Here is a 53474-nt window from a genome sequence, read left to right on the forward strand (position 1 = left end):
CGAAAAGTGGGGCGTGTGCTGACGCCTTCGCGAGCAGGCTCGCTCCCACAGAGATATGCATTCCAATGTGGGAGCGAGCCTGCTCGCGAAGCTTTTGCTGTCAGCGGCTCAACAGAGAGGCTGCACCCGCACCACTGAACAACCCGGCACTTACCCGGTTGAACCAGCTCTGCCCCTTGCCGCTGCGCAGATACCGCGCCGCACCATGGGCGCCCAGGCCGTAGGCCAATTTGCACAGCAGGTCCAGCACGGTCCAGGTGGCGATCATCACCAGCAGCTGCGGCAGGAACGGTTGCTCGGCGCTCAAGAACTGCGGCAGGAAGGCGGCGAAGAACAGGATGTCCTTCGGGTTGCTGGCGCCCAGCATGAAGGCGCGGCCGAACAGTGCGCGAAAACGCGGCACTGGCGCCGCCTGGGGCACCTCGGCGCCGTGGGATGGCTGACGCGATTGCTGCCAGCTCTGCCAGGCGAGGTAGAACAGGTACAGCGCACCGACGATTTTCAGCACGCTGAACAGTTGTTCCGATGCCAGCAGCAATGCGCCCAGGCCCAGCGCCGAAGCGCTCAACAGGCAGATCGAAGCAATCACGCCCCCGAGAAACGCCGGGTAGGAACGGCGCAACCCGTAATTCAGGCTGTTACTGATCATCAGCAAGGACAGTGGCCCCGGGATCAGGATCACAACCAACGCAGCGCCGCTGAACAGCAGCCAGGTTTCCAGACTCATCACTTTCCTCCATTTGCACAAAAGCCTCACCCGACGGGGTGAGGCTGTTTTGAATCCTGTACCGCTTACAAGAAGATGAACTTGGCGATGAAGATCGCGCAGAGCACCCACAGGCTCACGGAAATTTCCTTGTACTTGCCGGTGCCGGCCTTCAGCGCCACATAGGTGATGAAGCCCAGCGCGATACCGTCGGCAACCGAAAAGGTCAGGGGCATCATGATCGCGGTGACGATCGCCGGAATGCTGTCGGTCGCTTCGTCCCATTCGATATGCGCCATGCCGCCCATCATCAGCATGGCTACATAAATCAGCGCACCGGCGGTGGCATAGGCAGGGATCATCCCGGCCAGCGGTGCGAAGAACATGGCTGCAATAAATAGCACACCTACGGTCACGGCGGTAAGACCAGTCCGACCACCCGCCGCTACGCCAGCGGCACTTTCCACGTAGCTCGTTACTGGAGGAACACCGACCACCGCACCGAATACGCTGGACGCGCTGTCGGCTTTCATGGCGCGGGAGAGGTTTTCGATCTTGCCATCAGCGCCTACCAGGTTGGCGCGCTGGGCGACACCCATCAGTGTGCCGGCGGTGTCGAACATGTGCACAAAGAGGAAGGCCAGCACCACGCTGATCATGCTGACGTTGAACACGCCGGCGACGTTCATGGCCATCCAGGTGGGTGCCAGGCTTGGCGGGGCCGACATGATTCCTTCGTAATGCACCAGGCCCAGGCCCCAACCGGCCAGGGTCACCGTGATGATGCTGATGAGGATTGCGCCGAACACTTTGTGGTAGCTGAGGATCGCGATCATCAGGAAGCACACGGCTGCCAGCAGCGGGCCAGGCTCGCGCAGGGAACCGAGTTTGATCAGGGTTGCCGGGCTATCGACGACGATACCGGCAGTTTTCAAGCCGATCAGCCCCAGGAACAGACCGACGCCGGCGCCCATGGCGAAGCGCAGACTGACCGGAATACTGTTGAGCAGCCATTCGCGGATCCTGGAGAAAGTCAGGATCATGAACAGCACACCGGATACGAACACCGCACCCAGGGCCGTTTCCCAGTTGTAGCCCATGGTGCCGACCACGGTGTAGGTAAAGAACGCGTTCAGGCCCATGCCCGGTGCCAGGCCGACCGGCCAGTTGGCGTACAGGCCCATCAACAGGCAACCCAGCGCAGCGGCGATACAGGTGGCGACGAATGCCGCGCCATGATCGATCCCGGCATCCGCCATGATGTTGGGGTTGACGAAAATGATGTAAGCCATGGTGATGAAGGTTGTCAGACCGGCAATCAGCTCGGTCTTCACCGTGGTGCCATGCAAGCTGAGTTTAAAGATGCGCTCCAGCCAGCCATTGCGTAAAGGCGGCGAGAGATCCAGCGTCGATGCTTCGGATTTGCGGCTTTCCACAGCGAGTACTCCTCAAGAGTTTTATTTTTATTTCCAGGGCCGGACCCGAGGGGGGTGGCAGCGGCCCTTTGAGGCACTTGCGAATTTCCTGACTGCTTGGTCAAGAACTCGCACGAAGTGGATTATGCTTTTGTATACAAATAAAGCAAATAATGTTTTTGATTTTGTCGACGAAAAGTTTGGTGATTGGGATATATCACCTGACAGGACGCCATCGCGAGCAGGCTCGCTCCCACAGGGGGATGCGGTCACCTGTAGGAGCGAGCCTGCTCGCGATGGTTTTGTGGTACTCAGATTTTTTGTTGGTTCTCACCAAGCGCGAGATTCACCGCCAGCCAGCCATTCACCGCTGCTTCCCCGGCTTCGGCAAACACCCGCTCCAGCAATTTCACCTGCTCACGGCGCAGCGCCTGTTCAAACCGCGCGCCCTCATCGGTCAGTTCCAGCAGTCGTTTTCGCTTGTCCGTCTCGGACGCGACGCTGTTCACCAGATGCATTTCCAGCAACTGGCGCAGCGGCATGTTCAGCGCCTGTTTGGTCACGCCGAGCAGTTCCAGCAACTCCTTGACGCTGAGGCTCGGATAACGGGCGATGAAAAACACAATGCGCTGATGCACCCGGCTCAAGCCGCGACGCTCCAGCATTTCATCGGCTTTGGCGGTGAAGGCCTGGTAACCGAAGAAAAACGCTTCCATGGCCTGTTGCTGGGAAATCGGGTTTTTAAGGTCAAGCATGTTGACGTATCCCTTCGGGCTGACGTAATTTCGGTCAACAAGTTTGACTCATTTTTCTCTGGCTTCGCTACCGGTGATCCCCATGGCTTTTTCCGAACGTGTCTCGCGCCTTAAAAGTTCTTTGATCCGTGAAATCCTCGCGGCCGCCCAGCGCCCGCAAGTGATGTCGTTTGCCGGGGGGCTGCCGGCCGAAGTCATGTTGCCCAAGGTCGAATGGGCCGACATGCCTGCCTCCATGGGCCAATACGGCATGAGCGAAGGCGAGCCGGCATTGCGTGAAGCCCTGGCCGCCCAGGCGCGGGCGTTGGGCGTTCCCTGCGAGGCGAGTCAGGTGCTGGTGGTCAGCGGCTCCCAACAAACCCTCGATCTGGCGGCCAAGCTCTACATCGACAAGGGCACCGAGGTCCTCCTCGAAGCGCCGACCTACCTGGCGGCGCTGCAGATCTTCCAGCTGTTTGGCGCCGATTGCCTCACCGTGCCGCTGGAGGCCGATGGCCCGAACCTGGCGCAATTGCGTTTGCGCCTGGAGAAGCACCGTCCGGCGTTCATCTACCTGATCCCGACCTTCCAGAATCCGTCAGCGGTGCGCTACAGCGAAGCCAAGCGCGAAGCCGTGGCCGCGTTGCTGGACGAATTCGGCGTGACACTGATCGAGGACGAGCCCTACCGTGAGTTGACCTTTGATGGCGGCAGCGCCAGACCCATTGTCGGGCGCCTGAAGAAAGCCAGCTGGATTTACACCGGCACGGTCTCGAAAACCCTGCTGCCGGGGTTGCGCGTGGGGTATCTGATCGCCAGCCCGGACCTGTTCCCGCACCTGCTCAAGCTCAAGCAATCGGCGGATCTGCACACCAATCGGGTCGGCCAGTGGCAAGCGCTGCAATGGATTGGCAGCGAGCCATTCCAGCAGCATCTGAGTGAGTTGCGCGACTTCTATCGGCAGCGTCGCGATGCGTTTCAGGCCGCTCTGGAACGGTACTTTTCCGACCTGGCGGATTGGAACGTGCCCGAGGGCGGGCTGTTTTTCTGGCTGACGCTCAAGCAGCCCCTGGATACCCGGACGTTGCTCAATGCGGCGCTGGCCGATGATGTGGCGTTCATGCCGGGCGAGCCGTTTTTCCCTGAGCCGGACAACCATCACGGGCATTTGCGTTTGAACTTCAGCCACATAGAACCGGCGCGACTGGATGAAGGGCTCAAGCGATTGGCGGCGGTGGTGCGACAGGCTCAGGCGGCGAAGGCGGCGTGAGGGCAGGGTAGAAACGAATAAACCGGCCATTGGGCCGGTTTATTTTTGTCCGAGAGTTGTGGTGTTTGTGATGGCCTCAACGCGAGCAGGCTCGCTCCCACAGTTGACCGCATTCCAATGTGGGAGCGAGCCTGCTCGCGAAGGCGTCAGTCAGCGCACCACAAAACCATCAGACAGCAGCAAAACGCTTATCCAGATAATCAATGATCACCTTGGACTCATACATCCAGGTGGTCTTTCCATCTTCTTCGATGCGCAGGCACGGCACCTTGATCTTGCCGCCTTGCTCCAGCAGGGTCTGGCGATCCTGTTCGCTGTTCTTCGCATCGCGCAAGGTTACCGGTACGTTCAGGCGACGCAGCGTGCGGCGGGTTTTCACGCAGAACGGGCAAGCATGGAATTGATACAGGGTCAGGCCCTTGGCGGCGGCTTCGACCTGGGCCTGAGCGGCGGCGGGGCGCTGCTTCTTGCCGGGACGAGTGAGGAAGTCGATGAAGATGATCAGTTGGCCGAGGCCGACACGAAGCGCTTTGACGAACACGTTGTAAGCCTCACGGGGCGAATGAAGAAAGTCGCGCAGCTTACCTGATTTTTCACAGGCGAAAAAAAACCGGCGATGAATGCCGGTTTTCTTCGTGTGGCGAATTACTTGATGAGGCTGAGGAATTCGCTGCGAGTCGCCGCGTTTTCACGGAACTCACCGAGCATCACCGAGGTGATCATCGTCGAATTCTGCTTTTCCACACCGCGCATCATCATGCACATGTGCTTGGCCTCGATCACCACTGCCACGCCCAGGGCACCGGTCACCTGCTGGACCGCATCGGCGATCTGGCGGCTGAGGTTTTCCTGGATCTGCAGGCGGCGGGCGTACATATCGACTATCCGCGCGACTTTCGACAGGCCCAATACCTTGCCGCTCGGGATGTAGGCGACATGAGCCTTGCCGATGAACGGCAGCAGGTGGTGTTCGCACAACGAGTACAGCTCGATGTCCTTGACCAGCACCATTTCGCTGTTGTCGGAGCTGAACAAGGCACCGTTGGTGACTTCTTCAAGCGTCTGCTCATAACCGCGGCAGAGGTACTGCATGGCTTTGGCGGCACGTTTTGGCGTGTCGAGCAGGCCTTCGCGGGACACGTCCTCGCCCAATTGGCCGAGGATCGCGGTGTAATTCTGTTCCAGGGACATGAAACTACCTGTGGGATTTTACGCAAAGAACAAGGGTACGGTGGCGGACACGACGCTGCAAGCGTGATGCATCAGCTTTACTCGTCGCGACCTTCCATCATGGTGCGTTTGAGCATCACATAAACCGCGCCGGCACCGCCGTGTTTCGCCTGGCAAGAGGTGAAGCCGAGCACCTGAGGATGCTGGCGCAACCAGGTGTTGACGTGGCTTTTGATCATCGGCCGCTTGCCGTCCAGGCGCACCGCTTTGCCGTGGGTGACGCGCACGCAGCGGATTTCGAATTTGGTGGCTTCGGCCAGAAACGCCCAAAGGGTTTCCCGGGCCTTTTCCACGTTCATGCCATGCAGGTCGAGGCTGCCTTCGAACGGAATCTGGCCGATCTTGAGCTTGCGCATCTGGCTTTCCTGCACGCCGTCACGGGCCCACATCAGTTCGTCTTCCGGCCCGACGTCAATGACGAACTGATCGGACAGTCCGTCGACGGTGGTCGCATCGGTGCGCACGGTGGCGGCCTGTCGCAGCTTGGCGATCTGCGCGCGGTCAGCTTTGGGTTTGCCGGTTTCGGCGCGATCGTGCTTGATCGGCTTTACGCCTTGGATCGCGCTTTTGAACAGGGAAAAATCGTCGTCTTGCATGTCAGCCTCCGCGAAGGGCGGCCAGTTTACCCAACTCCGGGCGAATCGGGGCACGACAAAACGCGCGGCGCTGGTCCGCGTCCTTGAAATCAGTCGTGTTTTTTCATCAGGTGCGGGGACATGTTGAGCTGCTGCGACTGCCGTGAGCGGCGCCGGCAGCGACGCCACATCCATATGCCGAGGTACAGCACGAACAGACCAATCACCAGAATTACCGCGGCACCGACGCGGTTGGTGTTCATCTCGCCCAGGGCAGGTGCGTGACCCAGCAGGGCGGCGACGCCGGCCATGGCGAGCAACACTCCGCAGGTTGCCAGCAGCGCAGCGAACGCCGCGCCGATTCGAAAACGCCAGTTGCGTTGGCCTTTGGGCCGCAAGCGGCGAGCGTCAAAACCATCGGATAACTTCATTCCGACCTTCCTCAATGGGTATCGGCCCTTCGACCGGAAGTTGACCGGGATGTTCCTGAGGCTAAGACAATTGCAGCTAATGAGAGGCTTTTACGGATGAGCGGCGGCATGGACCGCTCATTAATCGTTGTTCAGACCAGATCATTGGTCTGGGCGACGGCGGCAAAGTTGTCCGCCATGATCGCCATTTCGGTCCGCTGCACATCCTCGGCGCTCAGGACGCCGCCCTTGTACGGCAGATCGCGGGTGGCACAGGCGTCTTCCACCAGGGTGCAACGGAAGCCCAGGTTTTTTGCTGCCCGTACCGTGGTGCTGACACTGGAATGGCTCATGAAACCGCACACCACCAGATCCACCGAACCCAACTCTTCCAGGCGTTTCTTCAGGTCCGTGCCATGGAATGCACTCGGCAGGATCTTTTCAATCTTGATTTCGCCGGCCAGCGGCTCCAGCCCGGGAATGAACTGTCCACGCTCACCCCGAGGGTCGAACAACCCCCCGACGGTGCCGAGGTGGCTGACATGTACGATCGGCCGACCGGCCGCACGGGCAGCAGTCACCAATTTCTTGATGTTCGCGACAGCCGAATCCATGCCGCTCAGGGCCAGGGGACCGCTGAGGTATTCTTTCTGGGCATCGATGATGATAAGGGTCGCATGACTCAGTTTGGCTGCTGCATAACCGCGGCCGCTGAGTTGAAACATCGTTTGTGGAACGGACATTCTGGGGCTCCTTGGAGTGGGGCTTTTGCGACATTGTCCTCTGGCTGAGCGCTTCTGTGAATCGCTTCCATCGTAGGCACCGTCGTTACTGGCGTGCAGCGTTGTCAAGTCGTCCGTTTTGTTCAATATCAGGTGAGAAAAATAGAATAGTCCTACATTTGCTCCGGTGTTTTTCCTGCGTCGTCGTGGCGACGTTTGGCTGGTAGAATCGCCCGTCGATTTTTCTGGAGTTTGCCGTCGTGATCACTTCCCGCCTTCGTACCCTGCGTGACCATATCCGTTGGGCCGTCAGCCGCTTCCATGGGGAGGATCTGTTTTTCGGCCATGGGACCGACAATGCCTGGGACGAAGCCCGTCAACTGGTGTTGGGTGCGCTGCACTTGCCGTGGGAAATTTCTGACAGCTACCTCGACTGCAATCTGGAAGAAGACGAATTGGTGCACTTGCAGCAGTTGCTCAAGCGTCGCATCGAAGAGCGCGTGCCGACGGCCTACCTGCTGGGCGAAGCCTGGTTCTGTGGCATGTCGTTCATCGTCGATGAGCGCGTGCTGATTCCGCGTTCGCCGATTGGCGAGTTGATCGAAAACCGTTTTACCCCTTGGCTGGGCACTGAGCCTGCGCGGATCCTTGACCTGTGCACCGGTTCAGGTTGCATCGGTATCGCCTGCGCCTACGAGTTCCAGAACGCTGAAGTGGTGCTGGCCGATCTGTCGTTCGAAGCGTTGGAAGTGGCCAACCAGAACATTGAACGCCATGGCGTCGATGAGCGGGTCTACACAGTGCAGGGCGATGGTTTCGATGGTTTGCCGGGGCAGCGCTTCGACCTGATCGTGTCGAACCCGCCATACGTCGACGCCGAAGATTTCGCCGACATGCCCGACGAGTACCAGCATGAACCGGAACTGGGCCTGGCTTGCGGCGACGATGGTTTGAACCTGGTGCGACGCATGCTCGCCGAAGCAGCGGATCACCTGACCGAGAAGGGCTTGCTGATTGTCGAGGTGGGCAACAGCCAGGTGCACGTCGAAGCGTTGTACCCGGAAGTCGACTTCGCCTGGCTGGAGTTCGAGCGTGGCGGGCATGGCGTGTTCATGTTGACGGCCGAGCAGTGCCGGGATCATCAGGCGCTGTTCGCTTCCCGCGTTTAACCGTCAAAAAGCTTCGCGAGCAGGCTCGCTCCCACAGGGGATTTGTGAACGACACAGATCCAATGTGGGAGCGAGCCCGCTCGCGAATAGCCGCGCCGCGGTTTCAAGCTGTCAACGGTGCGTCGCAATCCAGATCAACAACCCCGCCTGAAACACCGCAAACGCCACCAGGCAGGTAATGGTGAAGCGCAATCCCGCGTCTTCCCGCTTGTACTTGCTGACTTTTTCTTCGTGCTTCTTGAGTTTGACTTCCTGCTCGGCCAGGTTCTGTTCGGCCTGCTGCAGCATCTGCGCGGCTTCAAGAATTTCCACGACTTGCAGTTTTTCCGTGTTCCAGTCGCCCAGCAGGTCGCCGACCTGAACCTCGTCGACACGGCCCTTCAAATGCTGGGCGTCGGCGTAAACCACATCGAAACCGTGCACGCGCAGAAAGTGATCGCGGCGCAGGCGTGTGTCTTCGTTCAGTGCGTCCTTGTTGTTGAGGTCAATGGCGTCGACGGTGTAGGCGGGCCAGCGCTTCTTCGCCCAGGTAATGCCTTGTGCCGCGATGAAACGGCCGATGCCACGGTTCAGCGGTTCGATCTGCAGGCCGCTGTCCGGGCTGAAGTGCACGCGTTTTTCGGTGTGATCGACCCACACGTCCAGATGATTCTGTTCCTTGCGCACGCGCTGGCCAGGCAGGGAGATGGACATGCGCATCAGGCTGCGTTGCTTGTCGTTGCGCTCGGCGTAACCGAATTCGACAAAGCGCAAGGGCCGCCCGCCGGTGTTGCGATCGGTCTGCAATGGCGCCAGGCGGAGCATCTTGTGGTGCTCGACGCGGACGTCCGCCCATGGCAGCTCGACCGCTGGCGGTGCGTCTTTTTCAGCGGTGGTGTCGGGTGAAGTCGGGGTATCGGTCATAACGGCGAGATCCTGTCCAAGCTCAGCTTGTCGCCAGCCAGTGCGCTGGCGACAAAGGCTTATCGGCCGTTTTTTTCAGGACTGGAGGGTAATCACCGCTTAACTGGCGCGAAGTCCGTCAATAAATCCGATGATTCGCGCGCCCAGTTCCGCCGCCAGCGGCAAATTCGGATCCTTGTAGGAGGCCAACTGGCGTTTGATGTCGTTGGGCACGATGCGCAGGACATGGTTCATGCCGTCGATCAGCGCCAGTTCGGCGTCCGGTTTGGCCGCTTTTAGCAGGCGAGCGTCGTCGACACCGACCTGGATATCGTTGCTGCCCTGAATGATCAGCGCTGGCATTTTCAACCGGGCGAAGGCCGCCGCCGGGTCCACGCGGAACAATGAAATCAGGTACGGCTGCACGCTCGGGCGGAAAATCACCTGCAGTGGTGGCGGTACGTTGTCGTCGGTTTTTCCAGCCTTGAGGCTGTCGAGCAACTCGTTGCTGCGCAGCATCAGGGGCGGCGGCAGGCGATTACTCAACTGCTGGCGCAGTACCTGATCGATGGGGCGGGCGCTGCCGGACAGGGAAATCACCGCCGCCGCATCGACGCTCGGCGCGGCAAGACTGGCGATCAGTGCGCCTTCGCTGTGGCCCAGCAGAATCAACGGGCCAAAACGCGGGTCGGTCTTGAGTTTCCGGCCCCAGGCCTCGGCGTCGGCTACATAGGCTTGCAGCGACAGATTACGTTCGTCCGGGGTGGCCGCCAGGCTCGCCGCCACGCCGCGTTTGTCGTATCGCACGCTGGCGATGTTGTGTTTGGCCAGCACCCAGGCCAGGCGTTTCAGGCTGTCGTTGCGCCCTCCGTCCGGGTTGTTTCCGTCGCGATCCGTAGGACCGGAGCCGGAAATGATCAGGACAACCGGTACCGGTTTGTCGGACTTTGGCAGCAACAGCGAGCCGAAAAGCTCGCCGGTGCCGGTGTCCAGGGAAATCGGTCGTTGCAGGACTGTCGCCTGGGCGAAGCCGGACATCAGGGTAAGGCTCAAGATCAAAACTCGCAGCATCATCACGCCATCATCAACAGGATGCGTGTTGGACTCACAGGCACCCGTAAGGTTCGAGGATGAACTACTTGGGTAGCCTGCGTATACTGGCGGCCATTACGTATTTGGGTTCGATTTCACGGAGCGTCCTGCATGTCCGGCAATACCTACGGCAAGCTGTTCACTGTCACCACCGCTGGCGAAAGCCATGGTCCGGCGTTGGTCGCCATTGTCGATGGCTGCCCGCCGGGCCTGGAGATCTCGTTGGAAGATCTGCAGCGCGACCTGGACCGGCGCAAGCCCGGCACCAGCCGCCACACCACCCAGCGCCAGGAAGCCGACGAAGTCGAAATCCTTTCCGGGGTTTTCGAAGGTCGCACCACCGGTTGCGCCATCGGCCTGTTGATCCGTAACACCGACCAGAAGTCCAAGGACTACTCGGCGATCAAGGATCTGTTCCGCCCGGCCCACGCCGACTACACCTACCACCATAAATACGGCGAGCGCGATTACCGTGGCGGCGGTCGCAGCTCGGCCCGTGAAACGGCCATGCGCGTGGCCGCTGGCGCCATTGCGAAAAAATACCTGGCCACCCAGGGCATCGTCATTCGCGGCTACATGAGCCAGCTCGGTCCGATCGAAATCCCGTTCAAGACGTGGGATTCGGTGGAGCAGAACGCGTTCTTCAGCCCTGATCCGGATAAAGTGCCGGAACTGGAAGCCTATATGGATCAGTTGCGCCGCGACCAGGATTCGGTCGGCGCGAAGATCACCGTGGTGGCCGAAGGCGTGATGCCGGGCCTGGGTGAGCCGATCTTCGACCGCCTCGACGCAGAACTGGCCCATGCGCTGATGAGCATCAACGCGGTCAAGGGCGTGGAAATCGGCGCCGGTTTCGCCAGCGTCGCCCAGCGCGGCACCGAGCACCGCGATGAAATGACCCCGGAAGGTTTCCTCAGCAACAACGCCGGTGGCATTCTCGGCGGCATCTCGTCCGGTCAGCCGATCGTCGCGCATCTGGCGCTGAAACCGACGTCGAGCATCACCACGCCGGGCCGCTCCATCGATATCCATGGCAATCCGGTGGAGGTCATCACCAAGGGCCGTCACGACCCGTGCGTCGGCATCCGCGCCACGCCGATCGCCGAAGCGATGATGGCCATCGTGCTGATGGATCACCTGCTGCGTCACCGCGGGCAGAACGCCGATGTGCGTGTGAGCACGCCGGTGCTGGGTCAGCTTTAATGGCTGACAACAAAGCCGCTGCGGTCTGACGGGCGTGGCGGCGCTCCCGTACTGGCGGCTTTCCAGTTTCTACCTGTTCTATTTCGCCTTGCTCGGTTCGACAGCGCCGTTTCTGGCGCTGTACTTCGATCATCTGGGATTTTCCCCGGCGCGCATCGGTGAACTGGTGGCGATCCCGATGCTGATGCGCTGCGTGGCGCCGAACATCTGGGGCTGGCTCGGCGACTACACCGGCCGGCGGCTGGCCATCGTGCGCTTCGGCGCGGTCTGCACACTGCTGACGTTCTCGCTGATTTTCGTCAGCAAGACCTACGCCTGGCTGGCCATGGTCATGGCCTTGCATGCGTTCTTCTGGCATGCGGTGTTGCCGCAGTTCGAGGTCATCACCCTGGCGCATTTGCAGGGCCAGACCTCACGCTACAGCCAGATCCGCTTGTGGGGCTCCATCGGTTTCATCATCACTGTGGTCGCGCTCGGGCGCCTGTTCGAATGGCTGAGTCTGGATATCTACCCAGCGGCGCTGGTGCTGATCATGGCCGGGATAGTCCTGAGCAGCCTGTGGGTGCCGAACGCGCAACCGGCGCAAGGCAACCGACCGACGGGGGAGGGGTTCCTCAAACAGTTACGCAGCCCCGGGGTGTTGGCGTTTTACGCTTGCGTGGCGCTGATGCAGATGAGCCACGGACCCTATTACACCTTCCTGACCCTGCATCTTGAACGCCTGGGTTACAGCCGTGGCGTGATCGGCATGCTCTGGGCCGTTGGCGTGGTGGCCGAGGTGCTGATGTTCATGGCCATGAGTCGGATTCTGGCGCGCTTCTCGTTGCGCCGGGTGCTGCTGGCGAGTTTTCTGCTGGCGGCACTGCGTTGGGTGCTGCTGGGGTCGCTTGCCGAGTTCCTCTGGGTTTTGCTGTTTGCCCAGGTCCTGCACGCAGCGACCTTCGGCAGCTTTCACGCCGCTGCCATTTCCTTCGTGCAACGTAGCTTCGGCGCGCGCCAGCAAGGGCAGGGCCAGGCGTTGTACGCCGCGCTGGCCGGCACCGGCGGTGCGTTGGGCGCGTTGTATTCCGGCTATAGCTGGAATGCCCTCGGCGCGGCATGGACCTTTAGTATTGCCAGTCTCGCAGCCCTCGCGGCTGCCGTTATCATTGCCACACGTATGCAAGAGGACAGGCCATGAGCCTTACCCGTGAACACCTCGCCCAGGAAATCATCGACGCCGGGCGTTTTTTGTATGGCCGCGGCTGGTCGCCGGCCACCAGCAGCAATTATTCGACCCGACTGTCGCCGACCGAAGCCCTGCTGACGGTGTCCGGCAAGCACAAGGGCCAGCTGGGACTGGATGATGTGCTCGCCACGGATCTCTCGGGCAACAGCCTGGAGCCGGGCAAGAAACCGTCCGCCGAAACCCTGCTGCACACGCAGCTCTATAGCTGGCGCCCGGAAATCGGCGCGGTGCTGCACACCCATTCGGTGAATGCCACGGTGTTGTCGCGGCTGACGCCGGAAGATTTCATCGAGTTCGAAGACTACGAACTGCAAAAAGCCTTCAGCGGCGTGTCGACCCACGAATCCCGGGTGCGGGTGCCGATTTTCGACAACGATCAGGATATTGCGCGGCTCGCCGCCAAGGTGCAGCCTTGGCTCGACGCCCATCCCGATTGCGTCGGTTACCTGATTCGCGGCCATGGCCTCTACACCTGGGGCGCGCGCATGAGCGACGCACTGCGGCAGATCGAGGCCTTTGAATTTTTGTTCGAGTGCGAGTTGAAGACTCGCAGCGTGTTGAACCGTTAACGGCAGACTTATCCACAAGTCGCCCATCGCCTGATGCAGCGCTGCGCCCGACCGGTGTCCACAAACCGGACGGCGCGGCCGATACCGAGGAATCGCCCCATGAGCAGCCTGTCCGTTTATCACGTCTCCAGCCCTGAGATTCCCAACAAGGTGCTGACCCATTTCGAAGACATTGCCTCGACCCTGGCCGAACAGGGCGTGCGCTTCGACCGCTGGCAGGCCGCCGCGAAGATCCAGCCCGGCGCCAGCCAGGAGGAAGTGATCGCTGCCTACCAGGAGCAAATCGACAAGCTGATGACCGAACGCGGCTACATCACGGTCGATGTGGTCAGCCTGAACAGCGATCACCCGCAAAAAGCCGAATTGCGCGCCAAGTTCCTCGAAGAACACCGTCATGGCGAGGACGAAGTACGCTTTTTCGTCGCCGGGCGTGGTCTGTTCACCCTGCATATCGATGACTACGTCTACGCCGTGCTCTGCGAGAAAAACGACCTGATCTCGGTGCCGGCCGGTACCAAGCACTGGTTCGACATGGGTGAGCACCCGCATTTTGTGGCGATTCGCCTGTTCAATAACCCGGAAGGCTGGGTGGCCAACTTCACCGGTGAAAACATCGCCAGCCAATTCCCGCGCCTGGAGGACTGAATCGATGCCGATCAAAGCGATTCTCACCGACATCGAAGGCACCACCAGCGCGGTGAGTTTTGTGTTCGACGTGCTGTTTCCCTACGCCGCCAAACATTTGCCGGCGTTCGTGAGCCAAAACGCCTCGCGTGCCGATGTGGCCGAACAACTGGACGCGGTGCGCCGGGACAGCAGCGAGCCGAATGCCGACGTCGAGCGCGTCATCGAAATCCTGCTGGGCTGGATTGCCGAAGACCGCAAGGCCACGCCACTCAAGGCTTTGCAGGGAATGGTGTGGGAGCAGGGGTATCAGGCCGGGCAACTCAAGGGCCATGTGTACCCGGACGCCGTTGAAGCGTTGCAACGCTGGCATCAGGCCGGTTATCAACTGTTCGTTTATTCCTCAGGCTCGATCCAGGCCCAGCGCCTGATCTTCGGGTGTTCGGAGGCGGGGGATCTGACGCCGCTGTTCAGCGGCTACTTCGACACCACCTCCGGACCCAAGCGCGAGGCGCGGTCCTACGCCACTATCACCCAAGCGATCGGGGTCGAGGCGTCGCACATTCTGTTCCTGTCGGACATCGTCGAAGAGCTGGACGCGGCGCGTGAGGCCGGGATGGCGACGTGCGGATTGGCCCGCGAGGGCGGCGAACTGGCGGGGCATGTGACCGTGGACAGTTTTGCGCGCATCGAGCCTTCCACGTTCTAGACACACATTCCTGCAGGAGCAATGCTTGCTCCTACAGGGAATGCATAAACAAAACAGGCCGTGAAGCGAAAGCATTCACGGCCTGTTTTGTTTATACGGCGTTAAAACAATTTACGCCGAGTGATAAGTCGGCAACGCAAACCGTTGCTGGCTCTGCAGCATGGAAATCTGCGGCAGTTCGCTGGCCTGCTCGGCGAGGTCGCGGCGAATCGCGCTGATCACCCACGACAGTTGATCGCCATTGTGCAGTTGCTGGTAGGAAATCGAGCGTTTGAAGACTTTGTCGCCGGCGCCACGCAATGTCAGCAGAATCCCGCCATCGGGGCGTGGCTGGGTGGTGACCTCGAAGTTGGAGAACAAGGATGAAAATTTTTCCTGGATCAGGCTCATGTCTTTCAGCTCCGTGATGACTTGAATGGCAAGCATGCACAGAGGGTTGCAGTGATTGTGCCAGTATCGTTTTTCGTAAAATATCCTTTAAAAACAGTATGTTATATTTTTTGCTGATTTTCGATTTCGTGCAATTTGCAAGAATGGCCATCGTGCATCCTGCATTTTGCGTGGTCGTCGGCGATTCGATGGAACCTTTGTGCGTGGCCGTGCTCGCGATTTGAAACAGCACTGCCGTAGATACAAAACATTTCAAAAACCGCGTGTACAGCTCAAGAACCCTTGACGTATTTTCGGGCTTCAATCAGCGCCGCCCGACAATAAAAAGAGCGAACGGGAGCATCATGAGCCGCACGCCAAGCGACACGATTACCTGGAGCATGATGCTCCGCAAGTTGCCTTCCATTGCCAAAGTCATCCCGCGGGTGGTGAAGGGCATGAAAGTCGCCAACGTCAAGGACCCGACCCAATCGTGTGGCCTGGGCTGGAGTTTCGAACAGGCGACGCTGCGCAACCCTGATGGCCCGGCCCTGCTGCACGGCGAGGTTTCGCTGACTTATGCACAGGTCAATCGGTGGGCCAATCGCATCGCCCATCATTTGATCGAGCAAGGCATCGGCAAGGGTGACGTGGTAGCGGTGTTCATCGAGAACCGCCCTGAACTGTTAGTGACAATACTGGCGGTGGCCAAGGTCGGGGCGATCAGTGCCCTGCTCAATACTTCACAGACCCGCGATACGCTGACCTATAGCCTGAACCTGGTGGCACCGGCCGCCATTGTGGTCGGCGAGGAACTGGTCGCTGCGTTTTTGGCGGTGCGCGAGCGTGTGGCGATCGAGGCCGCGCGAACCTGGTTTGTCGCCGATCAAGACACCTACGACCATCCTGGAATCGCCCCGGAGGGCTTCATCAACCTGATGACCGCCAGTGTGGACGCCGACAGCGACAACCCGGCCAGCAGCGCGCAGGTTTTCTTTGATGACCCCTGTTTCTATATCTACACCTCGGGCACCACCGGGTTGCCCAAGGCCGGGGTGTTCAAGCACGGGCGCTGGATGCGCAGCTCCGTCAGCTTCGGGATGATCGCGCTGGATATGCGCCCGGAAGATGTCGTCTATTGCACCTTGCCGCTGTACCACGCGACCGGTTTGTGTGTGTGCTGGGGCTCGGCCATCAGCGGTGCCTCGGGGTTTGCCATCCGACGCAAGTTCAGTGCGAGCCAGTTCTGGAGCGATGTACGCAAGTACCGCGCAACCACCATCGGCTACGTCGGCGAATTGTGTCGTTATCTGGTCGATCAACCGCCCAGCGCCAACGATAACCAGCACGGCGTGATCAAAATGATCGGCAATGGCCTGCGCCCTGGCGCGTGGCGGGAGTTCAAGACGCGTTTTGGCGTCAAGCACATCTGCGAGCTGTATGCCGCCAGCGACGGCAATATCGGTTTCACCAACATTTTGAATTTCGACAACACTGTCGGTTTTTCCCTGATGTCCTGGGAGTTGGCGGCGTACGACCACGCCAGCGGTGCGCCAACCCGCCAGGCCAATGGTTTCATGCGCAAGGTCGGCAAGGGCGAGCAGGGGCTGTTGCTGGCGAAAATCGACGACAAGGCGCCGCTGGATGGGTACACCGACCCACAGAAAACCGAGAAAGTTGTCTGCCACGATGTATTTGTGAAGGGCGACCGTTACTTCAACACCGGCGACTTGTTGCGCAATATAGGTTTCGGGCATGCGCAGTTTGTCGATCGCCTGGGCGACACCTATCGCTGGAAAGGGGAAAACGTCTCGACCACCGAAGTGGAGAACGCACTGCTCAAACATCCGCAAATTTCCGAAGCGGTGGCCTATGGCGTGGAAATTCCCAACACCAATGGCCGGGCCGGAATGGCGGCGATTACCCCCGCCGAATCCCTCGCCACCCTGGATTTCAGTGAGTTGCTGGCGTTTGCCCGGCAACAGATGCCGGCCTATGCCGTGCCATTGTTTCTGCGGCTGAAAGTCAAAATGGAAACCACCGGGACCTTCAAGTATCAGAAGGTGCGGCTCAAGGACGAGGCCTTCGATCCGGGAAGAACCGGCGATGACCCGATCTACGCATGGCTGCCGGGTACCGACACCTATGTGCAGGTCACCCCACGGATACTGACGGACATTCAGGCTGGAAAGTACCGCTATTGAATGTGGCTATGGCTCTGCATCAGAAAAAAGAAGTGACAGTGCCGGGGCTGCTCGGGAAACTGTCGGCTTAGCGAATAACTGAATGTGGAGCGTTCAATGTCAGACAAAAGCCGCCAGATGACCCCCGAAGAAGCCGCCGAATTTGCCGAACAGGTATTCAACAAGGCACGGGAGGGCGATGCGGCCATGATGGCTGCGCTGCTGACCAAAGGCTTGCCGCCGAACCTGCGCAATCACAAGGGCGACACGTTGCTGATGCTGGCCGCGTACCACGGCCATGTGGACACCGTGAAAGTCCTGCTCGAACACAAGGCTGATCCGGAAATCCGCAACGATAACGGTCAAAGTCCGATCGCCGGTGCTGCCTTCAAGGGTGATCTGGCGGTGGTCACGGCGCTGGTCGAGGGTGGTGCGCAGGTTGAAGGTTCGTCGTTCGACGGTCGCACTGCATTGATGATGGCGGCGATGTTCAACCGTGTCGCCATCGTCGACTACCTGATCAGCAAAGGCGCCGACCCGAAAGCCAAGGATGCCAACGGTATTACGGCGCTGGATGCGGCGAAAACCATGGGCGCGGCCGATACTGTTGCGCAGTTGGAAAAACTGTTGGGCTAAACCCAATCCTGTAGGAGCAAGCTTTGCTCCTACAGTCATTGCAAGGCGTAATGCGGTATCCTTCGCGCCCTCAAAATTCCCTCGCTACAGGATTTCCCCATGAAAGCCGCACTCGTCGAACTCATCAGTAAAATCAGCTCCGGGTGCATGGGCGAAGATGAAATCCTCAAGGTGGCTGATGAAGCGGCTCAGGCTTACGCGGATCCTCAGGGTTTTCTGACGGCCAACCCGGACATCAACTACGACGACACCTTCCCGATCCCGCTGGGGGAGTGGGTGGTCGTCGGCAGTCTGCCGGAAACCGTGCTGTTCCAGGCGGATACCTATATGGATCTGTTCACCCAGATCGTTGCGTCGTTTGGTCCAGGTGTCGAGTTCAACCTCAAGCCCAAGCAACTGGCCAAGACCGAAGCCCTGACCGCGCTTAATCGCATCCAGGTGCAAATGAGCAGCCTGAACAAGGAAAACGGCGGTTACACGCTGCTGAACTTCAGCCAACTGCTCGACGATGAACTGCAAGTGGTGCTGGTCTACGGCAACGATGTACCTCGGGTCATTGAGTTGTGCGCCGAAGTCGGTATCGCCGCGGCGCCTGCCCTGGAAGCCCTGAAGGTGGCCATCCACGTCTGAGGCGGTAAAGCTGTCAATAAAAGGGAACCCTCGCCGGGGCCGGCTATCCTAAGCATGCATACCATTGCTCGGGAGCGTCACCATGGGGTCCACCTTTTACAGCCTGGTTGGCTTGATCATTTTTGCCCTGGATATCTGGGCAATTATCAACGTGCTGAAAAGTGGCGCAGAAATAGGGATGAAAATCCTTTGGGTGCTGTTGATCCCGTTGCTGCCGGTTTTGGGCCTGATCATCTGGGCCATTGCCGGGCCGCGGGGGGATGTCAGGATCTGAGCACTTATCCACAGACCACACATAACCCTGTGGGAGCGTGGCTTGCCCGCGATAGGATCGCTGCGGTGCAACTGATAGATCGGGTCGTCTGCATCGCGGGCAAGCCACGCTCCCACAGGGATTGTTGCAAGCCGATCAACTGAGGTTCGACCTGTCATGTTCCGCGACGTAGAATGCGCGCCTTTCCCGGGCAATCGAGGCAATCGATTGCCCATCATGGGCGGGTAACCGTCCGTTGCCACCCGCATTCATCGGAGCACTTCCCATGAGCACCACCCCAACCAGCGACTACCTGGAAACCCTCTACGAAGGCTACGGCCAGCGTTTTCGCATGGACAAACTGCTGCACGAAGTGCGCACCGAACACCAGCACCTGGTGATCTTCGAAAACCCGCGCATGGGCCGCGTCATGGCGCTGGACGGTGTGATCCAGACCACCGAAGCCGACGAATTCATCTACCACGAGATGCTCACGCACGTACCGATCCTCGCCCATGGCACCGCCAAGCGCGTACTGATCATCGGCGGCGGCGACGGCGGCATGTTGCGCGAAGTGACCAAGCACCGCGGTGTCGAACACATCACCATGGTCGAGATCGACGGCACCGTGGTCGACATGTGCAAGGAGTTCCTGCCGAACCACTCCAAAGGCGCCTATGACGACCCGCGCCTGAACCTGGTGATCGACGACGGCATGCGTTTCGTCGCCACCACCACCGAAAAATTCGACGTGATCATTTCCGACTCCACCGACCCGATCGGTCCGGGGGAAGTGCTGTTTTCGGAAAACTTCTACCAGGCCTGCCATCGCTGCCTGAACGAAGGCGGCATCCTGGTGACCCAGAACGGCACGCCGTTCATGCAGATCGAAGAAGTCAAAACCACCGCCGGTCGCCTGCGCAGCCTGTTCCCGGACTGGCACTTCTACCAGGCGGCGGTGCCGACCTACATTGGCGGCTCGATGACGTTCGCCTGGGGCTCAACCCATACCGCTTATCGCCAATTGTCCCGTGAGACCCTGCAACAGCGTTTCGCGGGCAGCGGCATCGTCACGCGCTACTACAATCCAGAAATCCACATCGGCGCTTTCGCCTTGCCGCAGTACGTGCTGCAAGCTGTGGGCAAGCCAAGCAACGATTGATGGTTGATGCTTAACCCTGCAGGAGCTGCCGAGTGCAACGAGGCTGCGATCTTTTGACCTTGGTCGTTAAAAGTTCGCAGCCTCGTTGCACTCGGCAGCTCCTACAGGCTCGGTGATTTTATGCCGAGGTGTTGTAATCCATTGGAACGATCAATTCGAACTAAAGTCGAGATAGGTGTAAGCCCATTTGCGGGTTTGGTTGAGGAGGCTCCGATGTCAAAGTGGAAAGTCACTTTCGTGGATGATCATGGAGAAACGATCGACGAACTCTTCGAGTGCGAGGAATGCCCGAGTCACGAGCAGGCCGCCAAACTCATCAAGGAACGGTTCCTTCCTGTCGCCGCCAAGCTGGATCTGAACGATCTGGAAGGGCGAACCGCTGATGCGACTGTCAAAAACCTCAAAGCCCAGAACAGCATTCAAATCCTCGGCATCACGCCAATCTGAACGTCACCTGTCACATTCACAACCAGGCCTTGGCAGCGGCTCTGTCCTGAGGCTACTCTGCAATCGAGATCAGCGAACGGATCGCTAAGGTCTGGTCTTCAGCTTCATGCTTGTTTCCCCGCCGGCACATCGATTGCCGACACGCCGCATCCAGGATTTAGCGCGCAGGGAGTACGGAAAGTCTATCCATCGGTTTGAGGAGGACGTTTCATGAGCAAAGCCTATCAAGAAGACATCAGCAGCAGCGTGCTGCGCCGCATGAAAGAAGGCGGTTTCGACTTTTCACGGTTCCATCCCATTGAGTTCTACGCCATTTTCCCGGACGAGGAGCGGGCACGCAGGGCGGCAGGTCATTTTCATCGAGGAGAATCCCTGAACGCGCAGATCAGTGTGCGTGACGACGGCGCATGGGCGCTGGAACTGAGCAAGGTGATGTACGCCACCTACGACGACATTGGCGATTTCGAGCAGGGTTTTGAAGCTGTGGTCGAGCCACTGGGCGGCATCATTGAAGGCTGGGGCGTCAAGCAGGAGGTACGAGGGCGACTCGCATAAGCTTATGAACAGCAGCAAACGGCAATAACGGCTGACCTTCGGGTTGGCCGTTTTCGTTTGTGGCCGTTGAAAAAGGCTATGGCAGCCCGCTGAAACAAATCTTCGGCAAAAAAAAGCCACCTGAGCGGGTGGCTAAAAGGGAAGACCGGAAAGGAGGGAAACCGGTCAGATCATGCCGGAGCGGGCTGCCAGTGCAGCCGAAAAATCGAGGCTGAAGGTTTCACCCACTTGATGCAGATGAAGTTTTTTCAGCGGATGTGCGGATTATCCACAGCGTTAACCGGGCAGTGAAATCAACTCTGGCTATGCTGGTGATAGGCAATGGCATTGCCTTGCAATGAAGCGGGGGCGATCAGGTTGGAGCAGTTGCCGCACAGGATTGGTGCGGTGCTCGCGCATCGATTATCCAACTGATTGATATCAAAGCGTTTATGCCGATGGCGCGGGCCTTGCAGAGGTCCGTACGTCCGGGTGACAAGGAGTACGGCATGATCCGCACCTATTTTGATGAGATGTACGATGCCGGCGGCCAGGTCCGCCCGCATTATCGGGAGTTTGCCCGTTGGCTGGCCGAAACGCCTGACGAGCTTTTGGCACAACGGCGACGCGAGGCCGATCTGCTGTTTCATCGCGCCGGGATTACGTTCACGCTCTACGGTGATGAGCAGGGGACAGAGCGCCTGATTCCCTTCGACACCATTCCCCGCAGTATTCCGGCCAGCGAATGGCGCGTGGTCGAGCGCGGCTGTATCCAGCGGGTCAAGGCGTTGAACATGTTCCTCGCCGACCTGTATCACGAACAACGGATCATCAAGGCCGGCATCATTCCGGCCGAGCAGGTGCTTGCCAACGAGCAATACCAGTTGGCGATGCAAGGGCTGGATCTGCACCGCGATATCTATTCGCACATCTCCGGTGTCGATCTGGTGCGCGACGGCGACGGCACCTATTACGTGCTCGAAGACAATCTGCGCACGCCCAGCGGTGTCAGCTACATGCTCGAAGACCGCAAGATGATGATGCGCCTGTTCCCCGAACTGTTCGCGGCGCAACGCATCGCGCCCATCGACCATTATCCGAACCTGCTGCTCGATACCCTCAAAAGCTCCAGCCCGATCGACAACCCGAGCGTTGTAGTGCTGACGCCGGGGCGCTTCAACAGTGCGTTCTTCGAACATGCGTTTCTGGCGCGGGAGATGGGCGTGGAGTTGGTGGAGGGCGCGGACCTGTTCGTGCGCGACGACAAGGTCTATATGCGCACCACCGACGGACCGAAAGCCGTCGATGTGATCTATCGCCGCCTCGACGATGCGTTCCTCGATCCGCTGGCTTTCAACCCGGACTCGATGCTCGGCGTACCGGGGCTGCTGTCATCCTACCGCTCCGGCAACGTGGTCCTGGCCAACGCCATCGGCACCGGCGTGGCGGACGACAAGTCGGTGTATCCCTTCGTCACGGACATGATTCGCTTCTATCTGGATGAAGAGCCGATCCTGAAGAACGTGCCGACCTGGCAATGCCGTAACCCCTCCGAGCTGTCTCATGTGCTGGCCAATCTGCCGGAACTGGTCGTCAAGGAAACCCAGGGCTCCGGCGGCTACGGGATGCTGGTGGGACCGGCGGCGACCGCGGCGGAAATCGAAGCCTTTCGCGCGCGAATCATCGCCAAGCCCCATGCCTACATCGCGCAACCGACGCTGTCGCTGTCGACCTGTCCGACCTTTGTCGAAAACGGCATCGCGCCGCGCCATATCGACTTGCGTCCGTTTGTATTGTCCGGCCGCGAAACCCGGGTCGTGCCCGGCGGCCTGACCCGTGTCGCCCTGCGCGAAGGCTCCCTGGTGGTGAATTCCTCCCAGGGTGGCGGAACCAAGGACACCTGGGTGGTCGAGGATTGAAGGAAGCCTGTCATGTTAAGTAGAACTGCCTCGGATCTGTATTGGATGTCGCGTTACCTGGAGCGGGCGGAAAACCTCGCGCGGATGCTCGACATCAGTTATTCGCTGTCACTGATGCCACAGGATGGCCGTGGCAACGGTCTGCACGAACTGGCCATGCCGCTGTTGATTACCGGCACGCTGGACGATTACCTCGAACGCCACGGCGAACTGCATGCCGAACGATTGCTGCATTTTTTCGCGCTGGACGCGGCCAACCCGGCGAGCATCTACAGCTGCCTCGGCGCGGCACGGGCCAGTGCCCATGCGGTGCGTGGGCGAATCACCGCCGACATGTGGGAAAACATCAACGCGACCTGGCTGGAAATTCGCGGGATAGCCGAGCAGGGCCTGAGCCGCTACGGCATGAGCCGTTTCTGCGAGTGGATCAAGGAGCGCTCCCACCTGTTCCGTGGCGCGTCCTACGGCACCATCATGCGTAATGACGCGTTTCGCTTCATTCGCCTGGGGACGTTCATCGAAAGGGCTGACAACACCTTGCGCCTGCTCGATGCCCGTTACGAAATGGCTGGCGACCAGGCCGAAGCGGTCAGCGATGGCACGGCTCACGCCTATTACCAGTGGAGTGCCTTGCTGCGAGCACTGTCGTCGTTCGAGGCCTACACCGAAATCTACCGCGACGCCCCCGGCGCCCGGCATGTGGCCGAATTGCTGTTGCTGCGCGCGGACGTGCCGCGCTCCCTGCGGGCCTGCACCGAAGAAATCGACCAGATCCTCGCCCAGCTTCCGGGGGCCAACGGCCGTCCGGCGCAACGCCTGGCGGCGGAGATGGACGCGCGCCTGCGTTACACCGGCATCAACGAAATCCTCGACGAAGGCCTGCATGCCTGGCTGACCGAGTTCATCCCGCTGGTGCGCCAGTTGGGCAACGCGATTCACAGTTCTTACCTGGAGGCTGCATGAGACTTTCCATTAGCCACGAGACCACCTATCACTACGAAGATCAGGTGCGGGCGAGCATCCAGTATTTGCGACTGACACCCCACGACAGCGAGCGCCAGCACGTGCTCAGCTGGCAGCTCAACCTGCCGCGCCCGGTCCGTGCGCAACTCGATCCGTTCGGCAACATCCTGCATGTGCTGACCATGGATGAGCCCCACGAGGCGATCATCATCGGTGCCCGTGGGCAGGTCGATATCGACGAGCTGCGCGAGGCCGAGCACGAGAGCCAGTCAGCGTTGCCGTTCCTGCGTTTCACTCGACTGACTGAAGCTGACGCGGCGTTGCGTGCGTTCGCCGAGAGGGAATGTAAGCAGCGTCGTGACCGCACCGCGCTGATTGATCTGATGCATTGCCTGAACCAGCACATGACCTATACGCCGGGGTCCACCGAAGTGGACACCAGCGCCGCCCAGGCGTTTGCCGGGCGTTCCGGCGTGTGCCAGGACCACACCCATGCGTTTCTCGCCTGTGCTCGCAGCCTCGGCGTTCCGGCGCGGTATGTCTCGGGGTATTTGTACAGCGAAAACAGCGAACACCTGGCCAGTCACGCCTGGGCCGAAGCCTGGCTCGACGACGCCTGGTACAGCTTTGATGTGACCAACGAATTGGCCCGTCCCGAGCGCCATTTGAAACTGGCGGTGGGCCTGGACTATCTGGACGCCTGCCCGGTGCGCGGCATGCGTCGCGGGGGCGGGTGTGAGCAGATGCATGCCAAGGTGTTCGTGTCGCCGACGCCTGTGATCTCCGTCCAGCAACAGTAATCGCCGACGCCATCATCCCCTGTGGGAGCGAGCCTGCTCGCGAAAGCGGTCTTTCAGTCAGGACATTCGTGACTGACACACCGCCTTCGCGAGCAGGCTCGCTCCCACAATGAGATCTGCAGTGGATTAACCGTGGGAGCAAGCCTGCTCGCGGAAGCGGTCTTTCAGTCAATACATGCGTGACTGACACACTGCCTTCGCGAGCAGGCTCGCTCCCACGATGAGATCTGCAGTGGATTAACTGTAGGAGCGAGCCTGCTCGCGAAGAGGCCAGCCCGGGCAACACCAAGCTCAGGGTTTAACCTTGCGCCCCACCATATGCTTCAAATACCCCACCAACATTCCCAGGTCTTCATCCGGCAACACCTCGGCTGAAAAACCGGGCATCTTCGCCTGCGGCCACTGGCGCAAGCCTTGCGGGTCACGGATGTAGCGCTTGAGAAAATCCGCGCCGAAGTATTCGGTGGGGTTGTACGGAATATTCAGGTCCGGCCCGAACTGCGAATCCCCGGCACCGTTGAGTCGATGGCACGCCAGGCAGTTTTTCTGAAACAGTGCGAAACCCTTGTTCACCGGGTCGTCTGCCTTCAACGCAGGGTCAGGCAGCAGGGCAGGGAAGCGCTCGGCCACCGGCGCCATGCGCTTGATACTGGCCACTTCGAACGGCCATTGTTCGGGGCTGATATTACCCGCCCGCGGATCGGTCCAGACCAGGTAAAACGGCCCGGCACTGTGCTTGCCTTCCGACAGGGGCGGCCAAGGTTTCGCCGGGTCTTCAATCGCCAGCCAGGCGCGCGCGCCCTGGGTATTGAGCAACGGCGCCGCCGACAACTCGGCGGCAAAACCATCGAGGGCAACCGCTTGCAAATGCTCTTGCGGTTTGACGCCCGTCAGCAACGCCGCCAGTGGAACAGCGCGATAGCTCATGTCGCGTTTGTAGGAAACGTCATTGGGGATACTGATAGTTTGGACCTGAGGATGCTTGAGCAACTCCTCGGTCTGCCAGGTACGGCTTTGCGCGCCCAGCTCAAGGTTGAGCTGCGCGGCATACAGAGGCGTGCTGAGCAGCAGGGCCCCGGACAGAATGAGCGTTTTCAAATGATCGCCGTCCATGTCGTGGTAGTGCCGCAAAGATTGGCACAGCCACGCTGGCCCGGGTAGCGAGCCAGTCACATTTTTGTCGTGGCGAAAACGCTGACGCTTTGTATTTCAACGACCGATTAGCCGATCACCTTGGTCAGGTTCGGCAAGATCAACAACAGTGTGGTGGCAAAGAGAATGAGACCTGCCTGACGAACTTTCGATTGTTTGAACATGGCTGACCGCCTTTTTTTTTGTTATTTCCTGATGCCTGCCTGCACGACTCCATGACGGCAAACGTTGCACTTCCTGTAGGACGAGCGCCTCGGCAAAACCCGACGACAACTTCGTACATCTTCACCTTAGAGCCCGCGTCACTCGTGCTTTAGATCCATTTAGTATGGTGTTCTCAGTCTTTGCTATTAAAAAGGCATGAGGCCTATTGCCAGCTTCTTGGGCGGCCTTTTGCTAGACACCTGCGTGTCAAGAATCGGATCGACCGTTTGTTGACGACCGTCCGTCTGAGCGTGAGCGTCAATGCCGATGAGCGCTGCGGTCATTGAATCCGTTGCGCCCCGAGCCAAGAGTGTGAGCTGTGTTTTTCACTCACCTGCACTGCGGTTTCGAGGACGTCATGACCCAAGCTTTGATATTCGACGCATTACGCACGCCCCGTGGCAAAGGCAAGGCCGATGGAGCCTTGCACAGCGTCAAGCCGGTGAATCTGGTGGCCGGGTTGCTCAGGGCATTGCAAGAACGGACCTCCCTCGACACCCGTCAGGTCGATGATGTTGTGCTCGGCTGCGTGACGCCCATCGGCGATCAGGGCTCCGACATTGCGAAAACCGCCGCGCAAGTGGCCGATTGGGACGTCAGCGTGGCCGGGGTGCAGATCAATCGATTCTGTGCGTCGGGCCTGGAAGCAGTGAACCTGGGGGCGATGAAAGTCCGATCCGGTTTCGAAGAGCTGGTGGTCGTCGGCGGCGTCGAATCCATGTCACGCGTCCCTATGGGCAGCGACGGCGGGGCCTGGGCGCTGGACCCGGAAACCAACCTGCACAGCCATTTCACACCACAAGGCGTGGGCGCCGACCTGATCGCCACGCTCGAAGGCTTCAGCCGTCAGGACGTTGATGCCTACGCGCTGCACTCGCAACAGAAAGCAGCGCGGGCGCGGGCTGATGGTTCGTTCAGCAAGTCGTTGGTACCGGTGCAGGATCAAAACGGCATCATCCTGCTCGATCACGATGAGTTCATTCGTGCCGAATCGACCCTGGAGGGCCTGGGCAAGCTCAAGCCGAGTTTCGAAATGATCGGGCAGATGGGATTCGACGCCACGGCGCTGCGGGTCTACAGCCATGTCGAGCGGATCAATCACGTTCACACCCCCGGCAACAGCTCGGGGATCGTCGATGGTGCGGCGTTGATGCTGATCGGCTCCGAAGCCAAGGGTCGGGAGCTGGGCCTGCGACCACGGGCGCGGATCGTCGCCACGGCGGTGACCAGTACCGACCCGACCATCATGCTCACCGGCCCCGCGCCGGCCACCCGCAAGGCGCTGGCCAAGGCCGGGCTGCGGGTCGAAGACATCGACCTGTTCGAGGTCAACGAGGCGTTTGCCTCGGTGGTGTTGAAGTTCATCAAGGACATGGCCATCGACCCTGACAAGGTCAACGTCAACGGCGGTTCCATCGCCATGGGTCACCCGCTGGGCGCCACCGGTTGCGCGATTCTCGGCACCTTGCTCGATGAACTGGAAAACCGCCACCTGCGCTATGGCCTCGCGACCCTGTGTGTCGGCGGCGGCATGGGCATTGCCACCATCATCGAACGCCTCTGAGCCCCGACTTCAAGGAAACCTTCCATGACCCAAGCCATTCGCTACGAAAAGGGCCAAGACCAGATTGTCGTCCTGACCATCGACATGCCTGGCCAGAGCGCCAATACCATGAACGCGGTGTACCGCGAAGCCATGGCTGACTGCGTGGCCCGCCTGATGGCCGACAAGGACGCCATCGCCGGCGTCATCATCACCTCGGCGAAAAAAACCTTCTTCGCCGGCGGTGATCTCAATGAACTGATCAAGGTCGGCAAACCCGAAGCCAAAGCATTTTACGACATGGTGCTGAGCCTCAAAGGGCAACTGCGCACCCTGGAAACCCTTGGCAAACCGGTGGTCGCAGCGATCAACGGCGCGGCACTCGGAGGCGGCTGGGAAATCTGCCTGGCCTGCCATCACCGCGTGGCGCTGGACAATCCGTCGGTGCAACTTGGCCTGCCGGAAGTGACGCTTGGCTTGCTGCCGGGTGGTGGCGGCGTGGTGCGTATGGTGCGCATGCTCGGTCTGGAAAAAGCCCTGCCGTATCTGCTCGAAGGGAAAAAGGTGCGACCGCAACAGGCGTTGCAGGCGGGGCTGATCGATGAGCTGGCGGCGGATCGCGATGAACTGCTGGCGAAGGCGCGAGCCTGGATTGTCGCCAACCCGACGGCGGTGCAGCGCTGGGACGTGAAGGGCTACCAGATTCCCGGTGGCACGCCGTCGAACCCGAAAGTCGCACAGATGCTGGCCATTGCGCCGTCGATCCTGCGCAGCAAAACCCAGGGTTGCATGCCGGCGCCGGAGAAAATCCTCTGCGCCGCAGTGGAAGGCGCGCAAGTGGATTTCGACACCGCGCATCTGATCGAAACCCGCTACTTCACCGAGTTGACCACCGGCCAGGTCTCGAAAAACCTGATCGGCACGTTCTGGTTCCAGCTTAACGAAATCAATGCCGGCGGTTCGCGGCCGCAGGGGCTTGCCCCCTATGTCACCCGCAAAGTCGGCGTGCTCGGCGCCGGGATGATGGGCGCGGGCATTGCCTTTGTCAGCGCATCGGCCGGCATCGAGGTGGTGCTCAAGGACATCAATCTCGCGGCGGCCGAAAAGGGCAAGGCGCATTCGGCGGCGCTGCTGGACAAGAAAGTGGCGCGCGGACAGATGAGTGCGGAGCAGCGCGAAGCCGTTTTGGCCCGCATCCATCCCACTGAAAGCGATGGCGACCTGGCCGGTTGCGATCTGATCATCGAAGCCGTGTTCGAAGACCGTGAGCTCAAGGCCAAGGTTTCATTGGCCGCGCAAAACGTCGTCGGCGCCGACGCGGTGATCGCCTCCAACACCTCGACCCTGCCGATCAGTGGCCTGGCCACGGCGGTGCCGGACCAGAGCAAGTTCATCGGCCTGCATTTCTTCAGCCCCGTGGACAAAATGCCATTGGTGGAAATCATCAAGGGCGCCAACACCAGCGATGAAACCCTGGCTCGCGGCTTCGATTTCGTCCTGCAGATCAAGAAAACACCGATTGTAGTCAACGACAGTCGGGGTTTCTTTACGTCGCGAGTGTTCGGCACCTTCACCAATGAAGGCATTGCGATGCTGGGTGAAGGCGTGAGTGCAGCGATGATCGAGACCGAGGCGCGCAAGGCCGGCATGCCCATCGGGCCGCTGGCGATCTCCGACGAAGTGTCCCTCAGCCTCATGAGCCATATCCGCCAGCAAACCGCCAAAGACCTGCAGGCGGAAGGCAAACCGCTGACCGGGCATCCGGCCTTTGCGGTGATCGACTTGCTGCTCAATGAATACAAGCGTCCGGGCAAGGCCGCGGGCGGTGGTTTCTACGAGTACCCGGCGGGTGGTCAAAAGCATCTATGGCCGGAGCTGAAAAAGCGCTTTGAAAAGGCCGACGGGCAGATTTCGCCCAAGGACGTGCGCGATCGCCTGCTGTTCGTGCAAGCCATTGAAACCGTGCGCTGTGTGGAGGAGGGCGTGCTGACGTCGACGGCGGATGCCAACGTCGGCTCGATTTTCGGCATCGGGTTTGCCGCCTGGACCGGCGGTGCGTTGCAGTTCATCAATCAGTACGGGGTCAAGGACTTCGTCGCCCGCGCCCAATACCTGGCGGGGCAATACGGCGAGCGCTTCGCACCGCCGGCACTCCTGCTGGAGAAAGCCGCCAAAGGGGAGACGTTTTAGGGATCGATGACACACGGCGGGGCTTGCCTTGTTACGGTGTTTCAGGGCAGGCTCTGGGGTGTGCATTATTCCCATCACGTGTCAGGTATTTTTTATGTCGTTACGCATCTGCATTCTCGAAACCGACATCCTGCGTCCGGAGCTGGTCGACCAATATCAGGGTTACGGGCAGATGTTCAAGCACCTGTTTTCGCAGCAGCCCATCGCCGCCGAGTTCACTGTGTACAACGTGATGCAGGGCGAATATCCCAGCGACGACCTGACGTTCGACGCTTACCTGGTGACCGGCAGCAAGGCCGATTCCTTCGGCACCGACCCGTGGATCCAGACGCTCAAGGAATACCTGCTGACCCGCTACGAGCGTGGCGACAAACTGTTGGGCGTGTGTTTCGGCCATCAGTTACTGGCGCTGTTGCTGGGCGGCAAGAGCGAACGGGCGACCCAGGGCTGGGGCGTCGGCACTCACAGCTACAAACTGGCCGCGAAGGCGCCGTGGATGAGCCCGGTGCGCGAAGAGTTGACCCTGTTGATCAGTCACCAGGATCAGGTCACGGCACTGCCGGAAAACGCCACAGTGATCGCCTCCAGCGATTTCTGCCCGTACGCGGCCTACCACATCAACGACCAGGTGCTGTGCTTCCAGGGCCATCCAGAGTTCATTCACGACTATTCCCGGGCTTTGCTGGAGATTCGTCAGCAAGCGTTGGGCGAGCAGGTGTATTCGAAAGGAATCGCGAGCCTGGACAGTGAACATCACGGCAGCACGGTTGCCGAGTGGATGATGCGGTTTGTGGCGCACAAGCCTGAAACCGTTCAAAGCTAAAAGCTTCGCGAGCAGGCTCGCTCCTACATTGGAACTCGGTCGAATGTGGGAGCGAGCCTGCTCGCGAATTTTGCAGACGGTGCGGTCCCGGCTACAACCATCCCGACTTCTTGAAGCTCGCCCACAAGCTCACACACCCCACCGTAATAAACCCCAAGACCCCGAAATACCCGTAATGCCAGGTCAACTCGGGCATGTTCTGGAAGTTCATCCCGTAAATCCCGGCCACTGCCGTCGGAAACGCCAGAATCGCCGCCCACGCCGCAAACTTGCGCTGCACCACACTCTGGCGTGACGCCTCCAGCAACACCCCGACCTCTATGGTCTGGCTGGCAATATCCGCCAGCGTGGCCAGGTCTTCCATCTGCCGGGTGACATGAATCTGCACGTCGCGGAAGTAGGGGCGCATGGTCTTGTCGATGAATGGAAAGCTCAGCCTTTGCAGTTCTTCGCCGATTTCCACCATCGGCGCCGCGTAACGACGCAGGCGCAACACATCGCGGCGAAGGCTGTGAAGGTCTTGGATGTCGCGTTCGTTCAGCGTGCCGCACATGACGTTGCGTTCCAGCTCATCAATCTCGGCATGGATGGCTTCGCCCATCGGCTGGTAGTTCTCAATGACGAAGTCGAGGATGGCATAGAGTACGAAATCTTCCCCGTGCTCCAGCAACAGCGGACGCGCCTCACAACGTTGTCGGACATAGGCGTAGGACGCCGAATGACCGTTACGCGCCGTGATGATGTAACCGTTGCCGGCAAAGATATGCGTCTCGATGAACTTGAGTTTTCCTTCCTCCCGAATGGGGGAGTACGTGACGATGAACAGTGCGTCGCCGAAGGTTTCCAATTTCGGTCGACTGTGTTTTTCCAGGGCGTCTTCGATGGCCAGTTCGTGCAGGTTGAACTGGCGTTGCAGGTTATACAGTTCCTCGGCACTCGGCTCTTCAAGGCCGATCCAGACAAAGTGACCAGGCTTTGCAGCCCAGGCCGCGCCTTCGTCGAGGGTGATATTGGTGACTCTCTTGCCAGCGCTGTAAACCGCAGCAGCAACAACTCTACCCATGATGGTGATTCACTTCTTATTAGCAGGTGTTCATTAGCAAAAAGTGGCAGGCGATACTCAGCTTAGCCTCGTCTGCTGCTGGAGCGTCAGTGAAATCTTTGCGGTTTGCGGGCAAAAGAAAACCCGCACAGGGCGGGTTTCATTCAAGCGGCTTGCAGTTGCCGGTCCATCGAGTCGATGCAATCGCGCATCTGCTCGCGGCACTGGGCAATCAGCATCGGCATGTCATCCAGGGTCAATCCCGCCGTAGGAATGGCTGGCAACGAACGGATCAGAATGTTCCCACTGCGCCAGCGGTTCAATCGCATGTGTTTGACGTAACTGCTCACGCACACCGGCACGATGGGGACCCCGGCCGCAATGGCCATCTGGAAGGCGCCTTTCTTGAACGGCAGCAATTCCTCGCCCAGATTGCGCGTGCCTTCCGGGAAGACCCAGATCGAGGTGTCTTCATTCTGCAGGGTGTGGGTCGTGGTCAGCATCGACTGGCGGGCCTTTTGTGCATTGCCACGGTCGATCAGCACATTACCGGCCAGCCAGAACAATTGACCGAACAAAGGCACCCATTTCAGGCTCTTCTTACCGATGCATACGGTGCGGCGGGGCACCACGTTGCCAAATACAAACAGATCGTAGTTGGACTGGTGGTTGGCGATGATCACGCAGCTGTCGGGCTTGTCCATCAGCGGTCCGACTTCAGCCTTCACCCGCAAACGCAGAATGCACATCGCCGGCCACGCATAGAGGCGCGCGCACAGACGGCTGTTGTCCGGATTGAACGGGCGGCACAGCCCGAGAACCACGCCCAGTACACCTGCGACCATAAAGTGCAAGCCCATCAATGACATACGTAAAGCAAACAGCATTTTCAGGCCCCACCGGGACAAAAGGTGGCGCAGTGTACGGATGTGCACTGTTTTCGGCAATTGCCGCTAAAGAAGCGGGAGATGGCCGATGTTTAAGCACATGTTTCCAACCGATGGGTCAGACGCGGTCTAGAGCGGTTGCAGGTGTTTCATCAATGTCTGTAAGAAAAAGCCCGACACGATGGTCGGGCTTTTCGTTGCTGCAGGTAGGGGCTTAACCCATGTGCTCCTGATCCAGGATGATCGCGTTATCCAGGGTTTCCAGCAGTGCTTTGCGCACTTTCAGCTTGGTATTCTTGTGCGCGGTCATGTTGATCTTCTTCAACTGGCGAGCCGCCGCCAGTGCTGCACCTTGCAGCTCCTCGGCCGACACCACCACGTCTAGGAAACCGGCATCCACTGCAGTCTGCGGATTGAACATTTCTCCGTTGATCACCGAGCGGTGGAACGCCGACTTGCGCAGGCGATCACGGGCCAGCTCGATACCGGCGTGGTGCATGGTCATGCCGATCTGCACTTCGTTCAGGCCAATGCTGAACGGGCCGTCGACACCGATGCGGTAGTCGGCGGACAGCAGCAGGAATGCGCCCTTGGCCACCGCATGGCCGGGGCAGGCCACGATCACGGGGAACGGGTGCGACAACAGGCGACGGGCCAGCGTCGAGCCGGACGTCACCAGCGCGACGGCTTCTTTCGGGCCGGACGTCATCACTTTCAAATCGTAACCGCCCGAGAGAATGCCCGGCTGACCGGTAATGATCACTACCGCACGATCAGTCACTGCCTGATCCAGCGCAGTATTGAAGGCAGCAATCACGTCCGGCGAAATGGCATTGACCTTGCCATTGCTCAGGGTCAGGGTCGCGATACCGTCTTCGAGATGGTAGGAAATCAACTCACTCATGACGCTATTCCTTTCGATAAAGTTGGGCAGAAGTTACCCACCGCCACAGGCCAGGTAAAGCGCCATGACTGACCCGCCAGTCACCCTTTCCCCGCCCGCCAGGCGTAGTTCGCCACGCCAGCGGCGCATTGCCCTCTATATAGACGCGCGCTGGGAGCCAGAGATTGGCCGGTTTGCCACTACCTTGAAGGGTTCGAAACGGCTGATTGAGTTAAGCGCATGAAAATTCTGAAAAAAAGTTTGCCATCAGAAAAGCTTTCGACTACATTAGCGCGCCTCGACAGACAGAACATGTTTGAAGAGATACGGTGAAGTGTCCGAGTGGCTTAAGGAGCACGCCTGGAAAGTGTGTATACAGGAAACTGTATCGAGAGTTCGAATCTCTCCTTCACCGCCAAATTCGATGTAATCAAAACCCCTGGTTTCGAAAGAAGCCAGGGGTTTTGTGCTTTCCGGTGCTTCAATTTTCGATTGGGTGTAGAGGAGGGTGCCTGTCTCGCCGTAACCTGATCGGTAATCCGATTGCCGGTGGCGATCCAAGCGCGGGTTGAGGAATCAGACCCGCCTCACTATTTGATCCTCAAGGACATGCAATGATCACGACCACAACCCACGCTATCGAAGGCCGACAAATTACCGCCTACCTGGACATCGTCAGCGCCGAGTCGGTACAGGGCGTCAATGTCATCCGCGATGTATTCGCCGGGATGCGGGATTTCTTCGGTGGGCGCTCACAAACGCTGGAGCGAGCGTTGAAAGAGGCACGTATCCAGGCCACTGACGAGATCAAGGAGCGGGCGCGGGCCCTTCAGGCCGATGCGGTGGTGGGGCTCGACTATGAGATCAGTATGCCGGCCGGCAAGGGCGGAATGGTGGTGGTGTTTGTGACGGGTACGGCAGTCAAATTGAGGTGAATGGGCAGGGGCCATTCGTCGGGCGCTCGGCAATCTGAATCACAAGTCCGGTTATGACCGGCTAGTCTCAAAAACCTTGGTGATCGATATTTTTTCGGGCATAGGGCTTGCCGGTGTCGATCCCGCTTTTGAAGAGGGGTGAAGAGATGACTGATCCGTATATCGAGGACGACGGTGCAGAATTTCCAATCAACAATTATGTAAGGTGTGGACAGACTGCGTATGTGGCCAGCTTCGGTGAAGACCAGACCGAGGTCGACAAGATCAAGACCAGGGCTTGCCGGGTCCAGAAAGGAAAGTTTCTCCCCAAGGTAACGGTACCGGTCAAGAAGTAATGAACCTGCACGCGAACCCCGTCATCGAACGGGGTTTTTTGTGCCCGAATTCTTTTCGCTTAAGGATTGTGTGAACGAAGATTTAACCGGCGTGGTTTTCACAAAGTTTTCACAACGTTCTACGTAGGCTCAACTCATCCGTTAGAAAGCAACATCCTGCCCGTTCCCCAGCGGGCTTTTTTTTGCCTGTCATAAAACCTTTTCCATAATTGCTGTCCAACCGTCGCCAACAATCGAGGTTGAGCGAACGCGTGTCTGGACTTTTACTCCTCTATAGCTTTCAATCTCGCCTCTTTCGTAATAGCCACTATTTTTTTGAGGTTTTTGTCATGCGTTTCACACTGCCTGCTCTGGTTCTGGGTCTTCTGGTTGCTCAAGGTGCAATCGCCGGCGACGGCACTGCTGCCATCGGTGGTGGTTTGGGCGGCGCGCTGGGTAACGTCGTGGGCCAAAGCATGGGTGGCAGCACCGGTGCAGCGATTGGTGCCGGTGTAGCCGGTGCGGCGGGCAGTGCGGTTGCCGCCAAAAAAGGTCACCGTACCAGCGCAGCAATCGGCGGTGGCGTAGGTGCAGCGGGTGGTTCGGTGATCGGTAACAGCCTGGGCGGCAAGACCGGTTCCACCATCGGTGCTGGCCTGGGTGGTGCATTGGGCGGTGGCGTTGGCAGCAACCTGGCCAACGGTCACAAGCGTCACTGATCCTGAGCGATCCCCAAAAAAGCCCGAATCGCAGGATTCGGGCTTTTTTTATGCGTTGTACCCAAAGTCCGGGCTGATTGTGTTTCACGCAGTCTGAATGTAAGGGTTTTTTTGTTGGGCGTCATTCTTGACACTGTCCGGTCAGCTTCTCTAGGATGCTGCTCATGCGCCGATTTAAACAGCTACTTGCGGGGCGCCAGGTGACTCATTCAGTTGCCGATAGAAGCTTGAAACAGGCTTCGAAATACCGCTAAAGCGCTGGTTCGGTGTTGCCTCTCACCTGCCATGCAGACTTTTGAGGCAGAGACACGACACGATGAATGCACTAAGCCCCGTTGTACGTCCCGCGCCGATCACGGCACATCTCACCCAGCGCAATCCAAAAATCCTGCTTGGCGGAAAACATCAGCCAACGCTCCTGCGTTACCTCGATGGCTGGCCGCGTCGCACCGGTGGTCCCGCCGCTTTCCTGATCCAGTTTGTCGAAGACGGTGAATCCCTGGCTCGATTTGCCAGCGACAGTTTTGACCTGGCGGTGATTCAATCGCCCAGCGCTGAAGACGCTGCTGAAGTCATCAAGCAATTGACCCGCGTCGCCCGACAGGGGCTGATTACCCGTCGCTGAAGCGCCGGGCAGTGCGGCTCATAGGGGCCGCTCACACATAGTCGATCGCCACGATATACACGCACTGCTCCCCGGTAGGTGTCTGGACCCGCACTTCGGCGTCCAATGCCTTGCCGATCAAGGCGCGGGCCAGTGGCGAATCGATGCTGATCAGGCCTTGTTTCAAATCCAGCTCATCCGGCCCGACGATCCGATAGCGTGACTCTTTGCCATCCTCGTCTTCGATGGTGACCCAGGCGCCAAAATAGACTTTGTTTGGATCACTGGGCTTCTCGCTGACGACCTTGAGCGCTTCCAGGCGTTTGGTGAGAAAGCGCACGCGGCTGTCGATCTCGCGCAGCATCTTTTTGCCGTAGGTGTACTCGGCGTTTTCCGAGCGATCGCCCTGTGCCGCGGCTTCGCTGACCGACTGCGTCACTTGCGGTCGGCGGACATGCCAGAGCTCATGAAACTCGGCGCGCATTCGTGCTTCGCCTTCGGGGGTGATCAGCGCGGTGCCGGCGGTGCGGGGAGGGCGATAACGGCTCATGGCGATTTCTTTGAAGAGAGAGGGTCGAGTTTATCAACCCTCACGCAGGACTGTCAGCGGGCTGGCATTCAAGGCGCGGCGGGTGCCGAATACACCGGCACCACCGATCAGCACCGCACCGATCAGCGGCAGCACCAACAGCCAGGGATGCGGATGCCAGGGCAGATCGAACGCGTAGCGGTACAGCACTAGGCTCACGACTTCCGAGCCCAGCGCAGCCAACAAGCCGCTGACCGCGCCGAGCAAGCCGAACTCGATCCGCCGTGCCTTGACCAGCAATCTGCGCTCCGAGCCCAGCGCCCGTAACAACGCGCCCTGGCGGATGCGTTCATCCAGCGTCGCCTGCAAGCCTGAAAACAACACGGCCATCCCCGCCGCCAATACAAACAACAGCACATATTCCACCGCCAGGGTGACCTGGGCGAGGATGCTGCGCAGCTGCGCCAACAGGGCTTCCACCTGCAGAATGGTGACCGCCGGAAAGCTGCGGGACAAATCGACGATCTGCTGGTCATGCCCCGCCGCCAGATAAAAACTGGTCAGGTAAGTCGCCGGTAGATCCTTCAGGGTGCCGGGCTGGAAAATCATGAAGAAATTCGGCTGGAAATTGTCCCAGTTGATCTCGCGCAAACTGGTGACTTTCGCCTCACGATTGACCCCGCCCACCGTAAAGACCATGTGATCGCCGAGCTTGAGCTTCAGGCTTTCGGCAACCTTGCCTTCTACCGAGACACCGGGAATCTCATCGGGCGGCTGCGCGGGCCACCAGTCGCCGGCGGTGATTTTGTTGCCCGCTGGCAGGTCGGCTGCCCAGGTCAGGCTCAGGTCGCGTTGGATCGCCCGATCACCGGCCGAATCCTTGCTGACGATTTGCTGCACCGGTTCGCCATTGATGCTGATCAGTCGCCCCGGCACCACCGGGTACAGCGGTGCCGACTGCGCCGACACCGAGATCAGGCGATCGGTAAACGCCTGTTTGTCCGCCGGCAGGATGTTCAGGGCGAAATAGTTCGGTGCATTTTTCGGCAGCTGGTTCTGCCAGGTGTCCAGCAGCTCACCGCGCAGCAAGGCAATCAATCCCATCGACAGCAGGATCAGGCCGAACGCGAGGGCTTGCCCGGCGGCAGCCAGGGGGTGCCGAAGTAACTGGCCAAGGCCGAGGCGCCACGGCAATGAGGCGCGGGCCAGCAGGCGCCGCAGGCTTTTGAGCAGTAACAAAAGCAAGCCACCCAATACCAGCGCCGCAACGACGCCGCCGCCGAGCAGGGCGAAGGTGAGCACCAGGTCCAGGCTCAGGCGCCACATGATCAGCCCCAGAGCGCCCAGGGCTGCGCCATAGACCATCCAGGTGCTGGAAGGAATCGGCAGCAGGTCGCGACGCAACACCCGCAACGGAGGAACCCGTCCCAACGCCGCCAGTGGCGGCAAGGCAAAACCAGCCAGTGCCACCAGTCCGGTGCCGATCCCGGCGATGGCCGGAAACAGGCCGCCCGGAGGGACGTCGCTGGGCAACAAGTCATGCAGCATTGCAAAAAGTCCAAGCTGCGCCAGCCAGCCGATAAAGGCACCGCTGATGCTGGCGAGCAATCCGAGGACGGTCAGCTGCAGGCTGAACAGCACCAGGGTTTCCCGGCGGGACAATCCAAGGCAACGCAACAGTGCGCTGGCATCGAATCGACGCGTGGCGAAGCGCGTCGCCGATAGCGCCACGGCCACGCCCGCCAGCAACACCGCCACCAGGCTGGCCATGTTCAGATAACGCTCAGCCTTGCCCAGGGCGCCGCCGATCTGCCGGTTGCCGTCGCGGGCGTCCTGGATGCGCTGGTTGGCGGCCAGGCCGGGTTTGATCAATTGGCGATAGGTTTCCAGTGCTTCAGCCTGGCCTCGCCAGAGCTCGCGGTAACTGACCCGGCTGCCGGGTTGCACGACGCCGGTGGCGGCTAGATCGTCGAGGTTGATCAGGACCCGGGGTGTCAGGCTGTAGAAGTTGCCGGCGCGGTCGGGTTCATAGGTGAGTACCCGGGTGAGTGTCAGGTTTTTCATGCCGACGTCGATGCTGTCACCGATCCTCAGATCAAGGGCGGTGAGTAACCGGGCTTCAACCCAGGCTTCGCCGGGCTTCGGTCCGCCGCCGGCCTCTTCCGGGGCGAAAGGGGCCGGGGCGCTTTTCAATTCGCCGCGCAGCGGGTAGACATCATCGGCAGCCTTGATACTGGACAACTGGATGCCGGTGTCGGTGGCGATGACGCTGGAGAACTCCACGACCTGTGCGTGTTCGAGGCCCAGCTCGGTACCGCTTTTGATTTGTTCGGGCCGCGCCGGCGAACTGCCTTCGAGCAACAGGTCCGCCCCCAGGAACTCGGTGGCGCGCAGCATCATGGCGCCATTGAGGCGGGCCCCGAAATAACCGATGGCGGTGCTCGCCGCCACGGCCACCAGCAGGGCAAAGAACAGCACGCGCAATTCCCCTGCGCGGGCGTCACGCAGCAATTGGCGGATGGCGAGGCTGAACAGGCGCAACAGCGGCAGACGGGCCATCAGGGCTCCAGGGGGGCGACCAGCAGGCCGGCTTCAAGGCGGATCAGGCGCCGGCAGCGATGTGCCAGGCGTTCGTCGTGAGTGACCAGCACCAGGGTGGTACCGCGCTCCTTGTTGAGTTCGAACAACAGATCGCTGATGCGCTCGCCGGTGTGGCTGTCGAGGTTGCCGGTGGGTTCGTCGGCGAACAATACACCCGGCTCGGCGGCAAACGCCCGGGCAATCGCCACGCGCTGCTGTTCACCGCCGGAGAGCTGGCGTGGCGAGTGGGTCAGGCGCTTGCCCAGGCCGACCCGTTGGAGCAGTTCGGTTGCGCGTCCACGGGCATCTTTTCGGCCATCGAGCTCCAGGGGCAGCATGACGTTTTCCAGGGCATTGAGGCTGTCGAGCAGTTGGAATGACTGAAAGACAAACCCTACATGCTCGGCGCGGATGCGGGCCCGCTGGTCTTCGTCGAGATTGCTCAGGCCCTGGCCGGCGAGGGTGACTTCGCCGCTGCTTGGCAGGTCCAGGCCGGCGAGCAGCCCCAGCAGGGTGGATTTGCCGGAACCGGACGCACCGACGATGGCCAGGCTGTCGCCTTTGTTCAGTTCCAGGTTGAGTTCGTGCAGGATGGTAAGTTCACCTTCCGCGCTGGGAACCACTTTGCTAAGGTTCTTCGCGGTGAGAATGCTTGCGCCCATGGAGAATCCGATGCGTGTGTGGTTTTTGAGTGCTGGCCTGGCCCTGATGTGCATGGCCCAGAACGCAGCGGCGGGTACAGTCCTGATCGTTGGCGATAGTATCAGCGCCGGTTTCGGACTGGATACCCGGCTAGGGTGGGTGTCGTTGCTCGAACAACGGCTCAAACGCGAAGGTTTCGACGATAAAGTGGTCAATGCGTCCATCAGTGGCGACACCAGTGCCGGAGGTCAGGCGCGGCTGCCGGCGCTGCTTGCGGAGCATAAACCGGAGCTTGTCATCCTCGAGCTGGGGGGCAATGACGGGCTGCGCGGATTGCTGCCAACGCAATTGCAACAAAATCTTGCTTCGATGATCGACAGCTCCCGTGCCAGTGGCGCCAAGGTGCTGCTGCTCGGCATGCAGTTGCCCCCTAACTACGGTGCGCGCTACACCAAGGCATTCGCCGAGGCCTACAGCAATGTTGCCGAAGAGAAGAAAATCCCGCTGGTGCCTTTTTTCCTGGACGGTGTGGGCGGTCATCCCGACCTGATGCAGGCCGATGGCATCCACCCGGCGGCCGGGGCTCAGGATAAGTTGCTGGAAAATGTCTGGCCTACGCTAAAACCGCTGTTATGACACTTTTCTAGGAGCAGGCTTTCGGCTAAGGTGGCGCCCCCGATTTGGAGCCCCCGATGCCGCGTCCCGCCTGGTCACTTTTTGCCTACCAACTGATCGAGCCTGACGAACAGCTGGATCTGTTCGCCTGCCAGGAAGTGCGGGTACATCTGGTGACCCGTCAGCTGGAGCTGGGCGGTTCCGCCGACCGGACGTTGTGCGGCAGTCTGTTGCCGGCGCAGCCGCGCTGGTCGAGCGTCGATCGCCGGGTGTTCCAGGACCAGCGCCTCTGCTCGTTGTGCCGGGCCATTCTCGAATCGCAAAAGCGCGGCACCTCGCCGATCTGGCCAGAGCTGCGTTTCGAGCTTTGAGCATCAAAGGTAGCTAGCTATCGGCCCGCTCCCCGAAATTACGGATGGCGGTGTACAATCCCGTTCTTATACCTCTGTTGATCATGCGAAGGATTTTCCGGATGTTGCCGCGTTTTCCTGCCGTCACCCGCTACCTGTCTCTTGCCGCACTTTGTGTGGCAGGCCCCGTAGCAGCATTGGAGCTGCCCCTGCCACCACCCGGCGAAGACATCGTCGGTCAGGTGCAAGTGATCAAGGCCAAGTACGAAGATACCTTCGCTGACCTTGGCACTACCTACGACCTGGGCTACACGGAAATGGTCGCGGCCAACCCCGGTGTCGACCCATGGTTGCCGGGCGCCGGCACCGAGATCGTGCTGCCGACCCGTTTCATCCTGCCGCCAGGCCCCCGTGAAGGCATCGTCATCAACCTGGCCGAGTACCGCCTCTACTACTACCCGAAAGGCCGGAACGTGGTGTACACCTTCCCGCTGGGTATCGGTCGTGAAGGCTGGGGCTCGCCGATTGCCCACACCAGCATCACCGCGAAAACGCCAAACCCGACCTGGACGCCTCCAGCGTCGATCAAGGCCGAGCACGCCGCCGATGGTGATCCGCTGCCCAATGTGGTGCCGGCAGGCCCGGATAACCCGCTGGGGCCCTTCAAGTTCACTTTGGGCACCCCTGGCTACCTGATCCACGGTTCGAACAAGAAGTTCGGCATCGGCATGCGTACCAGTCACGGTTGCTTCCGCATGTTCAACAACAACGTGCTGGAAATGGCCGGCATGGTGCCGGTGGGCACGTCGGTACGCATCATCAACGATTCGTACAAATTCGGCGTGAGTGGCGGCAAGGTTTACCTGGAAGCGCACACGCCGCTGGACGACAAGGGCAACCCGTCGGTGGTCGACAAGCACACTGCGGTCATCAACGCGATGCTCAAGCGTGAGGACATCACCAACAACCTGCGCATGAACTGGGATGTGGTGCGTGACGTCGTCGCCGCTGAAGACGGCCTGCCGGTGGAAATCGGGGTGCCGAATACCGCCGCGCCGATGGTGACCAGCGCGCCGCTCGACCCGTTGCAGTAACGCTTGAAAAGAACCCGCCGATGCTGGTCGCGTCGGCGGGTTTTTTTGTGCCTGCACGAAATGGCGGGCAATAAAAAAGCCGACCCAAAAATGGGTCGGCTTGATAACAATCCCGAAGGACTATTACTTGCGGCTAGCTTTTTCCAGCATGCGCAGAGCACGCTCGTTAGCTTCGTCAGCAGTCTGTTGTGCTTTTTGAGCAGCAGCCAGAGCTTCATCAGCTTTACGGTAAGCTTCGTCTGCACGAGCTTGGGCGCGAGCTGCTGCGTCTTCAGTAGCAGTCAGACGTGCTTCGGTTTCTTTCGATGCGCTGCTGCAACCGGTAGCCAGAACTGCGGCCAGAGCCAGAGCAGAGAATTTCAGAACGTTGTTCATCGTGTTCCCCTTCAAGGACTTTCTATTAAGTGGCTGTCTCCTCCGATTGAGGAAATAGCCGGCGTACATACTACCCATTACTTGTCGTAAGTAAACTGACGTAAAGCAAGAAGCAAAAAAAATTGTAGGCGTTGATTCTTTTTCGAGCAACTTTTAACTGCGTTGTTTAAAAAATATCCAGCTGGGAGGCCCGAGATGAGCGAGCCGGCGAGGAAAAGTTCCCTGCACAAACAGCTCTTTTTCCGGTCTTGGCTTAAGTCTGTCTAGATGGATTCGTCTACACTTTTGTTCGGATTTTGCGCGACGCCTCTCATATCTTTCTCTATGTTCTGGTGACTTTAACAACGGGCGTTCGTCTCAAGTCTCAACATCCGGCAATGTTCAGGCTATCGACCTTTGGGGACCTTCGGTCGAGCCGTACCTGCGTACCCCCGGAGCAGCACCCGCCAACCTGCATGATGACGAGCGCACCTTGAGCATTTTTGCCAATGGTGCCTACTATTTGTACGTGCACGATTGCGCGAGTCGGTGTAGCTCTTCTCGGTGTCCATTCAGGCACGGGGTGGCGTAGATGTTCCTTCGCCGGAAAAACATCGGTAAGGTAGGGGTCGGAATTCAAGACCCGCGAGGAGTAGTGATGAGCGAGGCGTTGTCCATCCACCATGACCAGGCTGGTCATCAGTTCGAGACCAATGTGGACGGTCATCGTGCCTACCTGACTTATATGGATCTGGGGAAGCAGACCCTGGATATCTATCGCACCTTCGTGCCCAACGCATTGCGCGGTCGCGGCATTGCCGCGGCGCTGACCGAGAAGGCACTGGAGTACGCCGAGGAAATGGGCTACACCGTCATTCCATCGTGCTCCTACGTCGAGCGCTATATGGAGCGTCACCAGCGGCATGCGGCCAAGCTGAGCCAGTGATCTTCAGCAAAACGAACACATAAAAAAACGCCGGGTTTAACCCGGCGTTTTTTTGTCCGCAATAAATCAACGATCAGGTGCGATCGCGTTTAGGCAGCACATCCTTGAGCTTGGCATGCATGCTGCGCAAGGTGTTCTCAGTGGCGGTCCAGTCGATACAGGCATCGGTGATCGACACGCCGTATTGCAGGTCGGCAAGGTCCTTCGGAATGGCCTGGCAACCCCAGTTCAAATGGCTTTCGACCATCAGGCCGATAATCGACTGGTTGCCTTCGAGGATCTGGTTGGCGACGTTCTCCATCACCAGCGGTTGCAGGGCCGGATCCTTGTTGGAGTTGGCGTGGCTGCAATCGACCATGATGTTCGGCTTGATCTTCGCTTTGTTCAGCGCTTGTTCGCAGAGGGCGACGCTGACCGAATCGTAGTTCGGCTTGCCGTTGCCACCGCGCAATACCACGTGACCGTAGGCGTTGCCCTTGGTGGTCACGATCGACACGCCACCTTCCTGGTTGATACCCAGGAAGCGGTGAGGGCTGGAAACCGATTGCAGGGCGTTGATCGCCACAGTCAGGCCGCCGTCGGTGCCGTTCTTGAAGCCGACTGCCGAAGAAAGGCCGGAAGCCATTTCACGGTGAGTCTGGGATTCGGTGGTGCGCGCGCCGATGGCCGACCAGCTGATCAGGTCCTGCAGATACTGCGGGGAGATCGGGTCGAGGGCTTCGGTGGCGGTAGGCAGGCCCATTTCGGCCAGGTCCAGCAGCAACTGACGACCGATGTGCAGACCGTCCTGGATCTTGAACGAGTCGTCCAGGTAGGGGTCGTTGATCAAGCCTTTCCAGCCGACGGTGGTGCGTGGCTTCTCGAAATACACGCGCATGACCAGATACAGGGTATCGGACACTTCCGCGGCAAGCACTTTCAAGCGCTCGGCGTATTCGTGGGCTGCCTTGATGTCGTGGATCGAGCAAGGCCCGATCACCACGAACAGTCGGTGGTCGGTGCCATCAAGAATGTTGCGAATGACTTCGCGGCCCTTGGTGACGGTGCGCAGGGCGGCGTCGCTCAGGGGGATGTCACGCTTGAGCTGGTCGGGGGTGATCAGCGTCTCGTTGGAGGCGACGTTTAGGTCGTTGATCGGTAAATCAGCCATCGTTTACTCGTCAGGTCACGGGTGCCGTCCGCCAGCGAACCCGCGCGGCGGAGCACAACAAATTAAGCGCGTCGGGGAGCCGAACCTTAGCGCGTTACACACTGGCTCGACAATGGGCGCGGCCGGGAAACTAATAGAGAACGTCCCCTAATCCAGCATTGAATGCGCAAATGCCCGGTGGACCGTGTCGTGAGAGTACTCGTCGGCATGTTGCTGGACCCACTCCAGCGCCAGCGCCTGTACTTCCTGAAGATCATTGTGGGCATCGTGCTGGCGGCAATAACGCTCGATCTGGCACACCTGCTCACCCATTCGGGCACTGAACAGCGTCTGTTCGTCGAGAAAGGCAATGCCTACCAGATAGCCGTGCTTGCGTCGCAGGCACCAGGCCACGTAGCCCAGAATGCGCAGGTCGGGATTGAGGGTCGGCATTCGCACTTCAAGCGCCGTACCGTAACGCCACGCGCGGTGATAGTTGCAAGCCATGCCCCCGAGGCTGCTAGTGTGCATCTGGTGCCGCGAAATACACTCAGGTTTGAACAACGTTAACTCTACGGGCACATCGTCAGGATGAGGAATAAAACGTCCCATGAACACGGACTCCATGTGTCGGCCATCTGACATTGTTTCCCCCAGTATAGTGGTCGAATTGGAACTGACCGATTTCGACGCCGACCAACGGCTACTGACGATGAATGGCGTGTCGCTGGTTATTTTCACCAGTGTCGGCTGCTCCAGTTGCCGTTTTGCCCGTGAGCAATTACCGACACTCGATCTGGCTGTCGATCGACTGTGCTGGATCGATGCCGGGACCAACGGCGGGGTGGTCGAGCGTTATCAGGTCTTTCATTTGCCGGCGCTGTTTGTGGTGCGCGACGGTGAGTTCTTTGGGGCATTGCATTCGCGCCTGACCGGCTCCGAACTCAATCGGGCACTACGTCAGGCGTTGGGTCGAACAGCAGAGGAGTTGCCATGATGGGGGCAGTTGCCAAGCCGACAATCGGTATTATCGGGACCGGTGCAATCGGTGGTTTCTATGGAGTGATGCTGGCGCGTGCCGGCTTCGATGTGCATTTTCTGTTGCGCAGCGAGTTTTCTGCGGTGGCCGAGCGCGGGCTGCAACTGCAAAGTGCGGTGCACGGCGCGCTGACGCTGAACCCGGTGCAGGCCTATGCGGCGGCCGAAGACATGCCGCCCTGCGACTGGTTGCTGGTAGGGGCGAAAACCACCAGCAACGCGGACCTGGCGCCGGCCATCCGTCAGGCCGCAGCGCCAAACGCCAAAGTGCTGTTGTTGCAAAATGGCCTGGACGTCGAGGACAGCCTGCGCGAGTTGCTCCCCGACTCACTGCATCTGCTCGGCGGGTTGTGTCTGATCTGCGTCCATCGTGATGGCCCCGGGATCATTACCCATCAGGCCCTCGGCGCCGTCAACATCGGCTACCACAGCGGCCCCGCCGCCGATGAGCTGGCGCGCATGGCGATTGTCGAGGAGGGTGCCGGCCTGTTCCGCGCTGCCGGTATCGACTCCCAGGCCATGCCGAACCTGCAACAGGCGCGCTGGCAAAAACTGGTCTGGAATATTCCATATAACGGTCTTTCGGTGGTGCTCGGGGCGAGCACTACCCCGTTGATGGCTGATACCGACAGCCGGGAGTTGATCAAGGCGCTGATGGCTGAAGTCGTACAGGGGGCCAAGGCCTGTGGTCATGAGATGCCGGCCGGTTATGCCGACTACCTGTTCATGATGACCGAAAAAATGCCCGACTACTGGCCGAGCATGTACCACGATTACCTGCACAAGCGACCGCTGGAACTGGGCGCGATTTATGCCCGGCCTCTGGCCGTGGCAAGGGCAGCGGGATGCGAATTGCCACGGATCGAGGCTTTGTATCGCAGTCTGGGTTTTATTGATCGGCGCAATCGGTAAGTCGATCAACCTGAGGGGGAAGGGTATGGCGAAAACTATCGACGACAAGCTGGTGCTGGCGATTTCGTCGCGAGCGCTGTTCGACCTGAGTGAAAGCCATAAGGTTTACCTGGCGCGTGGCGTGGAAGCTTACCGGCAGTATCAGATCGAGCACGAAGACGAAATTCTCGATCCTGGCGATGCCTTTCCGCTGGTGCAGAAACTCCTCAACCTCAATGCGAGCCTCGGCCGCGCTCGGGTCGAGGTGATTCTGGTGTCGCGCAACAGTGCCGACACTGGCCTTCGGGTGTTCAACTCGATCCATCACTACGGACTGGCGATTTCCCGCGCGGCGTTTGTCGGCGGGCGCAGCCCTTATCCTTATCTCAAGGCCTTTGGTTGCGACCTGTTTTTGTCGACCCATGCCGAAGACGTGCGCAGTGCACTGGATGCGGGGTTTGCGGCGGCGACCATCCTGTCCGGGGGCGCGAGCCGCGCCGCCAGTGATGAATTGCGCATTGCTTTCGACGGTGATGCCGTGCTGTTTTCCGACGAGTCGGAGCGCATTTATCAGGCCGGTGGCCTGGAAGCGTTTCAGGCGAGCGAGCGCGAATCGGCTCGCGAACCGTTGCGCGGCGGACCTTTCAAAGGCTTCCTGGCGGCCCTCAACCTGTTGCAGCGCGAATTCCCGGATGGCGCCTGCCCGATCCGCACGGCGCTGGTGACGGCTCGCTCGGCGCCAGCCCACGAGCGGGTGATTCGTACCTTGCGCGAATGGGACATCCGACTGGATGAATCGCTGTTCCTGGGAGGCCTGACCAAGTCGGCGTTTCTCGAAGCTTTTGCCGCCGATGTGTTTTTCGATGATCAGGCCGGTCACTGCGAGTTGGCCCGGGAGGTCGTCGCCACCGGTCATGTGCCCCATGGCATAAGCAACGAGCAAAAGGTTTAAGCCCGCCGATCAACGTGTTGCGCCAGACGTCGTACTCGCCAAGGCACTGCTAAGCTGAATCAATCTCCGCCATGTTGGCATTCGAGGAGGTCATATGATTCGCTCGATGCTCTATGCCACTGACCTCGGCCTGTACGCACCGTTGGTGATGCAGCATGCCTTGGCATTGGCCCGGACATTCAATGCCGACCTGTACGTGGTGCATGCGGTTGAACCCATGGGGTTGTTCGCCGAGTCGGTGCTTCAAAGTTACCTCGATGAGCAAGCGTTGAACGAGTTTCACAGCCAGGGGTTGAACACGGTCATTGCCAGTATCGAGCAACGGGTACTCGACAGTTTTCGTGAGGAGCTGGGAGGTGAGGGCGAACTGGACCTGGAGCGGATTCAGGCGGTGCGGGTGCTACAGGGCGATCCGTCGCAGGTGATTCTCGACCAGGCGCAGAAACTCTCCGTGGATTTACTGATCGTAGGTAGTCATAGCCATGGTGCTGGTGCGGAAACGCCGTTGGGCCGGACCGCCGCGCGCGTGTTGCAACTGTCGCAGGTGCCGGTGTACCTGGTGCCGCTGGTGCAACGTCGTCGCCAGGGGGATCGCTAGAACACGAATAGTGGCATTCTGATAAAAAAGTTCTAGATTTATTCTTCAAACCATTAATATAGTTATATACCGTCGCTGATGCCCGTGGCGTCTATCTGCTTTGAGGGATTCATATGAAGCTTCAACAATTGCGCTACATCTGGGAAGTGGCGCACCACGACCTCAACGTTTCCGCTACAGCCCAAAGCCTCTACACCTCGCAACCGGGCATCAGCAAACAGATCCGCCTGCTGGAAGATGAACTGGGCGTCGAGGTCTTCGCCCGCAGCGGCAAGCACCTGACCCGCGTCACCCCGGCCGGCGAGCGCATCATCACCACCGCTGGCGAGATCCTGCGCAAGGTTGAAAGCATCAAGCAGATCGCCCAGGAGTTCTCCAACGAGAAGAAAGGCACCCTGTCGATCGCCACCACCCACACCCAGGCGCGTTATGCCTTGCCACCGGTGATCAGCAATTTCATCAAGCAGTACCCGGATGTTGCCCTGCACATGCACCAGGGTTCACCGATGCAGATCGCCGAAATGGCCGCTGACGGCACCGTGGATTTCGCCATCGCCACTGAAGCCCTGGAACTGTTCGGCGACCTGGTGATGATGCCGTGCTATCGCTGGAACCGCTGTGTGGTGGTGCCTCAGGGGCACCCGCTGACCAAACTGCCGAAGTTGACCCTCGAAGCCCTGGCCGAGTACCCGATCGTGACTTACGTGTTCGGTTTCACCGGCCGTTCGAAACTCGACGAAGCCTTCAGCCACCGTGGCCTGACGCCGAAAGTGGTGTTCACCGCCGCCGACGCCGACGTGATCAAGACCTATGTTCGCCTGGGCCTGGGTGTCGGCATCGTGGCGAAAATGGCGGTGGATACCAAACTCGACAATGACCTGGTGGTGCTTGATGCCAGCGAGCTGTTCGAATCCAGCGTGACCAAGATCGGCTTCCGTCGCGGCACGTTCCTGCGTGGTTTCATGTGCGATTTCATCGAGAAGTTCGCGCCGCACCTGACCCGCGAAGTCATGGCCAAGGCCATCCAGTGCCACAACAAGCAGGAACTGGAAGAGCTGTTCGACGGTGTCGAACTGCCGGTTCATTGATCGGAAAACAGCGGTCTAGATCACCTCGGTGACAGCAAACTGTTGCCGAGCGCCCGCCACCAGAATCTCCACCTCATCGCCTTCGAACTTGCCCAGCAGGCCTTTGCCCAGCGGTGAGCGCGGGGTGATGACGGTAATGGTTTGCCCCACCAGATCGACCTTCAGGCCCGCCGCATCCGGCGCCAGAAACAGCCACTGTTCGCGACCCTTTTCGTCTTCCAGGCCGAGCAACGCGCCGACTTCAATACCGCGCTGGTCGTCAAAGGGACGCAGGATCAGGTTTTGGCAAAGCGCCAGCGACTGCCTGATTTCTTCGACGCGCCTGGCCTGTCCGGCCGCGAGATAGGACGCCTCCAGACCCAGCGTGTCGTACTTGTTTTCGGCGATGTTCTCTTCGTGGGTCGCGGTTTCGTAAGCGGTCTGCGCAGCGCGCTCGGCGATGTCGAGGTCGATGCGTAGCTTGTCGAGAATCAGTTGGTGGACAGTCTGTTTGTTCATGATCAATCGCAGAATTGCAGGACATTGGCGCGACTTTTTTCGCTCGGTGCCGTCTGGTCCTGTTGCAGCCAGAACTGGCATTTGGGGTTCGACAGATTACGGTTGCTGCTGCGTGCCTGATCCAGGCGTTGCGCCTGCTCGTTCTTGCGCAGGTTCTCTTCGTATTGTTCGAACAAGGGGCTCTGGGGCGGAATATCCGGCACGGGTTGCGTCACGACCGGCGGTTTGGCCAGTTGCTCCACGGCGGTGGCAACCGGTGCCAATTGTTCGTTGAAGAACAGGCGAGCGACAAGCCAGCAGGTCAATGCAATAGCGATGAACCCTAGCCACAATCCGAGGGCAATACTGCCGGTCAGTTGCACGGCGTTGAGCTGGATGGGCAGCGGGCGGCGCGGGTTGGGGCGGTAGGGCATGGCTGCCTCCTGGCGGTGGGTCGCGGGCAAGTGGCGATTGTCGCATGAAGATTAATCGCCGTCGGCTCTTCTGCACGGGGTAATTTATGCGGACAATCGCTGCCTTTGCCAACGGGAGCCTGGAATGCCTGAATTGAAAACCCGCTGGGATATTTTTTGCACCGTGGTCGACAACTACGGTGACATCGGCGTGACCTGGCGTCTGGCCCGGCAACTGGTTGCCGAACATGGGGTCGCGGTGCGGTTGTGGGTCGATGACCTGCGTGCCTTCGAGCGCATGTGTCCGCAAATCGATATCCATCTCTCGCAGCAATGGCAGCAGGGTGTCGAGGTCCGTCACTGGGCGGGCGACTGGCAGCCCGTTGAAGCCGCGGACGTAGTGATCGCCGCGTTCGCGTGCCAACTGCCGGGGGCTTACATGGACGCCATGGCTGAGCGGGAACAAACGCCGCTGTGGATGAACCTTGATTACCTGAGTGCCGAGGACTGGGTAATCGGCTGCCACGGTTTGCCGTCGGTGAAATACAGGCACGTGCAGAAGTTCTTCTTCTTTCCCGGGTTCCAGAAAGGCACGGGTGGCCTGTTGCGTGAACGTGGATTGCTGGAGCGCCGCAGGCAGTTTCAGCAAAACCCCGAGGCACAGCGAGCGTTCCTGCAAGGTTTGGGGGTCGATCGTGCGCCAGATGCGCAGCTGATCTCACTGTTTGCCTACGAAAATGCCGGGCTGGCCAGTTGGCTGGATGCACTGGCGAGCGATTCGACACCCACCCACCTGCTGGTGCCGGAAGGGCGGATTCTCGGCGACGTCGAGCGTTGGATTGGAGTCAGTGGACTGGCGGCCGGTGCGTTGCATGTGCGCAATGCCCTGACGGTGCAAGTGCTGCCGTTCGTCCAACAAGACCAGTATGACCCGTTGCTGTGGTGCTGCGATTTCAACGCCGTGCGCGGTGAAGACTCCTTTGTCCGTGCCCAGTGGGCGGGCCGACCGTTGCTCTGGCACATCTATCAGCAGGAGGAAGATGTCCATCTGGACAAACTTGAAGCTTTCCTCGCGCTGTATGTGAGCAGCCTGTCGGAACCCGCGCGCGAGGCGATCAGCGGTCTTTGGCGGGCGTGGAATGCCGGTGACAATATGACAGACCATTGGCAATCCACTCGCAAACACTGGCCGGAACTGCAAAAACACGCCGAGACGTGGTGTCTGGAACAGGCCTCGCAGGCCGATCTTGCCGCAGCGCTGGTACAGTTTTATGTAAATTGGCTATGATACGCGGCCTAGATTTTTGTAAATCCCATCCAAATTCGGATATTCGCAATGAAAACTGGTAAAGAACTCAAACCCGGTACCGTGATCCGTATCGACAACGACCCTTGGCTGGTTCAGAAAGCTGAATTCACCAAGTCCGGTCGTAACAGCGCGATCATGAAGACCAAGCTGAAAAACCTGCTGACCGGCTACAAGACCGAAACCGTATACGGCGCGGACGACAAGCTGGATGACGTGATCCTGGATCGCAAAGAAGCGACCCTGTCCTTCATCAGCGGTGACTCCTACACGTTCATGGACACCACCGACTACACCATGTACGAGCTGAACGCCGAAGACATCGAAAGCGTTCTGCCGTTCATCGAAGAAGGCATGACCGACGTTTGCGAAGCCGTGTTCTTCGAAGGCCGCCTGGTTTCCGTAGAGCTGCCGACCACCATCGTGCGTCAGGTTGACTACACCGAAGGTTCCGCTCGTGGCGACACTTCCGGCAAGGTAATGAAGCCTGCCAAACTGAAGAACGGTACCGAGCTGTCGGTTGCTGACTTCATCAATATCGGCGACATGATCGAGATTGATACCCGCGAAGGCGGTTCCTACAAAGGCCGTGCTAAATAAGCACTGCTTCAGGAATGAAAAAGCCCGACCATTGAGTCGGGCTTTTTTGTGCCTGTCTGAATCTACGATGAACCCTTGTGGGAGCGAGCCTGCTCGCGAAGTGGCGTGTCAGGCAACGATGATGTGTTTGGCAAACCGCATTCGCGAGCAGGCTCGCTCCCACAGGGGGTACTGCGTTATTTCTTCAGGTGCTGCTTGAGCTCTTCGGACGCTTGCAACATCGCCGAACGCACTGCCGGGACCTGACTCACTACGTTGAGCAAACCATAGTCGTGGATCATGCCGTTGTAGCGAACCGAGGTCACCGGCACGCCGGCTTCGTCGAGTTTGCGGGCGTAGGCCTCGCCTTCGTCGCGCAGTACGTCGGCTTCGGCGGTCTGCACCAACGCAGGTGGCAGCCCCTTGAGTTGCGCAGGGGTGGCCCGCAGCGGCGAGGCGTAGATCTCGTTACGTTGCTTGGCGTCGGTGGTGTAGTTGTCCCAGAACCACTTCATCATGTTACGGGTCAGGAAGTGGCCTTCGGCATACTGGTTATACGAACCGGTTTCGAAGTTGGCATCGGTCACCGGCCACAGCAGTACCTGGAACTTGATCGCTGGTGTGCCTTTGTCTTTGGCCATCAGCGCGACCACAGCCGCCATGTTGCCGCCGACGCTGTTGCCGGCCACGGCCAGGCGCTTGCCATCGACATTGATCTCTTTACCGTGCTCGGCCACCCACTTGGTGGCGGCATAAGCCTGGTTGATTGCCACCGGGTAATGCGCTTCCGGCGAAGGGGTGTAGTTGACGAAAACCGCCGCCGCCCCCGAGCCCGCCACCAGGTCACGAACCAGTCGCTCGTGGGTCGGGAAGTCTCCCAATACCCAGCCACCGCCGTGGAAGAACATGAACACCGGCAACTCACCCTTGACCCCGGCTGGCCGGACGATGGTCAGGCTCAGCGGTTGGCCATCGACCTGGATGGTCTTCTCGCTGACGTCGGCTTTTGGCAGCGTCAGCTTCACCCCGGACTGCGCGCCTACCAGCACGGCGCGGGCATCTTTGGGTGTCATCTGTTCCATCGGTTTGCCGGTGCCGGCATTCAGCACATCGAGGAATGCCTGGGTGTTGTGTTCAACGTCGCCGGCAAATGCGCTGTGGACGGACAGGGCGAGAAGGGTACCGGTCAAGACTTTGCTGAAAGTGTTCATGTTCATTTCCTGTTCGGGCCTGAGTGGATGACAGCGTTAGACGGTGACGTGCAGACGCACATCGACGTTGCCGCGGGTGGCGTTGGAGTACGGGCAGACCTGGTGGGCTGCGTCGACCAGGGTTTGTGCATCCGCTTGTTCAAGGCCCGGCAGGCTGATGTGCAGGTCGATGTCCAGACCGAAACCACCAGGGATCTGGCCGATGCCGACATGGGCAGTGATCGAGGCGTCGTCCGGGATTTTGCGTTTGGTCTGGCTGGCGACGAATTTCAGGGCGCCGATGAAGCAGGCGGAGTAGCCGGCTGCGAACAGTTGCTCAGGGTTGGTCGCCGCGCCGCCAGCACCGCCGAGTTCTTTCGGGGTGGCGAGTTTGACGTCGAGAATGTTGTCACTGGAAATCGCACGACCGTCACGGCCACCGGTGGAAGTTGCGATTGCGGTGTAGAGAGTTTGCATGGTGAAGGCCTCGTTCTGGGTTTGATTGTGCTGCGCTAAATGTTTGCGCGTTAAGTAAGTGCGAGGTGAATGTATCGCGCTAATATTTAGTGCGCAAGATAAATTTTGAAAAAATCTGAGATGAAGCGATAGCCGACTGGCTGGATTGGCTTGGGAGTCTTGGATTAGAGCTTCGGAGAAGGTTTAAAAATTTTTTGGAAGGGGACGATTTTTTTCAACACGCCGCAGGACAAATGTGGGAGCGGGCCTGCTCGCGAATGCGGTGCGCCAGCCAGCACCCATGCTGAATGTGACAGTGTATTCGTCGTAACGCCGCCCGGAGCCGGCTCGCTCCCACAGGGGGGGAGTTAGAGGCTGTCCTGCAAATGCCGACGCAGTTCTTGCAGCTCTGCCTGCAGTTTTTGCAGCCGCTCCAGCGTCATCCCGCTGGCGCCGAGGATGCACTGGGGAATGCCCCGCGCCTTGTCGCGCAAGGCGCGGCCCTGCTCAGTGAGTT

Annotated in this window: 61 protein-coding genes and 1 tRNA gene (1 of these 62 running past the window's edge); 36 read left to right on the forward strand and 26 right to left on the reverse strand. The window is 59.5% G+C overall.

What is annotated here, in order from left to right:
• Positions 1-100: 100 nt before the first annotated feature.
• From HNQ83_RS20360 to HNQ83_RS20370, 3 genes are all read right to left on the reverse strand, one after another.
• Entirely contained in the window at positions 101-727 is a 627-nt protein-coding gene (locus HNQ83_RS20360) for a LysE family translocator (RefSeq protein ID WP_175390594.1), read from the reverse strand.
• 65 nt (positions 728-792) lie between these two features.
• Positions 793-2142, reverse strand: coding sequence for an NCS2 family permease (locus HNQ83_RS20365; RefSeq protein ID WP_175390595.1), 1350 nt, complete (start codon positions 2140-2142; stop codon positions 793-795).
• A 290-nt stretch (positions 2143-2432) separates the two neighbouring features.
• Positions 2433-2876 (reverse strand): MarR family winged helix-turn-helix transcriptional regulator, encoded by a 444-nt coding sequence (locus HNQ83_RS20370; protein WP_175390596.1) that lies wholly within the window; start codon positions 2874-2876, stop codon positions 2433-2435.
• A gap of 82 nt (positions 2877-2958) precedes the next feature.
• Between HNQ83_RS20370 and HNQ83_RS20375 the strand changes: the two genes are divergently transcribed.
• Positions 2959-4125, forward strand: a complete 1167-nt coding sequence (locus tag HNQ83_RS20375) for a PLP-dependent aminotransferase family protein (protein ID WP_175390597.1) — start codon at positions 2959-2961, stop codon at positions 4123-4125.
• Positions 4126-4294: 169 nt separating this feature from the next.
• Here the strand turns inward: HNQ83_RS20375 and HNQ83_RS20380 are convergent, their stop codons facing one another.
• From HNQ83_RS20380 to HNQ83_RS20400, 5 genes are all read right to left on the reverse strand, one after another.
• Positions 4295-4666 carry a glutathione S-transferase N-terminal domain-containing protein gene (locus HNQ83_RS20380; protein WP_175390598.1) on the reverse strand — a complete coding sequence of 124 codons (372 nt, stop codon included), beginning with the start codon at positions 4664-4666 and terminating at the stop codon, positions 4295-4297.
• Between the two features lie 104 nt (positions 4667-4770).
• On the reverse strand, positions 4771-5316 hold the full coding sequence (gene folE / locus HNQ83_RS20385; protein WP_007988130.1) for a GTP cyclohydrolase I FolE: 546 nt from the start codon (positions 5314-5316) through the stop codon (positions 4771-4773).
• A gap of 77 nt (positions 5317-5393) precedes the next feature.
• Complete coding sequence (locus HNQ83_RS20390) at positions 5394-5951, reverse strand: Smr/MutS family protein (RefSeq protein WP_095059191.1); 558 nt, start codon at positions 5949-5951, stop codon at positions 5394-5396.
• Positions 5952-6040: 89 nt separating this feature from the next.
• A complete protein-coding gene (locus HNQ83_RS20395) occupies positions 6041-6361 on the reverse strand; it encodes a hypothetical protein (protein ID WP_175390599.1) in 321 nt (106 codons plus the stop codon).
• Between the two features lie 131 nt (positions 6362-6492).
• Positions 6493-7083, reverse strand: coding sequence for a cysteine hydrolase family protein (locus tag HNQ83_RS20400; RefSeq protein WP_175390600.1), 591 nt, complete (start codon positions 7081-7083; stop codon positions 6493-6495).
• 239 nt (positions 7084-7322) lie between these two features.
• Here HNQ83_RS20400 and prmB point away from each other — a divergent pair, with 239 nt between their 5' ends.
• Positions 7323-8231 (forward strand): 50S ribosomal protein L3 N(5)-glutamine methyltransferase, encoded by a 909-nt coding sequence (gene prmB, locus HNQ83_RS20405; protein ID WP_175390601.1) that lies wholly within the window; start codon positions 7323-7325, stop codon positions 8229-8231.
• A 111-nt stretch (positions 8232-8342) separates the two neighbouring features.
• On the opposite strand, the gene HNQ83_RS20410 is transcribed toward prmB, so the two are convergent.
• Positions 8343-9134, reverse strand: a complete 792-nt coding sequence (locus HNQ83_RS20410; protein ID WP_175390602.1) for a hypothetical protein — start codon at positions 9132-9134, stop codon at positions 8343-8345.
• 99 nt (positions 9135-9233) lie between these two features.
• Positions 9234-10187, reverse strand: coding sequence for an alpha/beta hydrolase (locus HNQ83_RS20415; protein WP_175390603.1), 954 nt, complete (start codon positions 10185-10187; stop codon positions 9234-9236).
• 129 nt (positions 10188-10316) lie between these two features.
• Between HNQ83_RS20415 and aroC the strand changes: the two genes are divergently transcribed.
• From aroC to mtnC, 5 genes are all read left to right on the forward strand, one after another.
• Positions 10317-11408, forward strand: a complete 1092-nt coding sequence (gene aroC / locus HNQ83_RS20420) for a chorismate synthase (RefSeq protein ID WP_175390604.1) — start codon at positions 10317-10319, stop codon at positions 11406-11408.
• A gap of 34 nt (positions 11409-11442) precedes the next feature.
• Positions 11443-12588: an MFS transporter gene (locus tag HNQ83_RS20425; protein ID WP_175390605.1), complete on the forward strand. Its 1146-nt coding sequence runs from the start codon at positions 11443-11445 to the stop codon at positions 12586-12588.
• A complete protein-coding gene (locus HNQ83_RS20430; RefSeq protein WP_175390606.1) occupies positions 12585-13205 on the forward strand; it encodes a methylthioribulose 1-phosphate dehydratase in 621 nt (206 codons plus the stop codon). The genes HNQ83_RS20425 and HNQ83_RS20430 overlap by 4 nt, the downstream gene beginning before the upstream one ends.
• A 99-nt stretch (positions 13206-13304) precedes the next feature.
• Positions 13305-13850: an acireductone dioxygenase gene (locus HNQ83_RS20435; RefSeq protein WP_175390607.1), complete on the forward strand. Its 546-nt coding sequence runs from the start codon at positions 13305-13307 to the stop codon at positions 13848-13850.
• Positions 13851-13854: 4 nt separating this feature from the next.
• Complete coding sequence (mtnC, locus tag HNQ83_RS20440; protein WP_175390608.1) at positions 13855-14538, forward strand: acireductone synthase; 684 nt, start codon at positions 13855-13857, stop codon at positions 14536-14538.
• Between the two features lie 111 nt (positions 14539-14649).
• Here mtnC and HNQ83_RS20445 read toward each other — a convergent pair whose 3' ends face one another.
• Positions 14650-14928: a DUF3509 domain-containing protein gene (locus HNQ83_RS20445; protein ID WP_175390609.1), complete on the reverse strand. Its 279-nt coding sequence runs from the start codon at positions 14926-14928 to the stop codon at positions 14650-14652.
• A 344-nt stretch (positions 14929-15272) separates the two neighbouring features.
• Between HNQ83_RS20445 and HNQ83_RS20450 the strand changes: the two genes are divergently transcribed.
• From HNQ83_RS20450 to HNQ83_RS20495, 10 genes are all read left to right on the forward strand, one after another.
• Positions 15273-17111 (forward strand): long-chain-acyl-CoA synthetase, encoded by a 1839-nt coding sequence (locus HNQ83_RS20450; protein WP_175390610.1) that lies wholly within the window; start codon positions 15273-15275, stop codon positions 17109-17111.
• A 96-nt stretch (positions 17112-17207) separates the two neighbouring features.
• Complete coding sequence (locus HNQ83_RS20455) at positions 17208-17726, forward strand: ankyrin repeat domain-containing protein (RefSeq protein WP_175390611.1); 519 nt, start codon at positions 17208-17210, stop codon at positions 17724-17726.
• 99 nt (positions 17727-17825) lie between these two features.
• Positions 17826-18356 carry a hypothetical protein gene (locus HNQ83_RS20460; protein ID WP_175390612.1) on the forward strand — a complete coding sequence of 177 codons (531 nt, stop codon included), beginning with the start codon at positions 17826-17828 and terminating at the stop codon, positions 18354-18356.
• An 82-nt stretch (positions 18357-18438) separates the two neighbouring features.
• Positions 18439-18630, forward strand: a complete 192-nt coding sequence (locus HNQ83_RS20465; protein ID WP_175390613.1) for a PLDc N-terminal domain-containing protein — start codon at positions 18439-18441, stop codon at positions 18628-18630.
• A 265-nt stretch (positions 18631-18895) separates the two neighbouring features.
• Complete coding sequence (gene speE, locus HNQ83_RS20470) at positions 18896-19771, forward strand: polyamine aminopropyltransferase (RefSeq protein WP_175390614.1); 876 nt, start codon at positions 18896-18898, stop codon at positions 19769-19771.
• A 213-nt stretch (positions 19772-19984) separates the two neighbouring features.
• Complete coding sequence (locus tag HNQ83_RS20475) at positions 19985-20218, forward strand: hypothetical protein (RefSeq protein ID WP_175390615.1); 234 nt, start codon at positions 19985-19987, stop codon at positions 20216-20218.
• Between the two features lie 210 nt (positions 20219-20428).
• Positions 20429-20773: a ribonuclease E inhibitor RraB gene (locus tag HNQ83_RS20480; RefSeq protein ID WP_175390616.1), complete on the forward strand. Its 345-nt coding sequence runs from the start codon at positions 20429-20431 to the stop codon at positions 20771-20773.
• A 488-nt stretch (positions 20774-21261) separates the two neighbouring features.
• Positions 21262-22671, forward strand: coding sequence for a circularly permuted type 2 ATP-grasp protein (locus HNQ83_RS20485; protein ID WP_056853817.1), 1410 nt, complete (start codon positions 21262-21264; stop codon positions 22669-22671).
• Between the two features lie 12 nt (positions 22672-22683).
• Entirely contained in the window at positions 22684-23634 is a 951-nt protein-coding gene (locus HNQ83_RS20490; protein WP_175390617.1) for an alpha-E domain-containing protein, read from the forward strand.
• A complete protein-coding gene (locus HNQ83_RS20495; protein WP_175390618.1) occupies positions 23631-24434 on the forward strand; it encodes a transglutaminase family protein in 804 nt (267 codons plus the stop codon). Before HNQ83_RS20490 ends, HNQ83_RS20495 begins: the two co-directional genes overlap by 4 nt.
• Positions 24435-24725: 291 nt before the next feature.
• On the opposite strand, the gene HNQ83_RS20500 is transcribed toward HNQ83_RS20495, so the two are convergent.
• Positions 24726-25547, reverse strand: a complete 822-nt coding sequence (locus HNQ83_RS20500) for a cytochrome c (protein WP_175390619.1) — start codon at positions 25545-25547, stop codon at positions 24726-24728.
• A 601-nt stretch (positions 25548-26148) separates the two neighbouring features.
• On the opposite strand from HNQ83_RS20500, the gene HNQ83_RS20505 reads away from it, so the two are divergent.
• The 3 genes from HNQ83_RS20505 (at position 26149) to HNQ83_RS20515 (ending at position 30346) form a co-directional block, all read left to right on the forward strand.
• Positions 26149-27354 carry an acetyl-CoA C-acetyltransferase gene (locus tag HNQ83_RS20505; RefSeq protein WP_175390620.1) on the forward strand — a complete coding sequence of 402 codons (1206 nt, stop codon included), beginning with the start codon at positions 26149-26151 and terminating at the stop codon, positions 27352-27354.
• A 24-nt stretch (positions 27355-27378) separates the two neighbouring features.
• Positions 27379-29523, forward strand: a complete 2145-nt coding sequence (locus HNQ83_RS20510) for a 3-hydroxyacyl-CoA dehydrogenase NAD-binding domain-containing protein (protein ID WP_175390621.1) — start codon at positions 27379-27381, stop codon at positions 29521-29523.
• Between the two features lie 94 nt (positions 29524-29617).
• Positions 29618-30346: an amidotransferase gene (locus HNQ83_RS20515; RefSeq protein ID WP_175390622.1), complete on the forward strand. Its 729-nt coding sequence runs from the start codon at positions 29618-29620 to the stop codon at positions 30344-30346.
• Between the two features lie 91 nt (positions 30347-30437).
• On the opposite strand, the gene HNQ83_RS20520 is transcribed toward HNQ83_RS20515, so the two are convergent.
• The 3 genes from HNQ83_RS20520 to HNQ83_RS20530 all read right to left on the reverse strand — a co-directional run bounded on the left by HNQ83_RS20520 (position 30438) and on the right by HNQ83_RS20530 (position 33179).
• Positions 30438-31409 carry a magnesium and cobalt transport protein CorA gene (locus tag HNQ83_RS20520; RefSeq protein ID WP_175390623.1) on the reverse strand — a complete coding sequence of 324 codons (972 nt, stop codon included), beginning with the start codon at positions 31407-31409 and terminating at the stop codon, positions 30438-30440.
• A 143-nt stretch (positions 31410-31552) separates the two neighbouring features.
• Positions 31553-32275: a 1-acyl-sn-glycerol-3-phosphate acyltransferase gene (locus HNQ83_RS20525; RefSeq protein ID WP_175390624.1), complete on the reverse strand. Its 723-nt coding sequence runs from the start codon at positions 32273-32275 to the stop codon at positions 31553-31555.
• Positions 32276-32489: 214 nt separating this feature from the next.
• Entirely contained in the window at positions 32490-33179 is a 690-nt protein-coding gene (locus HNQ83_RS20530; RefSeq protein ID WP_175390625.1) for a crotonase/enoyl-CoA hydratase family protein, read from the reverse strand.
• Positions 33180-33486: 307 nt separating this feature from the next.
• On the opposite strand from HNQ83_RS20530, the gene HNQ83_RS20535 reads away from it, so the two are divergent.
• The 5 genes from HNQ83_RS20535 (at position 33487) to HNQ83_RS20550 (ending at position 35751) form a co-directional block, all read left to right on the forward strand.
• Positions 33487-33576, forward strand: a tRNA-Ser gene (locus tag HNQ83_RS20535).
• Between the two features lie 196 nt (positions 33577-33772).
• The gene (locus tag HNQ83_RS20540) at positions 33773-34093 is read left to right on the forward strand and encodes a YbjQ family protein (protein WP_175390626.1); all 321 of its coding nucleotides are present in this window, start codon (positions 33773-33775) and stop codon (positions 34091-34093) included.
• A 146-nt stretch (positions 34094-34239) separates the two neighbouring features.
• Complete coding sequence (locus HNQ83_RS31265) at positions 34240-34428, forward strand: hypothetical protein (RefSeq protein ID WP_256669096.1); 189 nt, start codon at positions 34240-34242, stop codon at positions 34426-34428.
• Between the two features lie 329 nt (positions 34429-34757).
• Positions 34758-35126, forward strand: a complete 369-nt coding sequence (locus HNQ83_RS20545; RefSeq protein WP_175390627.1) for a bacteriocin — start codon at positions 34758-34760, stop codon at positions 35124-35126.
• A gap of 316 nt (positions 35127-35442) precedes the next feature.
• Positions 35443-35751, forward strand: coding sequence for a class I SAM-dependent methyltransferase (locus HNQ83_RS20550; protein ID WP_175390628.1), 309 nt, complete (start codon positions 35443-35445; stop codon positions 35749-35751).
• 31 nt (positions 35752-35782) lie between these two features.
• Here HNQ83_RS20550 and greB read toward each other — a convergent pair whose 3' ends face one another.
• From greB to HNQ83_RS20565, 3 genes are read right to left on the reverse strand one after another with little or no spacing between them, the layout of a single operon-like run.
• Positions 35783-36280 (reverse strand): transcription elongation factor GreB, encoded by a 498-nt coding sequence (gene greB / locus HNQ83_RS20555; RefSeq protein WP_175390629.1) that lies wholly within the window; start codon positions 36278-36280, stop codon positions 35783-35785.
• Positions 36281-36313: 33 nt separating this feature from the next.
• Positions 36314-38818, reverse strand: a complete 2505-nt coding sequence (locus HNQ83_RS20560; RefSeq protein ID WP_175390630.1) for an ABC transporter permease — start codon at positions 38816-38818, stop codon at positions 36314-36316.
• Positions 38818-39501: an ABC transporter ATP-binding protein gene (locus HNQ83_RS20565; RefSeq protein WP_175390631.1), complete on the reverse strand. Its 684-nt coding sequence runs from the start codon at positions 39499-39501 to the stop codon at positions 38818-38820. The genes HNQ83_RS20560 and HNQ83_RS20565 overlap by 1 nt, the downstream gene beginning before the upstream one ends.
• A gap of 10 nt (positions 39502-39511) precedes the next feature.
• On the opposite strand from HNQ83_RS20565, the gene HNQ83_RS20570 reads away from it, so the two are divergent.
• From HNQ83_RS20570 to HNQ83_RS20580, 3 genes are all read left to right on the forward strand, one after another.
• A complete protein-coding gene (locus tag HNQ83_RS20570) occupies positions 39512-40117 on the forward strand; it encodes an arylesterase (protein WP_175390632.1) in 606 nt (201 codons plus the stop codon).
• A 56-nt stretch (positions 40118-40173) separates the two neighbouring features.
• Positions 40174-40467 carry a hypothetical protein gene (locus HNQ83_RS20575; RefSeq protein ID WP_003226812.1) on the forward strand — a complete coding sequence of 98 codons (294 nt, stop codon included), beginning with the start codon at positions 40174-40176 and terminating at the stop codon, positions 40465-40467.
• 101 nt (positions 40468-40568) lie between these two features.
• Positions 40569-41540, forward strand: a complete 972-nt coding sequence (locus HNQ83_RS20580; RefSeq protein WP_175390633.1) for a L,D-transpeptidase family protein — start codon at positions 40569-40571, stop codon at positions 41538-41540.
• Between the two features lie 123 nt (positions 41541-41663).
• On the opposite strand, the gene oprI is transcribed toward HNQ83_RS20580, so the two are convergent.
• Positions 41664-41915: an outer membrane lipoprotei OprI gene (oprI, locus tag HNQ83_RS20585; RefSeq protein WP_011335311.1), complete on the reverse strand. Its 252-nt coding sequence runs from the start codon at positions 41913-41915 to the stop codon at positions 41664-41666.
• A gap of 637 nt (positions 41916-42552) precedes the next feature.
• Here oprI and HNQ83_RS20590 point away from each other — a divergent pair.
• The gene (locus HNQ83_RS20590; protein WP_008057026.1) at positions 42553-42840 is read left to right on the forward strand and encodes a GNAT family N-acetyltransferase; all 288 of its coding nucleotides are present in this window, start codon (positions 42553-42555) and stop codon (positions 42838-42840) included.
• Between the two features lie 73 nt (positions 42841-42913).
• Here the strand turns inward: HNQ83_RS20590 and HNQ83_RS20595 are convergent, their stop codons facing one another.
• The gene (locus HNQ83_RS20595; RefSeq protein ID WP_095196788.1) at positions 42914-43990 is read right to left on the reverse strand and encodes a 3-deoxy-7-phosphoheptulonate synthase; all 1077 of its coding nucleotides are present in this window, start codon (positions 43988-43990) and stop codon (positions 42914-42916) included.
• A gap of 147 nt (positions 43991-44137) precedes the next feature.
• Positions 44138-44581, reverse strand: coding sequence for a PilZ domain-containing protein (locus tag HNQ83_RS20600; protein WP_175390634.1), 444 nt, complete (start codon positions 44579-44581; stop codon positions 44138-44140).
• Here HNQ83_RS20600 and HNQ83_RS20605 point away from each other — a divergent pair.
• The 5 genes from HNQ83_RS20605 to cysB all read left to right on the forward strand — a co-directional run bounded on the left by HNQ83_RS20605 (position 44580) and on the right by cysB (position 48536).
• Positions 44580-44966 (forward strand): co-chaperone YbbN, encoded by a 387-nt coding sequence (locus HNQ83_RS20605; protein WP_175390635.1) that lies wholly within the window; start codon positions 44580-44582, stop codon positions 44964-44966. The two genes, HNQ83_RS20600 and HNQ83_RS20605, sit on opposite strands and share 2 nt — an antisense overlap.
• Positions 44963-45919, forward strand: coding sequence for a putative 2-dehydropantoate 2-reductase (locus HNQ83_RS20610; protein ID WP_175390636.1), 957 nt, complete (start codon positions 44963-44965; stop codon positions 45917-45919). Before HNQ83_RS20605 ends, HNQ83_RS20610 begins: the two co-directional genes overlap by 4 nt.
• A 25-nt stretch (positions 45920-45944) precedes the next feature.
• Entirely contained in the window at positions 45945-46850 is a 906-nt protein-coding gene (locus HNQ83_RS20615; protein WP_175390637.1) for a 5'-nucleotidase, read from the forward strand.
• 94 nt (positions 46851-46944) lie between these two features.
• The gene (locus tag HNQ83_RS20620) at positions 46945-47448 is read left to right on the forward strand and encodes a universal stress protein (RefSeq protein ID WP_175390638.1); all 504 of its coding nucleotides are present in this window, start codon (positions 46945-46947) and stop codon (positions 47446-47448) included.
• A 113-nt stretch (positions 47449-47561) separates the two neighbouring features.
• Positions 47562-48536: an HTH-type transcriptional regulator CysB gene (gene cysB / locus HNQ83_RS20625; RefSeq protein WP_003183769.1), complete on the forward strand. Its 975-nt coding sequence runs from the start codon at positions 47562-47564 to the stop codon at positions 48534-48536.
• A 15-nt stretch (positions 48537-48551) separates the two neighbouring features.
• Here cysB and HNQ83_RS20630 read toward each other — a convergent pair whose 3' ends face one another.
• Both HNQ83_RS20630 and HNQ83_RS20635 read right to left on the reverse strand, forming a co-directional pair.
• A complete protein-coding gene (locus HNQ83_RS20630; RefSeq protein WP_175390639.1) occupies positions 48552-49034 on the reverse strand; it encodes a GreA/GreB family elongation factor in 483 nt (160 codons plus the stop codon).
• 2 nt (positions 49035-49036) lie between these two features.
• Positions 49037-49447, reverse strand: a complete 411-nt coding sequence (locus tag HNQ83_RS20635) for a hypothetical protein (protein WP_175390640.1) — start codon at positions 49445-49447, stop codon at positions 49037-49039.
• Positions 49448-49571: 124 nt separating this feature from the next.
• On the opposite strand from HNQ83_RS20635, the gene earP reads away from it, so the two are divergent.
• Together earP and HNQ83_RS20645 are read left to right on the forward strand one after the other, a co-directional pair.
• Positions 49572-50714 carry an elongation factor P maturation arginine rhamnosyltransferase EarP gene (earP, locus tag HNQ83_RS20640; protein ID WP_175390641.1) on the forward strand — a complete coding sequence of 381 codons (1143 nt, stop codon included), beginning with the start codon at positions 49572-49574 and terminating at the stop codon, positions 50712-50714.
• Positions 50715-50762: 48 nt separating this feature from the next.
• On the forward strand, positions 50763-51332 hold the full coding sequence (locus tag HNQ83_RS20645; protein WP_137806769.1) for an elongation factor P: 570 nt from the start codon (positions 50763-50765) through the stop codon (positions 51330-51332).
• Between the two features lie 176 nt (positions 51333-51508).
• Here HNQ83_RS20645 and HNQ83_RS20650 read toward each other — a convergent pair whose 3' ends face one another.
• The 3 genes from HNQ83_RS20650 to HNQ83_RS20660 all read right to left on the reverse strand — a co-directional run.
• Entirely contained in the window at positions 51509-52522 is a 1014-nt protein-coding gene (locus HNQ83_RS20650) for an alpha/beta hydrolase (protein WP_175390642.1), read from the reverse strand.
• 36 nt (positions 52523-52558) lie between these two features.
• Positions 52559-52978 (reverse strand): organic hydroperoxide resistance protein, encoded by a 420-nt coding sequence (locus tag HNQ83_RS20655; RefSeq protein ID WP_027613448.1) that lies wholly within the window; start codon positions 52976-52978, stop codon positions 52559-52561.
• Positions 52979-53325: 347 nt separating this feature from the next.
• Positions 53326-53474: the final stretch of a MarR family winged helix-turn-helix transcriptional regulator gene (locus HNQ83_RS20660; RefSeq protein ID WP_175390643.1), read on the reverse strand. The gene runs 313 nt beyond the window's last position; the window shows 149 of its 462 coding nt (coding positions 314-462); its start codon lies beyond the right edge, outside the window; it ends in the stop codon at positions 53326-53328.

It is taken from the genome of Pseudomonas sp. C2B4, from assembly GCF_013359695.1.
Taxonomy (GTDB): Bacteria; Pseudomonadota; Gammaproteobacteria; order Pseudomonadales; family Pseudomonadaceae; genus Aquipseudomonas.

Bases quoted from the DNA above. Each gene is read 5' to 3' on its own strand.
- HNQ83_RS20415 (WP_175390603.1), bottom strand. From the start codon at position 10,187: ATGATGCTGCGAGTTTTGATCTTGAGCCTTACCCTGATGTCCGGCTTC.
- HNQ83_RS20545 (WP_175390627.1), top strand. From the start codon at position 34,758: ATGCGTTTCACACTGCCTGCTCTGGTTCTGGGTCTTCTGGTTGCTCAA.
- HNQ83_RS20410 (WP_175390602.1), bottom strand. From the start codon at position 9,134: ATGACCGATACCCCGACTTCACCCGACACCACCGCTGAAAAAGACGCA.
- HNQ83_RS20610 (WP_175390636.1), top strand. From the start codon at position 44,963: ATGATGGGGGCAGTTGCCAAGCCGACAATCGGTATTATCGGGACCGGT.
- HNQ83_RS20435 (WP_175390607.1), top strand. From the start codon at position 13,305: ATGAGCAGCCTGTCCGTTTATCACGTCTCCAGCCCTGAGATTCCCAAC.
- oprI (WP_011335311.1), bottom strand. From the start codon at position 41,915: ATGAACAACGTTCTGAAATTCTCTGCTCTGGCTCTGGCCGCAGTTCTG.
- HNQ83_RS20525 (WP_175390624.1), bottom strand. From the start codon at position 32,275: ATGCTGTTTGCTTTACGTATGTCATTGATGGGCTTGCACTTTATGGTC.
- HNQ83_RS20515 (WP_175390622.1), top strand. From the start codon at position 29,618: ATGTCGTTACGCATCTGCATTCTCGAAACCGACATCCTGCGTCCGGAG.
- HNQ83_RS20620 (WP_175390638.1), top strand. From the start codon at position 46,945: ATGATTCGCTCGATGCTCTATGCCACTGACCTCGGCCTGTACGCACCG.
- HNQ83_RS20400 (WP_175390600.1), bottom strand. From the start codon at position 7,083: ATGTCCGTTCCACAAACGATGTTTCAACTCAGCGGCCGCGGTTATGCA.
- HNQ83_RS20460 (WP_175390612.1), top strand. From the start codon at position 17,826: ATGAAAGCCGCACTCGTCGAACTCATCAGTAAAATCAGCTCCGGGTGC.
- HNQ83_RS20465 (WP_175390613.1), top strand. From the start codon at position 18,439: ATGGGGTCCACCTTTTACAGCCTGGTTGGCTTGATCATTTTTGCCCTG.
- HNQ83_RS20635 (WP_175390640.1), bottom strand. From the start codon at position 49,447: ATGCCCTACCGCCCCAACCCGCGCCGCCCGCTGCCCATCCAGCTCAAC.
- HNQ83_RS20395 (WP_175390599.1), bottom strand. From the start codon at position 6,361: ATGAAGTTATCCGATGGTTTTGACGCTCGCCGCTTGCGGCCCAAAGGC.
- HNQ83_RS20520 (WP_175390623.1), bottom strand. From the start codon at position 31,409: ATGGGTAGAGTTGTTGCTGCTGCGGTTTACAGCGCTGGCAAGAGAGTC.
- cysB (WP_003183769.1), top strand. From the start codon at position 47,562: ATGAAGCTTCAACAATTGCGCTACATCTGGGAAGTGGCGCACCACGAC.
- HNQ83_RS20505 (WP_175390620.1), top strand. From the start codon at position 26,149: ATGACCCAAGCTTTGATATTCGACGCATTACGCACGCCCCGTGGCAAA.
- aroC (WP_175390604.1), top strand. From the start codon at position 10,317: ATGTCCGGCAATACCTACGGCAAGCTGTTCACTGTCACCACCGCTGGC.
- HNQ83_RS20455 (WP_175390611.1), top strand. From the start codon at position 17,208: ATGTCAGACAAAAGCCGCCAGATGACCCCCGAAGAAGCCGCCGAATTT.
- earP (WP_175390641.1), top strand. From the start codon at position 49,572: ATGCCTGAATTGAAAACCCGCTGGGATATTTTTTGCACCGTGGTCGAC.
- HNQ83_RS20655 (WP_027613448.1), bottom strand. From the start codon at position 52,978: ATGCAAACTCTCTACACCGCAATCGCAACTTCCACCGGTGGCCGTGAC.
- folE (WP_007988130.1), bottom strand. From the start codon at position 5,316: ATGTCCCTGGAACAGAATTACACCGCGATCCTCGGCCAATTGGGCGAG.
- HNQ83_RS20375 (WP_175390597.1), top strand. From the start codon at position 2,959: ATGGCTTTTTCCGAACGTGTCTCGCGCCTTAAAAGTTCTTTGATCCGT.
- HNQ83_RS20580 (WP_175390633.1), top strand. From the start codon at position 40,569: ATGTTGCCGCGTTTTCCTGCCGTCACCCGCTACCTGTCTCTTGCCGCA.
- mtnC (WP_175390608.1), top strand. From the start codon at position 13,855: ATGCCGATCAAAGCGATTCTCACCGACATCGAAGGCACCACCAGCGCG.
- HNQ83_RS20630 (WP_175390639.1), bottom strand. From the start codon at position 49,034: ATGAACAAACAGACTGTCCACCAACTGATTCTCGACAAGCTACGCATC.
- HNQ83_RS20590 (WP_008057026.1), top strand. From the start codon at position 42,553: ATGAGCGAGGCGTTGTCCATCCACCATGACCAGGCTGGTCATCAGTTC.
- HNQ83_RS20390 (WP_095059191.1), bottom strand. From the start codon at position 5,951: ATGCAAGACGACGATTTTTCCCTGTTCAAAAGCGCGATCCAAGGCGTA.
- HNQ83_RS20485 (WP_056853817.1), top strand. From the start codon at position 21,262: ATGATCCGCACCTATTTTGATGAGATGTACGATGCCGGCGGCCAGGTC.
- HNQ83_RS20445 (WP_175390609.1), bottom strand. From the start codon at position 14,928: ATGAGCCTGATCCAGGAAAAATTTTCATCCTTGTTCTCCAACTTCGAG.
- HNQ83_RS20490 (WP_175390617.1), top strand. From the start codon at position 22,684: ATGTTAAGTAGAACTGCCTCGGATCTGTATTGGATGTCGCGTTACCTG.
- HNQ83_RS20650 (WP_175390642.1), bottom strand. From the start codon at position 52,522: ATGAACACTTTCAGCAAAGTCTTGACCGGTACCCTTCTCGCCCTGTCC.
- greB (WP_175390629.1), bottom strand. From the start codon at position 36,280: ATGAGCCGTTATCGCCCTCCCCGCACCGCCGGCACCGCGCTGATCACC.
- HNQ83_RS20595 (WP_095196788.1), bottom strand. From the start codon at position 43,990: ATGGCTGATTTACCGATCAACGACCTAAACGTCGCCTCCAACGAGACG.
- HNQ83_RS20475 (WP_175390615.1), top strand. From the start codon at position 19,985: ATGTCAAAGTGGAAAGTCACTTTCGTGGATGATCATGGAGAAACGATC.
- HNQ83_RS20575 (WP_003226812.1), top strand. From the start codon at position 40,174: ATGCCGCGTCCCGCCTGGTCACTTTTTGCCTACCAACTGATCGAGCCT.
- HNQ83_RS20550 (WP_175390628.1), top strand. From the start codon at position 35,443: ATGAATGCACTAAGCCCCGTTGTACGTCCCGCGCCGATCACGGCACAT.
- HNQ83_RS20540 (WP_175390626.1), top strand. From the start codon at position 33,773: ATGATCACGACCACAACCCACGCTATCGAAGGCCGACAAATTACCGCC.
- HNQ83_RS20570 (WP_175390632.1), top strand. From the start codon at position 39,512: ATGCGTGTGTGGTTTTTGAGTGCTGGCCTGGCCCTGATGTGCATGGCC.
- HNQ83_RS20645 (WP_137806769.1), top strand. From the start codon at position 50,763: ATGAAAACTGGTAAAGAACTCAAACCCGGTACCGTGATCCGTATCGAC.
- HNQ83_RS20510 (WP_175390621.1), top strand. From the start codon at position 27,379: ATGACCCAAGCCATTCGCTACGAAAAGGGCCAAGACCAGATTGTCGTC.
- HNQ83_RS20530 (WP_175390625.1), bottom strand. From the start codon at position 33,179: ATGAGTGAGTTGATTTCCTACCATCTCGAAGACGGTATCGCGACCCTG.
- HNQ83_RS20565 (WP_175390631.1), bottom strand. From the start codon at position 39,501: ATGGGCGCAAGCATTCTCACCGCGAAGAACCTTAGCAAAGTGGTTCCC.
- HNQ83_RS31265 (WP_256669096.1), top strand. From the start codon at position 34,240: ATGACTGATCCGTATATCGAGGACGACGGTGCAGAATTTCCAATCAAC.
- HNQ83_RS20370 (WP_175390596.1), bottom strand. From the start codon at position 2,876: ATGCTTGACCTTAAAAACCCGATTTCCCAGCAACAGGCCATGGAAGCG.
- HNQ83_RS20430 (WP_175390606.1), top strand. From the start codon at position 12,585: ATGAGCCTTACCCGTGAACACCTCGCCCAGGAAATCATCGACGCCGGG.
- HNQ83_RS20500 (WP_175390619.1), bottom strand. From the start codon at position 25,547: ATGGACGGCGATCATTTGAAAACGCTCATTCTGTCCGGGGCCCTGCTG.
- HNQ83_RS20480 (WP_175390616.1), top strand. From the start codon at position 20,429: ATGAGCAAAGCCTATCAAGAAGACATCAGCAGCAGCGTGCTGCGCCGC.
- HNQ83_RS20615 (WP_175390637.1), top strand. From the start codon at position 45,945: ATGGCGAAAACTATCGACGACAAGCTGGTGCTGGCGATTTCGTCGCGA.
- HNQ83_RS20605 (WP_175390635.1), top strand. From the start codon at position 44,580: ATGAACACGGACTCCATGTGTCGGCCATCTGACATTGTTTCCCCCAGT.
- HNQ83_RS20600 (WP_175390634.1), bottom strand. From the start codon at position 44,581: ATGGGACGTTTTATTCCTCATCCTGACGATGTGCCCGTAGAGTTAACG.
- HNQ83_RS20560 (WP_175390630.1), bottom strand. From the start codon at position 38,818: ATGGCCCGTCTGCCGCTGTTGCGCCTGTTCAGCCTCGCCATCCGCCAA.
- HNQ83_RS20360 (WP_175390594.1), bottom strand. From the start codon at position 727: ATGAGTCTGGAAACCTGGCTGCTGTTCAGCGGCGCTGCGTTGGTTGTG.
- speE (WP_175390614.1), top strand. From the start codon at position 18,896: ATGAGCACCACCCCAACCAGCGACTACCTGGAAACCCTCTACGAAGGC.
- HNQ83_RS20495 (WP_175390618.1), top strand. From the start codon at position 23,631: ATGAGACTTTCCATTAGCCACGAGACCACCTATCACTACGAAGATCAG.
- HNQ83_RS20450 (WP_175390610.1), top strand. From the start codon at position 15,273: ATGAGCCGCACGCCAAGCGACACGATTACCTGGAGCATGATGCTCCGC.